This window comes from Haemophilus haemolyticus, assembly GCF_001008205.1.
GTDB lineage: Bacteria > Pseudomonadota > Gammaproteobacteria > Enterobacterales > Pasteurellaceae > Haemophilus > Haemophilus haemolyticus_Q.
Map to the genome: position 1 here is coordinate 1 of NZ_LCTK01000016.1, position 57321 is coordinate 57321.

47 protein-coding genes are annotated in these 57321 nt (G+C 37.9%); 27 read left to right on the forward strand and 20 right to left on the reverse strand.

Going from position 1 to position 57321, the window contains the following annotated elements; all coding sequences use genetic code 11:
- From ptsP to AAX18_RS03705, 5 genes are all read left to right on the forward strand, one after another.
- The coding region (ptsP, locus tag AAX18_RS03685; RefSeq protein WP_046952998.1) for a phosphoenolpyruvate--protein phosphotransferase at nt 1-715 on the forward strand (715 nt) is incomplete at its 5' end.
- Between the two features lie 60 nt (nt 716-775).
- A complete protein-coding gene (gene crr, locus AAX18_RS03690; RefSeq protein ID WP_046952999.1) occupies nt 776-1276 on the forward strand; it encodes a PTS glucose transporter subunit IIA in 501 nt (166 codons plus the stop codon).
- A gap of 93 nt (nt 1277-1369) precedes the next feature.
- Entirely contained in the window at nt 1370-2569 is a 1200-nt protein-coding gene (manA, locus tag AAX18_RS03695; RefSeq protein ID WP_046953000.1) for a mannose-6-phosphate isomerase, class I, read from the forward strand.
- Between the two features lie 79 nt (nt 2570-2648).
- On the forward strand, nt 2649-3566 hold the full coding sequence (locus AAX18_RS03700) for an SPFH domain-containing protein (protein WP_005628412.1): 918 nt from the start codon (nt 2649-2651) through the stop codon (nt 3564-3566).
- 83 nt (nt 3567-3649) lie between these two features.
- Nucleotides 3650-4105 carry an NfeD family protein gene (locus AAX18_RS03705; RefSeq protein WP_046953001.1) on the forward strand — a complete coding sequence of 152 codons (456 nt, stop codon included), beginning with the start codon at nt 3650-3652 and terminating at the stop codon, nt 4103-4105.
- A 91-nt stretch (nt 4106-4196) separates the two neighbouring features.
- On the opposite strand, the gene AAX18_RS03710 is transcribed toward AAX18_RS03705, so the two are convergent.
- Nucleotides 4197-4964, reverse strand: coding sequence for a TOBE domain-containing protein (locus tag AAX18_RS03710; protein WP_046953002.1), 768 nt, complete (start codon nt 4962-4964; stop codon nt 4197-4199).
- A 236-nt stretch (nt 4965-5200) separates the two neighbouring features.
- Here AAX18_RS03710 and modA point away from each other — a divergent pair, with 236 nt between their 5' ends.
- From modA to AAX18_RS03730, 4 genes are all read left to right on the forward strand, one after another.
- A complete protein-coding gene (gene modA / locus AAX18_RS03715; protein WP_046953003.1) occupies nt 5201-5965 on the forward strand; it encodes a molybdate ABC transporter substrate-binding protein in 765 nt (254 codons plus the stop codon).
- A gap of 134 nt (nt 5966-6099) precedes the next feature.
- Nucleotides 6100-6828 carry a molybdate ABC transporter permease subunit gene (modB, locus tag AAX18_RS03720; RefSeq protein WP_046953004.1) on the forward strand — a complete coding sequence of 243 codons (729 nt, stop codon included), beginning with the start codon at nt 6100-6102 and terminating at the stop codon, nt 6826-6828.
- Nucleotides 6815-7870, forward strand: coding sequence for a molybdenum ABC transporter ATP-binding protein ModC (gene modC / locus AAX18_RS03725; protein ID WP_046953005.1), 1056 nt, complete (start codon nt 6815-6817; stop codon nt 7868-7870). The genes modB and modC overlap by 14 nt, the downstream gene beginning before the upstream one ends.
- 349 nt (nt 7871-8219) lie before the next feature.
- Nucleotides 8220-10247 carry a BCCT family transporter gene (locus tag AAX18_RS03730; protein WP_046953006.1) on the forward strand — a complete coding sequence of 676 codons (2028 nt, stop codon included), beginning with the start codon at nt 8220-8222 and terminating at the stop codon, nt 10245-10247.
- Nucleotides 10248-10282: 35 nt separating this feature from the next.
- Here AAX18_RS03730 and AAX18_RS03735 read toward each other — a convergent pair whose 3' ends face one another.
- Nucleotides 10283-11758 carry a leucyl aminopeptidase gene (locus tag AAX18_RS03735; RefSeq protein WP_046953007.1) on the reverse strand — a complete coding sequence of 492 codons (1476 nt, stop codon included), beginning with the start codon at nt 11756-11758 and terminating at the stop codon, nt 10283-10285.
- A 107-nt stretch (nt 11759-11865) separates the two neighbouring features.
- Here AAX18_RS03735 and lptF point away from each other — a divergent pair, with 107 nt between their 5' ends.
- The 3 genes from lptF (at nt 11866) to AAX18_RS03750 (ending at nt 14968) form a co-directional block, all read left to right on the forward strand.
- Complete coding sequence (gene lptF, locus AAX18_RS03740) at nt 11866-12960, forward strand: LPS export ABC transporter permease LptF (RefSeq protein WP_046953008.1); 1095 nt, start codon at nt 11866-11868, stop codon at nt 12958-12960.
- A gap of 5 nt (nt 12961-12965) precedes the next feature.
- Entirely contained in the window at nt 12966-14042 is a 1077-nt protein-coding gene (gene lptG / locus AAX18_RS03745; RefSeq protein WP_046953009.1) for an LPS export ABC transporter permease LptG, read from the forward strand.
- Nucleotides 14043-14128: 86 nt separating this feature from the next.
- The gene (locus tag AAX18_RS03750; RefSeq protein WP_046953026.1) at nt 14129-14968 is read left to right on the forward strand and encodes a patatin-like phospholipase family protein; all 840 of its coding nucleotides are present in this window, start codon (nt 14129-14131) and stop codon (nt 14966-14968) included.
- A gap of 46 nt (nt 14969-15014) precedes the next feature.
- Here the strand turns inward: AAX18_RS03750 and AAX18_RS03755 are convergent, their stop codons facing one another.
- On the reverse strand, nt 15015-17657 hold the full coding sequence (locus AAX18_RS03755; RefSeq protein WP_046953010.1) for a PqiB family protein: 2643 nt from the start codon (nt 17655-17657) through the stop codon (nt 15015-15017).
- A complete protein-coding gene (locus tag AAX18_RS03760; RefSeq protein WP_046953011.1) occupies nt 17641-18891 on the reverse strand; it encodes a PqiA/YebS family transporter subunit in 1251 nt (416 codons plus the stop codon). The genes AAX18_RS03755 and AAX18_RS03760 overlap by 17 nt, the downstream gene beginning before the upstream one ends.
- Before the next feature lie 179 nt (nt 18892-19070).
- Between AAX18_RS03760 and proQ the strand changes: the two genes are divergently transcribed.
- The 9 genes from proQ (at nt 19071) to odhB (ending at nt 30602) form a co-directional block, all read left to right on the forward strand.
- On the forward strand, nt 19071-19709 hold the full coding sequence (gene proQ / locus AAX18_RS03765) for an RNA chaperone ProQ (protein ID WP_046953012.1): 639 nt from the start codon (nt 19071-19073) through the stop codon (nt 19707-19709).
- A 26-nt stretch (nt 19710-19735) separates the two neighbouring features.
- Entirely contained in the window at nt 19736-21811 is a 2076-nt protein-coding gene (gene prc / locus AAX18_RS03770; RefSeq protein WP_046953013.1) for a carboxy terminal-processing peptidase, read from the forward strand.
- A 75-nt stretch (nt 21812-21886) separates the two neighbouring features.
- A complete protein-coding gene (locus AAX18_RS03775; RefSeq protein ID WP_461649584.1) occupies nt 21887-23347 on the forward strand; it encodes a L,D-transpeptidase family protein in 1461 nt (486 codons plus the stop codon).
- A gap of 27 nt (nt 23348-23374) precedes the next feature.
- Entirely contained in the window at nt 23375-23935 is a 561-nt protein-coding gene (locus AAX18_RS03780; protein ID WP_005628448.1) for a YcbK family protein, read from the forward strand.
- Nucleotides 23936-23987: 52 nt separating this feature from the next.
- The gene (locus AAX18_RS03785) at nt 23988-24743 is read left to right on the forward strand and encodes a TatD family hydrolase (protein ID WP_005628450.1); all 756 of its coding nucleotides are present in this window, start codon (nt 23988-23990) and stop codon (nt 24741-24743) included.
- Nucleotides 24744-24752: 9 nt separating this feature from the next.
- Nucleotides 24753-25385, forward strand: coding sequence for an MBL fold metallo-hydrolase (locus AAX18_RS03790; RefSeq protein ID WP_005628452.1), 633 nt, complete (start codon nt 24753-24755; stop codon nt 25383-25385).
- Between the two features lie 91 nt (nt 25386-25476).
- The gene (locus AAX18_RS03795; protein ID WP_005628453.1) at nt 25477-26100 is read left to right on the forward strand and encodes a ComEA family DNA-binding protein; all 624 of its coding nucleotides are present in this window, start codon (nt 25477-25479) and stop codon (nt 26098-26100) included.
- A gap of 344 nt (nt 26101-26444) precedes the next feature.
- On the forward strand, nt 26445-29252 hold the full coding sequence (gene sucA, locus AAX18_RS03800; protein ID WP_005628456.1) for a 2-oxoglutarate dehydrogenase E1 component: 2808 nt from the start codon (nt 26445-26447) through the stop codon (nt 29250-29252).
- Between the two features lie 120 nt (nt 29253-29372).
- Nucleotides 29373-30602: a 2-oxoglutarate dehydrogenase complex dihydrolipoyllysine-residue succinyltransferase gene (gene odhB, locus AAX18_RS03805; RefSeq protein WP_005628458.1), complete on the forward strand. Its 1230-nt coding sequence runs from the start codon at nt 29373-29375 to the stop codon at nt 30600-30602.
- A gap of 104 nt (nt 30603-30706) precedes the next feature.
- Here odhB and nrdB read toward each other — a convergent pair whose 3' ends face one another.
- From nrdB to AAX18_RS03835, 7 genes are all read right to left on the reverse strand, one after another.
- Nucleotides 30707-31837, reverse strand: coding sequence for a class Ia ribonucleoside-diphosphate reductase subunit beta (gene nrdB, locus AAX18_RS03810; RefSeq protein ID WP_005628461.1), 1131 nt, complete (start codon nt 31835-31837; stop codon nt 30707-30709).
- 11 nt (nt 31838-31848) lie between these two features.
- The gene (locus AAX18_RS08860) at nt 31849-32019 is read right to left on the reverse strand and encodes a hypothetical protein (protein WP_155397208.1); all 171 of its coding nucleotides are present in this window, start codon (nt 32017-32019) and stop codon (nt 31849-31851) included.
- Nucleotides 32020-32128: 109 nt separating this feature from the next.
- The gene (nrdA, locus tag AAX18_RS03815) at nt 32129-34399 is read right to left on the reverse strand and encodes a class 1a ribonucleoside-diphosphate reductase subunit alpha (protein ID WP_046953015.1); all 2271 of its coding nucleotides are present in this window, start codon (nt 34397-34399) and stop codon (nt 32129-32131) included.
- 245 nt (nt 34400-34644) lie between these two features.
- Nucleotides 34645-35226, reverse strand: coding sequence for a division/outer membrane stress-associated lipid-binding lipoprotein (gene dolP / locus AAX18_RS03820; RefSeq protein ID WP_005628465.1), 582 nt, complete (start codon nt 35224-35226; stop codon nt 34645-34647).
- 56 nt (nt 35227-35282) lie between these two features.
- Nucleotides 35283-35867: a D-sedoheptulose-7-phosphate isomerase gene (locus AAX18_RS03825; RefSeq protein ID WP_032825706.1), complete on the reverse strand. Its 585-nt coding sequence runs from the start codon at nt 35865-35867 to the stop codon at nt 35283-35285.
- 12 nt (nt 35868-35879) lie between these two features.
- Nucleotides 35880-36239: a YraN family protein gene (locus AAX18_RS03830; protein ID WP_005628469.1), complete on the reverse strand. Its 360-nt coding sequence runs from the start codon at nt 36237-36239 to the stop codon at nt 35880-35882.
- Nucleotides 36239-37966 (reverse strand): penicillin-binding protein activator, encoded by a 1728-nt coding sequence (locus AAX18_RS03835; protein ID WP_005628471.1) that lies wholly within the window; start codon nt 37964-37966, stop codon nt 36239-36241. Before AAX18_RS03835 ends, AAX18_RS03830 begins: the two co-directional genes overlap by 1 nt.
- Before the next feature lie 71 nt (nt 37967-38037).
- On the opposite strand from AAX18_RS03835, the gene rsmI reads away from it, so the two are divergent.
- The 3 genes from rsmI (at nt 38038) to AAX18_RS03850 (ending at nt 41114) form a co-directional block, all read left to right on the forward strand.
- Nucleotides 38038-38889: a 16S rRNA (cytidine(1402)-2'-O)-methyltransferase gene (gene rsmI, locus AAX18_RS03840; RefSeq protein ID WP_046953016.1), complete on the forward strand. Its 852-nt coding sequence runs from the start codon at nt 38038-38040 to the stop codon at nt 38887-38889.
- A gap of 102 nt (nt 38890-38991) precedes the next feature.
- The gene (tldD, locus tag AAX18_RS03845; protein ID WP_046953017.1) at nt 38992-40440 is read left to right on the forward strand and encodes a metalloprotease TldD; all 1449 of its coding nucleotides are present in this window, start codon (nt 38992-38994) and stop codon (nt 40438-40440) included.
- Nucleotides 40441-40562: 122 nt separating this feature from the next.
- Nucleotides 40563-41114: an NlpC/P60 family protein gene (locus tag AAX18_RS03850; protein WP_005626045.1), complete on the forward strand. Its 552-nt coding sequence runs from the start codon at nt 40563-40565 to the stop codon at nt 41112-41114.
- A gap of 84 nt (nt 41115-41198) precedes the next feature.
- Here AAX18_RS03850 and fbp read toward each other — a convergent pair whose 3' ends face one another.
- Nucleotides 41199-42200, reverse strand: a complete 1002-nt coding sequence (gene fbp, locus AAX18_RS03855; protein WP_046953018.1) for a class 1 fructose-bisphosphatase — start codon at nt 42198-42200, stop codon at nt 41199-41201.
- Nucleotides 42201-42434: 234 nt separating this feature from the next.
- On the opposite strand from fbp, the gene truA reads away from it, so the two are divergent.
- Entirely contained in the window at nt 42435-43244 is an 810-nt protein-coding gene (gene truA / locus AAX18_RS03860) for a tRNA pseudouridine(38-40) synthase TruA (RefSeq protein ID WP_005626049.1), read from the forward strand.
- 91 nt (nt 43245-43335) lie between these two features.
- Here truA and AAX18_RS03865 read toward each other — a convergent pair whose 3' ends face one another.
- The 6 genes from AAX18_RS03865 to AAX18_RS03890 are packed head-to-tail and all read right to left on the reverse strand — an operon-like array spanning nt 43336 to nt 49762.
- Nucleotides 43336-44352 carry a YeiH family protein gene (locus AAX18_RS03865; protein ID WP_046953019.1) on the reverse strand — a complete coding sequence of 339 codons (1017 nt, stop codon included), beginning with the start codon at nt 44350-44352 and terminating at the stop codon, nt 43336-43338.
- An 11-nt stretch (nt 44353-44363) separates the two neighbouring features.
- The gene (locus tag AAX18_RS03870) at nt 44364-45173 is read right to left on the reverse strand and encodes a peptide ABC transporter ATP-binding protein (RefSeq protein WP_005626053.1); all 810 of its coding nucleotides are present in this window, start codon (nt 45171-45173) and stop codon (nt 44364-44366) included.
- Nucleotides 45173-46222: a peptide ABC transporter ATP-binding protein gene (locus AAX18_RS03875; RefSeq protein ID WP_046953020.1), complete on the reverse strand. Its 1050-nt coding sequence runs from the start codon at nt 46220-46222 to the stop codon at nt 45173-45175. Before AAX18_RS03875 ends, AAX18_RS03870 begins: the two co-directional genes overlap by 1 nt.
- Nucleotides 46223-46225: 3 nt before the next feature.
- Entirely contained in the window at nt 46226-47113 is an 888-nt protein-coding gene (locus AAX18_RS03880; RefSeq protein WP_005626057.1) for an ABC transporter permease subunit, read from the reverse strand.
- Complete coding sequence (locus AAX18_RS03885) at nt 47103-48068, reverse strand: ABC transporter permease (protein ID WP_046953021.1); 966 nt, start codon at nt 48066-48068, stop codon at nt 47103-47105. Before AAX18_RS03885 ends, AAX18_RS03880 begins: the two co-directional genes overlap by 11 nt.
- A complete protein-coding gene (locus AAX18_RS03890) occupies nt 48068-49762 on the reverse strand; it encodes an ABC transporter substrate-binding protein (protein ID WP_046953022.1) in 1695 nt (564 codons plus the stop codon). The genes AAX18_RS03885 and AAX18_RS03890 overlap by 1 nt, the downstream gene beginning before the upstream one ends.
- Before the next feature lie 69 nt (nt 49763-49831).
- On the opposite strand from AAX18_RS03890, the gene AAX18_RS03895 reads away from it, so the two are divergent.
- A complete protein-coding gene (locus AAX18_RS03895; protein WP_046953023.1) occupies nt 49832-51244 on the forward strand; it encodes a YcjX family GTP-binding protein in 1413 nt (470 codons plus the stop codon).
- Nucleotides 51245-51281: 37 nt separating this feature from the next.
- On the opposite strand, the gene ppc is transcribed toward AAX18_RS03895, so the two are convergent.
- Nucleotides 51282-53921 (reverse strand): phosphoenolpyruvate carboxylase, encoded by a 2640-nt coding sequence (gene ppc / locus AAX18_RS03900; protein ID WP_046953024.1) that lies wholly within the window; start codon nt 53919-53921, stop codon nt 51282-51284.
- Nucleotides 53922-54104: 183 nt separating this feature from the next.
- Nucleotides 54105-55115 carry an HTH-type transcriptional repressor PurR gene (gene purR, locus AAX18_RS03905; RefSeq protein WP_046953025.1) on the reverse strand — a complete coding sequence of 337 codons (1011 nt, stop codon included), beginning with the start codon at nt 55113-55115 and terminating at the stop codon, nt 54105-54107.
- Between the two features lie 355 nt (nt 55116-55470).
- Here purR and dapD point away from each other — a divergent pair, with 355 nt between their 5' ends.
- A complete protein-coding gene (dapD, locus tag AAX18_RS03910; RefSeq protein WP_005626071.1) occupies nt 55471-56298 on the forward strand; it encodes a 2,3,4,5-tetrahydropyridine-2,6-dicarboxylate N-succinyltransferase in 828 nt (275 codons plus the stop codon).
- Nucleotides 56299-57321 lie beyond the last annotated feature (1023 nt).

The following is a 57321-nucleotide window of genomic DNA, read 5'->3' on the forward strand; positions in this document are numbered from 1 at the left end:
TGATAAAGAGCTTCCATATTTAGATTTACCAAAAGAAATGAATCCATTCTTGGGATGGCGTGCGATTCGCATTGTGTTAGATCGTCGTGAAATTTTAAATGCACAATTACGCGCGGTGTTGCGTGCTTCAGCGTTTGGTAAACTGGCGGTGATGTTCCCGATGATTATTTCTGTAGAAGAAATTCGAGAATTAAAAGCGGTTATTGAAACATTAAAAGCGGAATTACGTGCAGAAGGCAAAGCTTTTGATGAGCATATCCAAGTGGGTGTTATGGTTGAAACACCATCCGCTGCCGTAAATGCAAAATTCTTAGCAAAAGAAGTAGATTTCTTCAGTATCGGTACTAACGATTTAACCCAATATACTTTGGCGGTGGATCGAGGCAATGAGTTAATTTCACATCTTTATAATCCGATGCAGCCATCTGTGCTTGGTTTAATAAAACAAGTAATTAATGCTTCTCACGCAGAGGGCAAATGGACGGGAATGTGCGGTGAATTAGCCGGTGATGAACGTGCAACCTTATTGTTACTTGGTATGGGATTAGATGAATTTAGTATGAGTGCTATTTCTGTACCTCGAATTAAAAAATTAATCCGTAATGTGAATTTCCAAGATGCAAAAGCCCTTGCTAATGCCGCATTACAAAAACCGACCGCTTCGGAAATTGAGCAGTTAATCGAAGAATTTTTGGCGGAAAATGCATTAAATTAAACAAAATTGTTTGATTTTACGTTAAAATAACAGCCATCTATGAATTGATAGGAGATTAAAATGGGCTTATTTGACAAGTTATTCGGTTCAAAAGAAAACAAATCTGTGGAAGTTGAAATTTATGCACCTATCTCTGGTGAGATTGTAAATATTGAAGATGTTCCCGATGTAGTTTTCTCTGAAAAAATCGTGGGTGATGGTGTTGCTATTCGTCCTACCGGTAACAAAATCGTTGCGCCAGTGGATGGTGTGATTGGTAAAATTTTTGAAACCAACCACGCTTTCTCAATGGAATCAAAAGAAGGTGTAGAATTATTTGTACACTTTGGTATTGATACCGTTGAGCTGAAAGGTGAAGGCTTTACTCGTATTGCGCAAGAAGGTCAATCTGTTAAGCGCGGTGACACCGTGATTGAATTTGATCTTCCTTTATTAGAATCAAAAGCAAAATCTGTGTTAACGCCAGTTGTTATTTCCAATATGGATGAAATTTCTTGCATCGTGAAAAAATTAGGTGAAGTCGTAGCTGGAGAGTCAGTGGTATTAAGCTTAACTAAATAATTTCTTTACGATAAAAAAGTCCGCCTTTGTGCGGATTTTTTATTTATGTAAATAAAACTGTGGTGTAGATAGGATTAAACGGAAAAATTAAAAATGATCTATAAACTTACTGGCTCACTCCAAAATTACGTATGGGGAGGGCATCAATATATTCCTCAATTACTAAATATTCCTGCGGAAGAAAATCAATATTATGCTGAATGGTGGTTAGGCGCTCATAATTCTTCGCCTTCAACTATTGAAGTCGATGGTAAAAATGTATTACTTACTGAATTTTTACAGAAAAATCCTACCGCACTTGGTGCTCAAAGCCGAGCAAGTTTTGGTGATGAATTACCCTATTTATTAAAAATTCTTGATGTCGCCCAACCTCTTTCTATTCAACTTCATCCAACAAAAACGCAAGCTGAAATAGGCTTCTCGGAAGAAAATGCGAAAGGCATTGATTTAAAAGCATCAACACGAACTTATAAGGATAACAATCATAAACCTGAAATGATGATTGCTTTATCTGATTTCTGGTTGTTGCATGGTTTTAAAAATAAATCGGATATTATCAAAACTTTAGAGGCTCGATCATCTTTAGTCCCGCTTGCAAAAAAATTGCATGAACAAGATTTACATGCTTTCTATGCCGATATTATGCAAGCAGAACAAGCGCAGCTATATCAATGGCTTTCCCCAATTCTGTTGGAGAGTCAAGTTGCTTATGAGGCTAATAATCTGGATTTAACTAATCCAGATTATTGGGTACTTTACACCATTGATGCGATGAATATTTCTCTAGATAAATTAGATGCAGGTTTAATTTGTTTCTATTTGTTTAATATTGTGCACCTCAAAAAAGGCGAGGGAATTTACCAAGATGCAGGTATTCCGCATGCTTATTTACGTGGGCAAAATATTGAACTGATGGCTTGTTCAGATAATGTGATTCGAGGTGGTTTGACGCCTAAATATGTGGATATTCCAGAATTGCTTAAAATTGTCGATTGTCGTGAAGTGGAGCCTAAAATTATCCCGTCGGCACCTCAAGACACGCGTATATTTACTTATGCTACGCCAGCAAAAGATTTCGCTTTGCAAAATATTCAATATGAATGTGGTGAAACTCATCATTTAAAAGCACAAAGTGCGAGTATTTTATTAGTGATGAATGGTCAGTTAAATTTACGCTCAGAAACGACCGCACTTTCTTTGAAACAAGGTGAGGCAGCTTTCATTACCGCGAATGCTTCTTATGAGGTGGAAGGTTTAATTGAAGGCTATGCAGTGGTGGCAAAATTGCCTTAATTTTATACAAAATAGGCTATAAAAGTGCGGGTGGATTTGATAGACTTTTTATTCAATCTATCCAATAAAGGAGAAAAATATGCTTGATGGATTCGCTATTTCCACACTAATTTTTGTGATATTAGTCGCATTAATTTTGTTTTCTACAGTGAAAACCGTACCACAAGGCTATAACTGGACAATTGAACGTTTCGGTCGTTACACAAGAACATTAATGCCTGGGCTAAATTTAGTGGTGCCTTTTGTTGATCGTATTGGTCGTAAAATTAATATGATGGAACAAGTTTTAGACATTCCTTCCCAAGAAGTGATTTCTAAAGATAACGCCAATGTTTCTATTGATGCGGTTTGTTTTGTGCAAGTGATTGATGCCCGAAGTGCGGCTTATGAAGTGAATCATTTGGAACAAGCTATCATCAATTTAACGATGACAAATATTCGAACCGTGCTTGGCTCGATGGAGCTTGATGAAATGCTTTCCCAGCGTGATTCTATTAATAGTCGATTATTGGCTATTGTGGATGAAGCGACAAATCCATGGGGGATTAAAGTAACGCGTATTGAAATTCGTGATGTTCGTCCGCCTCGTGAATTGATTGATTCTATGAATGCTCAAATGAAAGCGGAACGAAATAAACGTGCTGAAGTATTAGAGGCTGAGGGGATTCGCCAAGCTCAGATTCTCCGTGCTGAAGGTGAAAAACAAGCTCGAATTTTAAAAGCGGAAGGGGAGCGACAAGAAGCCTTTTTACAAGCTGAAGCTCGAGAGCGTGCCGCGGAAGCTGAAGCAAAAGCAACGCAAATGGTATCAGAAGCAATTACCAGCGGTGATACCAAAGCGATTAACTACTTTATCGCTCAAAAATACACGGAAGCATTGAAAGAAATCGGTAGTTCAGGAAACAGTAAAGTCGTGCTTATGCCATTAGAAGCAGGCAATTTAATTGGTTCTGTTGCAGGTATTGCTGAGTTATTAAAGGGCGATAAAAAATCTTAATTTAGATAAAGTGCGGTGATTTTTTTAGTCGTTTATCACCGCACTTTTGTAATAAAAAGCTCTTACAACAAATAGGAGAATCTATGGCGGATTGGTTAATAAATTGGACGCTTTGGCATTGGCTGATTTTAGGCTTTATTTTGCTTATTGGTGAAGTGCTTACACCAGGGATATTTTTGCTATGGTGGGGATTAGCAGCTTTAGTGACGGCATTTGTACAATTTCTTTTTCCAAGCCTTTCTCTTGCCTCACTTGCTATTTTTTATGCGCTATTAGCTTGTATACTTTCTGTGATTTGGTGGAAATATCAACATGGTAAAGATCGCCATGATCAATCTCATTCAACATTAAATCAGCGAGATCATGCCTTACTTGGTAAACAAGGCGTTGTTCAAGAACTTGGCGCGAATGGAATTGGTCGGGGCGCTTTTGGTGATACAACTTGGCGTATTCAAGGCGATAATCTCACGGTTGGTGCATTGATTGAAGTTGAACGTGTGGATGGCATTACGCTGATTGTAAAAAATCTTTCTAATTAGTTTTTGGTTTTATTTGATAAGAAAAAACAGACATCAAGCCTGTTTTTTTATGAGATTAAAATCTTCTTCCAATATTTATCGCACTTTGGGATTAGCCCAGCGTTGCTAAAATAATTTGCTCTTGATCAATGTGAATCCAAACTTGTTGTCCGATTTGCCATTGATTCGGCTGGTGGACTGTGGCACAAAATTCAATATCACTTTCTGCAAATTGAAGGATGGCTTCTTCTTCATTTAGTGATTTGATATTTACAGGGAACTGATTAGATTGATTATCCAGTGGTTTTTCACTAATCTTCACCCAAGGTGCTTTGAACATCAGCATCACTTCTTTTTCTGTAATCAGTTTCAAACGAGCCGAGCTTTTTGTGGTAATAGAAACTTGCAACGGCGTTGGTAATCCTTGCACATTCACATCCACAACACAACGAGAGTCAATGATTCGTTGTTGTGCCACTCGCCCAAAAAATTGATTGCGTGCGCTACTTTGTAAAGAAAAACGTGCAGTTGCCGTGAGCAAACTATCTAATGGTACGGATTCATCTTGTAGGATATGAAAAGCGTGTTCTTGCGTACGTTCTAATAAATCATAAAGCTGTAACAAACGCTCGGCATAAGTGGTAAGAGCCGTACCTCCGCCATTTTTTCCACCTGTATTTCGTTCAAGCAATGGGCGAGGGCTAATTTTATTCATGGCTTCTAAATGATCCCACGCACTTTTATAGCTCACTTTTGCATTTTTCGCTGCTTGATTAATCGAACCGCATTGTTGAATTTCTTTGAGTAAACGCACTCGTTTTGGATCGATAAAAAGTGCTTGTTGAAGTTTAATGGTGAGTAAAATTTCGGTGTTTTTCATTTCGGTTCTCCCCGGTGATGATTAGAGTATTCTACTGGAAAAATAGAATGAGATAAAATTTCTTCTGGAACTAATCTTAAGATTCGCTACGACGATCTTTTAAAAGCAAAATCATCCTATTGTTTAATAGGTTTTTTACTAAAAATGAGTAGGTGTTTTTTATATTTCACACTTCCTTTATATACTTTTATTGATATATAATAAAATAAATAACGTTATGTCATAGGAGATGATTCATGAAAAAATTAACTAAAATTTCAACCGCGCTTTTAATCGCAGGATTAGGTTTTTCTTTTGCAGCATCCGCTAAAGTGACTGTATTTGCAGCTGCTTCAATGACAGATGCTTTACAACAAGTTGCAAAAGATTACGCAAAACAAAATCCGAAAAATGAAATAGTGTTTTCTTTCGCTTCTTCTTCAACTTTAGCAAAACAAGTCGAAGAAGGTGCGCCAGCAGATATTTTTGTTTCTGCAAGCAATAAATGGATGAAATATCTTTCTGAAAAAGATTTAACCGTAAAAGAAACCGAAAAAGTTTTAGTGGGTAATGATTTAGTATTAATCGCACCAGTAAAAAGTGCGGTAAATTCTGTGGATATTGCTAAAGGTGAATGGATCAATGCATTAAAAGATAGCTATTTATCTGTTGGCGATCCTGCGCACGTACCAGCGGGTCAATATGCAGAAGAAGCATTAACCAAATTAAATTTATGGGATAAAGTGCAAGATCGTTTAGCGCGAGCAAAAGATGTTCGTGGCGCATTAGCTTTAGTTGAACGTGCAGAAGCACCTTACGGTATTGTGTACAGCACTGATGCAAAAGTTAGCCAACAAGTTAAAACGGTTGCAGTGTTCCCTGCAGATAGCCATAAACCGGTTGTTTATCCCGTTTCTATTGTAAAAGGTCATGATAATGCGGATTCTCGCGATTTCTTGAAATATTTAGAATCAGATGCTGCGAAGAAAGTGCTTGTAGGGTATGGTTTCTCTGCAAAATAAGATAGAATCTTAATAGTCACTAAGGGCGGATATTTCTGCCCTTTTGTTATTATAGAGCATCTTACCTCTCATTAATCTGGGATATTCCCATAAACAAGGGATTTAAAGAGAGGCTATTCAGATAAGGATTCATTTTGCTTACCCAATTTTTTTCATTTTTCAATCTGACTCCAATGGAAATCTCAGCGATTAATTTAAGTTTGAGTGTCGCTGTTAGTTCCATGCTTTGGAGTTTGCCGTTAGCTATTTTTGTCGCATGGCTTTTAGCACGCAAAAATTTCTATGGCAAATCACTTATCACCGGCGTGATTCATTTACCTTTAGTGTTGCCACCTGTGGTTATCGGTTATCTATTGCTTGTGGCAATGGGGCGAAATGGTTTCATTGGTAAGTATTTATATCAGTGGTTTGGCTTATCTTTTGGTTTTAGTTGGAAGGGGGCGGTGCTTTCCTCTGCTGTGGTTGCTTTTCCATTGGTTGTTCGTGCGATTCAACTTTCTTTAGAAAATATTGATATTAAATTGGAGCAAGCTGCACAAACATTAGGCGCTTCCGCTTGGCGTGTATTTTTTACAATAACCTTGCCACTTTCTTTACCTGGAGTTTTAGCTGGGCTCGTTCTTGGTTTTGCACGATCATTGGGGGAATTTGGCGCGACTATAACCTTTGTATCGAATATTGCAGGTGAAACTCAAACGATTCCACTTGCGATGTATTCTTTTATTCAAACACCGGGAGCCGAAGAACAAACCGCTCGCTTATGTTTATTTGCTATCATTCTTTCATTGATTTCTTTGCTATTGTCAGAGTGGTTGAGTAAGCGAATGCAGAAAAAATTAGGACAAGGAAATGTTGCAGATTAATGTGAAAAAACAGCTTGGGCAACTTGCCTTGCAAGCTAATATACAAGTGCCAGATCAAGGGGTGACCGCCATTTTCGGTTTGTCTGGTTCAGGCAAAACATCGCTGATTAATCTCGTCAGTGGCTTGATACAACCAGACGAAGGATTTATATGTTTAAATGACCGTACTTTAGTGGATATGGAAACCCAAGAATCATTGCCGACTCATTTGCGTAAAATTGGCTATGTGTTCCAAGATGCGCGTTTATTTCCTCACTATACCGTAAAAGGAAATTTGCGCTATGGCATGAAAAATGTCTCGCAAGATGATTTTAACTATATTGTCGATCTTCTCGGTATTACTCATTTATTAAAGCGTTATCCCCTCACGCTTTCAGGTGGTGAGAAGCAGCGTGTAGCAATCGGTCGAGCATTGTTGGCTGAGCCCGACATTTTACTGATGGACGAACCACTTTCTGCCCTTGATGTTCCCCGCAAACGCGAGCTAATGCAATATTTGGAACGTCTTTCTAAAGAAATTAATATCCCGATTTTATATGTTACACATAGCTTGGACGAATTGTTACGTTTAGCTGATCGGGTCGTACTGATGGAAAACGGCATCGTGAAAGCATATGACAGCGTAGAAAAAATTTGGAATAGTGCTATTTTTGCCCCTTGGAAAGGAGAAAGCGAACAGAGTAGTGTACTTGCCTTGCCCGTTCATTTGCATAATCCTCCTTATAAAATGACCGCACTTTCCTTAGGCGAACAAGCACTTTGGATTCATCAAGTGCCCGCGAATGTAGGCGAGCGAGTGCGAGTTTGTATTTATAGTTCAGATGTTTCTATCACTCTGCAAAAGCCAGAACAAACAAGTATTCGTAATATTTTACGTGGTCAAGTTGCACAAATTGAGATACAAGATTCTCGAGTGGATATTGCGGTGCTGGTGGATGGACATAAGATTTGGGCAAGTATCAGTAAATGGGCGCAAAATGAACTGCGTTTTTCTATTGGGCAAGATGTCTATGTTCAAATTAAAGCGGTGTCGGTGATGTAGTAAAAATGACCGCACTTTGTTTTTCTCCAAGTGCGGTTTTTTATTAATAATAAAGTTCATCCCTACCTTCTCTTTATCAAGATTTATTTTAGAAAATTATATAAAGAAAAATATTTGATTGTTCACCGCACTTTTAAATAAATCTTCACTAATTTGAAATAATAACTACATTTTGTTATTATGTATTAGCTTTTAGGAAACAAACCTTCAATTCCTACTGAACGTTTCCTTCAAAATCGCACTTCTATGTGCTGTCATTTGTAGTGGTTCCATTACACACTTTTGCCTTTAGGCAACATGTATAAAATCTAATTTTTAATTTAATCACTTAATTTTTAAGGAGAAAAGTTTGTTTTTATTTCAATTTATGAAAAAGCGAACGTCATTTAATCCTTTTGTAATTGGCGTTACATTATTTTTTGTGTTGTTACTTATGGCGATGATTTTAATTGCCCCAGCACAAACTCAAGCATTATTGAATCAAGCTAAAACTAGCATTTTTGCCAATTTTAGTTGGTTTTATGTTCTCACTTTTTCAGTGTTTTTAGTATTTTTATTAATTTTATCAGTAAGTAGTCTTGGCAATATAAAACTAGGGCAGGATGAAGAAGAACCTGAATTTAGTTTCTTATCTTGGCTTGCGATGTTATTTGCCGCTGGAATGGGGGTTGGGCTGATGTTTTTTGGCGTAGCAGAACCATTAACCCATTATCTTTCTGACATTACAACGGGTTCAGCCGAACATAAACAACAAGAAGCTTTACTTCACACCCTGTTCCACTGGGGCATTCACGCTTGGGCAGTATATGGCACCATTGCTTTAGCATTAGCTTATTTTGGGTTTCGTTATAAATTACCTTTAGCGTTGCGCTCTTGTTTTTATCCTTTATTAAAAGATCGTATTAATGGCAAAATCGGTGATGTAATTGATGTTATGGCGTTACTTGCCACATTATTTGGGATTATTACCACATTAGGTTTCGGTTCATCACAGCTTGGTGCAGGGCTTGAACAAATAGGTTGGATAAGTCAGAACAGCTTTGCTTTACAAGTTGGCGTTATTGTTGTAGTGATGTGTTTAGCGATGTTTTCTGCCATTTCTGGTGTTGGAAAAGGCGTGAAAATATTAAGTGAAATTAACTTAACTTTAGCATTTTGTTTACTTCTTTTTGTTTTAATTGCAGGCCCTACGTTACACCTTTTATCTGCATTTAGCGACAATATGGGTAATTATTTCAGCAATTTAGTACAGCTTAGCTTTAAAACTTATGCTTATGAACAAGAACATACTAGCTGGTTTAGTGGATGGACTGTGCTTTATTGGGCTTGGTGGTGTTCTTGGGCTCCGTTTGTGGGGTTATTTATTGCCCGTATTTCTAAAGGACGAACTATCCGTGAATTTATTTTTGGCGTATTAGTTATTCCAAGTTTATTTGGTATTTTATGGTTTACTGTTTTTGGTAATACAGCAGTATGGCTAAATGATGGCATTGCTGCGGGCGAGCTTGGCGAATTTATTTCTTCTCCAGAAATTTTATTATTTAAATTTTTAAATTATCTGCCTTTGCCAACAGTAACGGGCTTTGTGAGTTTATTAGTGATTTCATTGTTTTTTATCACTTCAGCAGATTCAGGCATTTATGTGTTAAATAACATTGCATCTCGTGATAAAAGTTTAGTTTCGCCTGCATGGCAAGCGATAATGTGGGGAACTTTGATGTCAGTTGTCGCGATTGTTCTTATGCAATCTGGTGGACTAGCTAATTTACAAACAATGACATTAATTGTTGCCTTGCCTTTTGCTTTATTGATGTTGGTAATGTGTTTGAGTTTATGGAAAGGCTTAATTGCGGATAAAAAATATTTTTCTACTAAAGTCAATCCAACTAGCATTTTCTGGAGCGGCGATAAATGGAAATCACATTTAGAGCAAATGATGAACCAAACACAAGAGAAAGATATTTTACGTTTTCTTAAAAATACAGCGTTACCTGCTATGCGAGAATTACGTCAAGAATTAGCAGGAAAATATAATTTAAGTGTAGAAATCAACACATTATTTGAACAAGAAGAGCCAGCTTTGGAATTGGTAATTCATAAAGAATCAATGCGAGATTTTATGTATGGTATTAAATCTGTTGGGCGCGAAGTGTCAGAGCAATTAATTAACGATGAAAATCTACCGCACATTCAGCATAGCGTTACTTACGAGCCTTACACTTATTTCTTTGATGGACGAGTCGGTTACGATGTTCAATATATGGATCAAGATGAATTGATTGCCGATATGTTGAAACAATATGAACGTTATCTAAGTTTGCTTGATGATGTGGGGCAAGAGTTAATGGCACATGAGCAAACCGAACTAGCAGAGTAATCGATTTAAAGGTGCAACATGTGCCTGCTTTGTGGCTATTTAACTTGATTAATCAAAAATTGTGTTAATAGAGAAACAGGGCGGCCAGTTGCGCCTTTATTTGCGCCTTGTAGCCAAGCTGTACCTGCAATGTCTAAATGTGCCCAGCGATATTTTTTCGTGAAGTTAGACAAAAATGCACCCGCTGTAATTGCGCCACCCCAGCGACCGCCAATATTTGCAAGATCGGCGAAAGGTGATTTAAGTTGCTCTTGATATTCTTCGCTTAATGGTAAACGCCACGCTTTGTCAGTGGTTTCTGTTGCCGCTTGGAGCAGTGCATTGGCAAGATCGTTATCTGTAGAAACTAAGCCGCTATTGTGTTGACCAAGGGCAACCACACAAGCACCAGTTAAGGTTGCAACATCAATAACAAGCTCAGGTTCAAAACGCTCAACATAAGTAAGGGCATCACAAAGGACTAAGCGACCTTCCGCATCGGTATTGAGCACTTCTACGGTTAAACCGTTCATAGTGGTAAGAATATCGCCTGGGCGATAAGCATTACCATCAGGCAGATTTTCACAACCAGCTAAAACACCAATAACGTTTAATGGCAAGTTCAACTCTGCAATGGCTTTCATTGTGCCGAAAACAGAAGCTGCACCGCACATATCATATTTCATTTCATCCATGTCAGCGGCAGGTTTAAGTGAAATACCGCCTGCATCAAAGGTTAATCCTTTGCCGACAAGTACAATGGGTTTTACGTTTTTATCTGGTGCATTATTGAATGTCAAAATAGACATGTAAGCACGGTTTTCAGAGCCTTTTGAGACGGCAAGATAAGCGTTCATTCCAAGTTTTGACATTTCTTCTTCATCCACAACTTTTAATGAAAGTGCGGTAGAATTTTGTGCCAAATTTTTTGCTTGCTCAGCAAGATAAGCTGGGTTGCATATATTTGGTGGCATATTTGCGATGTCGCGTGCTGCTTTTATGCCTGAGCTAATCGCATTGGCGTGAGAAATAGCTTGTTGGGCTTGAGCACAATCCGTATTGAAGATGAAAGATTCTAAAACAGAGATTTCTGCTTTTTGAGATTTGAAATGATCAAATTGATAATTGGTGTGTTCAATCGTTTCAATGGCAAAACGGATATTCCAATAAAGATCGCGATCTTTTAATTCAATTTCAGTTAAATAAGAAGCGACTTCACGTGTGTTGGTTTCTTTTAGGGTTTTTAATACAGCTTGGATGATTTGTTTATATTGACGCTCCGTGAGTTCTCCTTTTTTGCCACAGCCAACGATTAATACGCGTTTAGCAGATAAATCTTGAAGGTCACGAAGTAAAACGGTTTGGGCTAATTTGCCAGTTAGCTCACCTGATTTCACTAAATCGTTTAAATAGCCTTGGGTTAATTGATTGACTTCATGGAAACTTTTTGAAAATTCATTGTTCTCATATACGCCTAAAACAATACAATCACCAGCTTGAGAAAGTGCGGTGTTTTTTGCTTGATATTTCATTTGATGTCCTTAAATTTCTGTTTAATTCAGCGAAAATAAGGTATCATACGCGACCGATTTTATCCAGTTTTCCCCCGCTTTAGATTTAGAAAAACAAACAAAATAAGATGATTTTAATTCGATATTTAACGAAAGAAGTATTTAAGAGCCAGGTCGCCATTTTGTTCATTTTATTGCTGATATTTTTCTCTCAGCAGTTAGTGCGCGTACTGGGATCTGCGGCTAATGGTAAAGTGCCGGCTGACTTGGTATTTTCCTTGCTAGGGCTAGGCATGCCCGCTATGGCGCAATTAATGTTGCCATTATGTTTGTTTATTGCGATTTTACTCACTTTTGGTCGTCTTTACGCTGAAAGTGAAATAACGGTGATGCGTGCTTGTGGTGTAGGGCAACGTGTTTTAGTGCGTGTGGCGTTAATGCTTTCATTGATTACTGCGGGACTTGCTGCTTATAACGTCTTGTGGCTTTCGCCGTGGTCAATTCAAAAACAAGCGGCAATCGTAGAAGATGCCAAAGCGAATCCAACAATGGGGGTGCTTGCTTCTGGTCAGTTTATATCAACAAATAACAACAATTTTGTTTTATTTATTGATAGTATCAAGGGAAATCAAATTAATGACGTGTATTTGTTCCAAACTGCCCCAAAAGGACAAACAAAGCCATCCGTCGTGACTGCTGAAAAAGGCGAATTAAAAGCGCTGCCAAATGGCGATCAAATTCTGAATTTACAAAATACGCAACGAGTTGAAGGCACGTCTGTTTTGCCTGATTTCCGCATTACGCATTTTGATGAATATCAAGCTTATTTAGGTCATCAGGAAACAGAAAATACGAATGATGAAGTGGCTGAATTAACATTGTCTCAACTTATCGGTTTAGATTCATCTTCTGCTAAATCTGAATTGCATTGGCGTATTACATTAATCCTAGCTGTTCCACTCATGGCGTTAATTGCTGTGCCATTAAGTCGTGTAAATCCTCGACAAGGTAGATTTGCCAAAATTTTACCCGCACTTTTACTCTATTTAATTTATTTTTTATTACAAAGTTCCTTTAAATCTGCGGGGGCTGCAGGAAAATTAGATGCTGCTATTTTTATGCCTCTTGTTAATATTGGCTTTTTGTTGCTTGGTATCGTGTTAAACGGTTGGGATAGCGCTGCGATGTATAAATTCCGCCATTTATTCAGTAAAAAAGGATAAGCAAAATGATGAATACCCTCGATCGTTATATTGGAAAAAGTATTCTTGGATCAATTTTTGCTACTTTGCTTACATTGGTTGGACTTTCTGCCATTATTAAATTTGTGGAACAATTTCGTAGCGTAGGTAAAGGTACTTATGATATTTGGCAAGCGGTGGCTTTTACTGGCTTAACTATTCCAAAAGATATCGAAACTTTCTTTCCCATGGCCGCATTGCTTGGTGCGCTAATGGCTTTGGGCAACCTTGCGAGTCGAAGCGAACTCGTCGTGATGCAAGCTGCTGGATTTTCTCGTTTTAAAATTGGTATGGCAGTGATGAAAACCGCATTACCATTAGTATTGTTAACCATGGTGATTGGTGAATGGGGGATTCCACAAACTGAACAGTTCGCACGTGATATGCGTGCTCGAGCGCTTTCTGGTGGTTCCATGCTTTCCATGAAAAATGGGGTTTGGGCAAAAGATGGTAATAATTTTGTGTTTGTTCGACGTGTGACGGATGACGCAAAATTAAACGATATTTATATTTATACTTTTGATCAGCATCGTAATTTGACAGAGTTGAAACATGCTAACCAAGCAAGTTATTCGGAAGATGAAAGTAAATGGACTTTACGTCAAGTGAACCATTCTATGATTAGCAAAGATGAAATCAAGACAAGTAATCGCTTATCGGAAAAATGGGAAACAAATTTAACGCCAGATAAATTAGGCGCTGTTTCTTTACGTCCTACATCACTGTCTATTTCAGGTTTGTATAATTACATTTCATTTTTACGTGAAACAGGTCAGGATGTGAGTCGTTTTGAACTCACATTCTGGCGAAAAATTTTCCAACCAGTGTCTGTTGGTGTGATGATGTTATTGGCATTATCTTTTATTTTTGGATCACTACGCAGTGTGACGGCGGGGGCAAGAATTGTAACGGGCATCTGTTTTGGCTTTTTGTTCTATGTTGTAAATGAAATTTTCGGGCAAATGAGCGTTGTTTATAACATGCCTGCTGTTTTTGGTGCATTAATGCCAAGTTTACTATTTATCGCGATGATTTGGTGGTTGCTGAGTCGGAAACGGGATTAATCCAGATTGTTCAAATAATTGCGTGTTCAGAAATGGCACGCAATATTTTTATGTGTTGTTTTCAAATGGAAGAAGTTAAAAAATCAATGAAAATTGGCTTGGTATTAGAAGGTGGAGCGATGCGAGGCATGTACACCGCGGGTGTACTAGATACCTTCTTAGATAAAGATTTTTGGGTGGATGGAATTATTTCCGTTTCAGCAGGTGCATTGTTTGGTGTTAATTATCCTTCTAGGCAAAAAGGGCGGGCAATTCGTTATAACAAGAAATTTATATCAGATAAGCGTTATATCAGTTTTAAAAGTTTGGTGAGTACGGGCAATATCGTGAATAAAGATTTTGCTTTTTATGAAGTACCTTTCAAATATGATGTGTTTGATAATAAAACGTTTAAAGAATCAGATATCGATTTTTATGTGGCTGTGACTAATTTACAAACTGCCCAAGCGGAATATGTCAAATTAATAGATCCTTTGGCGCAAATGGAGGTGTTGCGTGCTACTTCCGCTATGCCTTATGTTTCTCGGCCAGTTGAAATAGACGGTATTCCTTATTTGGATGGTGCCATTGCGGATTCTATTCCTGTCGAAAAAATGCAGAAGTTAGGATACGATAAAATCATTGTCATTCTTACCCGCACTTTAGATTATCGAAAATCTAAGTCAATGATTTGGATTGCCAAATGGTTTTATCGACGTTATCCACATTTTGCAGATGCCGTAAATCAGCGTTATGCCATGTATAATCGACAAGTTGAAAATGTGATTAAACTAGCAGAAAAAGGCGATATTTTTGTTATTCGACCTTCTGTTGATTTGAAGATTAAGCGTATTGAAAAAGATCCCAATAAATTGCAGGCAATGTATGAACTTGGTGTGAAAGATATGCAATTACAGTGGAAAAACTTATTGGACTATTTAAATTGATAATAAAAAATCGATTAAACCTTTTACAGTTTAATCCATTTTTTATTTATTGTGGTAACGCCCCGCTTCCCCAAGTTTGTACTTCTTCAGGGCGTTTTATCTGAAGTAAGAAACGTTTGTTTGGCTGCGCCTGTGGTTGAATTTCTTTTTCTGCTGGTGTGGAGAAAGAAATACCACCTTTTAGCAACTGTTGAACACTTCCTGTATTAAATGCTGCACCTTTCCAGCCTAAGGTAAAGTCATAGCCCGATGCAATCCAAAATTCTGTATTTTGCCGAACAAGATGACTATATTTCGGCATGATTGCGATATGAATTAAGACGCGATCACCAAGACTGTTAAGTTCAAATTTTTTCACGGTACCCACTTCTACGCCTCGATAAAGAATTGGTGAACCTTCACTTAAATTCATTGCATCACGTGTTTCTAAAATAAATGGCGTACCATTACTAAATTTATTACGTTGTGGAGCTGTTTGCGCTAAATTGAATAGTGTTTTTGGTTTACCATTCCCAATCTCAATATCGATATAAGGCTGTAATAAGCTATCAAGGTTATCTATTCCACCTGCTGAAATTTGTGGTGAGATAATTGTAAAGTTAGAACCTTCTTTTGCAATCATATTCATATAATTAGGGTTGATTAACGCTTTTGCAGTGATGCGTTTAGATTTTGCATCAAGCTGAATACTGTCAATTTGCCCCACATCTAGACCCAAATAGCGCAGACTCATTCCTTTACTCAGATTGGTTGCATCATCTGCTGTTAAGGTGATGGCAAGTCCGATGGATTTAGCATAACTTTCATTTGCGTAAAGTATTCGATTATTGCCCGAACCACTATTATCAAAGCTAATCGCACCTTTTAAGGAACGCACAAGTGGCATTGCTTGAATGCTAATTCCTTTAGGTGTGATATCAATTTTCGCCGCACTTTCTACCCAAAATCGGCTTTTATCTGTCAACAAATGTTGATAGGCAGGGTAAATATAAACGTCTACATCAAAGCTATTAGTTTGAGGTTTGACATTTAACACTTTTCCCACTTCAAATTGACGATATAGTACGAGAGAGCCTTTATCAATGCTTGGTAACGTTTTGGTATGTAAGGTTATCGTTGGCGTAAGAATATTTCCTGTGATGCCATGTTCAGCATTGCTGATATTTTGATAAAGCGGATAGCTATCTTTAGCTTTTCCCTGACCTTGTTTCATTAATACTCGTACGCCACCTTGTAACCATTTTTCTGGTGTTGCGGATTCAAAACGCAATCCATCTAATCCAACGCTTATATCAAAATTTGTTGCGGCGACAAATTGTGTGTTTTCGTGAATTAAATTACGATATTCAGATGCAATTGCTGCCTTAAATTGTACACCATTTACGTCGACTTTTTGTGAAACAATTTGTCCGATTGGCATGTTGTTGTAAAACACATTTTGACCTTCACTTACACCATAATTTTCTGGTGCAGTGAGTGTTAAAACCAATGTATTAGGTGCATTGAGTAATAACTCATTTTCTTTAATGACATCAAATTGAAGCTTAGTTTCACCATCTCCAGCAATGACATCAAAATATTCGCCACGAAAGAATTTTTTGGGATCTGCTAAATTACCAAGATCCGTTTTTTTATTGCGAAGTACGATTTTGCTATTCGCTTTGAATAAAGAGGCTTGATTTGGATCTATCAATAAACTGCCTTCTAAAATTTCATCGTTATTTTCAACCGCACTTATTTTAGAAAGAATACCGATAGGATTATCTTGAGAATAAACTTCGGTCTGTCCTGCAACGAGACCAGCAGATGCGGGGATATTTACGTTGACTTCAATTCCACGTTTTGCCGCTTTTAAATTGGTATAGAGCGTGAAATGACTATTTGCATCTGCTTTTGGGCTGTCATCTGGAGAGTCAAAAGAAACGGCACCTTGTACAACCGCATTTAAACTTTCTACATTTAGATTTAAGCCTGATGGGCTAATGTTGGCGTTAATGCCGCTTATGTTCCAAAAACGTGAATCTTTTTTCACAAACTGTGCATAGGCTTTATCAATCACCACGTCTATTTGTACTTTATTGTCTTTATTAATGCGGTAATCGTAAATTTTTCCTACAGGTAGTTTTTTAAAATATACGGATGCACCAATAGAAATTGAGCCTAAATCATCAGAAATTAAGTGAATCAATAAATCTCCAGGCGAAACTTGGGCAATGGGGCCTTGTTCTTCTGCAATAAATTCATCTTCGCGATCGCCATCACCCGGTTGAAGAGTGATATAATTGCCTGATACGAGAGAATCTAAACCTGAAATGCCTGCAAGTGAAACATTTGGTTGAACAAGCCAGAATTTTGTATTTTCACGCAAAATACTTGACGCTTCAGGATTGATATTGGCAACAACTTCCACTTTTTGCATGTTATCTGTGAAATTTACTTTTTTCACCACACCAATTTGCAACCCTTGGTAGCGAACTTGTGTTTTATCCGCAACGATACCGGAACCATTGGTAAAGGTAATCGTGATGCTTGTGCCGCGTTCCTTAACAATTTGGAAGAATAAAATTGCCCCAATACATAATGCAATAAAGGGAAGTAACCAAAATGGAGAAATACGACGAGTTTTTCGTACTGTCGCTGTCATTTCTGTATGTTGATCTTTCATTGAAGAACTATTTTTCTCTGTCATAAATTTTCCAAATTAATCGACTATCAAATTGTGAGGTTGAAATCATGCTGCAGAATACGGCAGCGCCGAAGTAAAATGCGCCGGGACCAACGGTAAAATTAATAATTTCACCCCGAGTTACTAGCGACATCATTAAGGCTAATACAAATAAATCGAGCATAGACCAGCGCCCAACGAAATGCACAATATGCAATAAACGTATTTGCCATTTTATAGAGTGTCGCCATTTAAAATGAACACAACTTAGTAAATAAAGTAAAATTACAGCTTTACTGATTGGGACAAAAATACTCGCAAAGAATACCACGAAAGCAACAAAATAACTGCCCATGTTAACAAAAGAAATGACACCAGATATTAATGTATCTTCAGAGAGCGCACCTGTTAAATAAATGCCTGATATGGGTAATAAATTTGCTGGTAAAAGCATAATAATCCCAGCAATTAAACTTGCCCAAGTGCGTTGTAACTTAATATTATCTGAAATATGAACAGGCGATAAGCAGCGCGGACATCGTGGGTTGTTCTTTTTATCGTAATGAATGCTATTTTCTGAAAATGTATAGTTACAAGCATCACATAATTCAATGTTATTTGCATCATAAGCTGGTTCATTTTCTGGATAAAACTCTTTCCATAATGCTTTAAGGTTTAATTTGATAAAAAGTAGGGTTGTCAAAAGTGCGGTAAAAATAAAGGGAATTAAGTAAACATTAATTTCCAGTGTTGCATATTCACGCACTTTGAACATCGTCACGCCTAGCGCGACTAAATAAACATCAAACATAACCCAAGGTTTTATATAACCTAAAAAAAGCAAAACACTACGTGGTTTAATATGCAAAATTTTTGCAATCCAGAGCATGATGACTAAAATTGCAAAGGTAATAGGCATCACAACGGCACAGATAAACACCATAAAGGCAGTATATTCATAGCCTGCCACTGACATTTTCCAAATACCTTCCCAAATAGATGCGTCAATTTTGACACCTAATAAATGAAGACTTAATAGGGGATAACCCAAGGCAAATGGCATCAAAATAAGGATCGATAAAGCAACCATAGCGCAACGATGAACAGACCAACGCCCATCTGTCGCTAAGTGATGATGGCAACGTGGACATTCAGCTTGTTCATCTTTATTTAATATTAAAGGTGTTTCTACGCTAGCATCACATTCTTCGCATTTTATAATTTGAAATGATTTTTTTGTGAGGTTTGATTGTTGCACGAAAGATTATCTTTTATTCGATTGTTAAAAACGGCGCATTTTAGCCTTGTTTAAGTATATATGGGAAGTGATATTGACTATTTTTGTGCGAAATTTATTCACAATGTTTTGATTCATTGTAAATTTTGTAAAAAGTGCGATAAACTAGGTCGGTTTATATTTACCCTAGGATAACTAACATGACTGATTCTCAATCTGGCGTTCAGACCACTGATGCACAAGTAAATTCACAAAAATTAACCAATACAAAAGATATTATTGCGTATTTGGCTGAAAAATTCCCACTTTGCTTTATTTTAGAAGGCGAAGCAAAACCATTAAAAATTGGCCTGTTCCAAGATTTAGCGGATGCATTACAAGATGATGAGCGTGTAAGCAAAACTCAGTTGCGTCAGGCTCTTCGTCAATACACATCAAATTGGCGTTATTTACATGGTTGTCGCGAAGGTGCAGTGCGTGTAGATTTACAAGGTAATCCAGCTGGCGTGTTAGAAGCTGAACATGTAGCCCATGCAGCTCAACAGCTTGCAGATGCTAAAGCGCGTGTTGCTGAAAAACGTAAAGCTGAGGCTGCAGCGAAAAAAGCCCAACAAAAACAACGCCCACGTAAACCTGCAAATAAAAATGCTAAACACTTCAATAAGCCGTCATTAAGTGCGGTTGATTTTTCACAAATTTCTGTTGGTTCTGTGGTGAAAGTGAAAGCTGGTGATCATGCGAAAAAAGCAACAGTAGTGGAAGTCCTAAAAGATTCAGCACGTGTTCAACTTGAAAACGGTTTGGTTATGAGCGTAGCTGCAGATCGTTTATTTGCATAATGATTTAATTCTACTCGGGAAAGGTTATGAGATCTAATATTTCAAAAAATGTGATTACTCGCGCATTGTTATCGGCATTGTTAATCGGCTCTATGCCTGCTTTTGCTGTGCAGCCTAAATTAAAACTGAGCGATATTACTATTCCAACAGCAAGCGAAGCGAATCAGTTGGCGACTAAGCGTGCAACGACTCGATTAACCCAATCGCATTATCGAAAGATCTCATTGGATGATGCTTTTTCTGAGAAGATTTTTGATCGTTATATCAAAAATATTGATTTTAGCCATAACACCTTTTTGCAATCTGATGTAGATGAACTTCGTCAAAAATATGGCGCTAAGTTGGATGACCAGTTAAATCAAGGTGATCTTTCTGCTGCTTTTGATATTTATGATGTAATGATGAAGCGTCGTTATGAACGTTATGCTTATGCATTGTCTTTATTAGATAAAGAACCTAATTTGAATGGTCAGGATCAAATTGAAATTGATCGTGAAAAAGCGGCATTTCCGAAAAACGAAGAGGAAGCCAACAAACTTTGGGAAGAACGAGTAAAAAATGACATTATCAATCTTAAATTAAAAGATAAAAAATGGTCAGAAATTAAGTCAAAACTTACCAAACGTTATAATTTGGCAATTCGCCGTTTAACTCAAACTAAGGCTGATGATATTCTTCAAACTTATTTGAATGCATTTGCTCGCGAAATTGATCCACATACCAGCTATCTTGCACCAAGAACAGCGAAAAGTTTTAACGAAAGCATGAATCTTTCTCTTGAGGGGATTGGGGCAACGTTACAATCAGAAGATGATGAAACAAGTATTAAGTCACTTGTTCCTGGTGCACCAGCGGAGAAAAGTAAAAAATTACATCCCGGAGATAAAATTATTGGTGTGGGACAAGCTACAGGCGAGATTGAAGATATCGTTGGCTGGCGTTTAGAAGATATCGTTGAGAAAATCAAAGGTAAAAAAGGCACAAAAGTGCGGTTAGAAATTGAACCGTCTAAAGGGGGAAAATCCCGTATTATTACTTTAGTGCGCGATAAAGTGCGTATTGAAGATCAAGCCGCAAAATTAACCATGGATAAAGCCGATGGTAAAAATATTGCGGTAATCAAAGTGCCAAGTTTCTATATTGGTTTAACTGATGATGTGAAAAAATTATTGGTTAAAGCAGAAAAACAAAAAGCTGATGCGTTGATTATTGATTTGCGTGAGAACGGTGGTGGAGCATTAACAGAAGCGGTTGCTTTAAGCGGTTTGTTTATTACTAATGGTCCTGTTGTGCAAGTACGTGATGCTTATCAACGAATTCGTGTACATGAAGATGATGATGCTGAGCAACAATATAAAGGCCCTTTGTTGGTCATGATTAACCGTTACAGCGCTTCTGCATCAGAAATTTTTGCAGCGGCAATGCAGGATTACAATCGCGGTATTGTTATTGGACAAAATACTTACGGTAAAGGTACCGTTCAGCAAAGTCGCCCTTTGAATTTTGTGTATGATTTGGATCAGACACCGTTAGGTTTATTGCAATATACTATCCAAAAATTCTATCGAATTAATGGCGGTTCAACACAATTAAAAGGTGTGGCGGCAGATATTAATTTCCCTGAAATTATCGATGCGAAAGAATACGGTGAAGATAAAGAAGATAATGCATTGCCGTGGGATAAAATTCCATCTGCAACTTATAAAGAAGTTGGTAATGCGCGCAAAGATGTTGATGTATTAAATCAAAAACATCTTGAGCGTATTGCCAAAGATCCTGAATTTGTTGCATTGAATGAAGATTTAAAAATTCGTAATGAGCGCCGTGATCGCAAATTCTTATCGTTGAATTATCAAACACGTAAAGCTGAAAACGATAAAGATGATGCAAGACGTTTAAAAGATATTAATGAGCGTTTTAAACGAGAAGGTAAAAAAGCATTAAATGATATTGATGATTTACCGAAAGATTATGAAGCGCCAGATTTCTTCTTAAAAGAAGCAGAAAAAATGGCTGCGGATTTTGTCATGTTGAATTCAAGTGCGCAAGATGTTGGTAAAGAAGCTCAGAAACCAACGGAAAAAGTAGAAGAGAAAAAATAAAATTATTTTAACCGCACTTTGTTTTAGAACTTAGATAAAGTGCGGTTGTTTTTAGGAAATATTTAAGGAATGGCTATGTTTAAAAGCACTGCAAAGCTCTCAGTATTTGTGTTGTCATTGTCAATGATGACATCAGGATGCGCTCTAGCAGATTTTGCAAACAATGGGAAATCTGCGCAAACTCATGGAATTGATGTTTCGCATTTATCTCCAGAAGAAAAACAAAAACTAGAAGAAGAAATTAAATTAGATCAAGCGCGCTTATCACAGGAAAAGCAATCGATTTTAGAGATGTCGCTAACCCATGAAATAGGCGAGCATGCTTTACAGTTTAAGGCTTTGTTAGCTCGTTTATATGCAGAACGTAAATATACACCATTATGGAAAGATAATGCTGCGGCTCGCCAATTATTACAGGATTATGCCGCTATGGTCGCTAGCGGTATTTCTAAACGTTCAGCAAAATCCTTAGAATCCTTTGAATTAATCGAGCAAGAAGGCGGATTAGCTTATGATGTTTTATTGAGCGATATATTGCTAGATTATTTGTATTATACTCAAAATGTTGGAGTTCAAGCTCAACGCTGGCTGTATTCGCCTAGTGCTTATCAAGTTCAACAACCTGCAGATGAACATATTCAACGTTGGTTAAGTGCGGTAGAAAATGGCCAACTTTTAGGTTTTGTACAAGGTTTATCGGGTGATAATCACTTATATCATCAAACTGTTAAAGCGTTATCATCAATGGTATCTGCATCAGGCTTATCAGAGGTTGGGCAGAAACTTGCAATTAATGCACAGCGTTTGCGAGTAATTCCTGATTTTCATAATGGCATCTTTGTAAATATTCCAAGTTATAAATTGCAGTATTATCGTGATGGTAATTTAACTTTGGAGTCTCGTGTTATTGTTGGTAAGGATCAACGACGTACGCCAGTGATGTATAGCAAATTGAGTAATGTTGTTGTTAATCCACCTTGGAATGCGCCAACTCGTTTGATCAATGAAGATTTATTGCCAAAAATGAAAGCGGATCCAAATTATATTACGGAACATAATTATTCAATTTTAGATAATCAAGGCAATATTGTTGATCCAGCTTCTATTGATTGGGCATCTATTGGTAATAAATTCCCTTACCGAGTTCGACAAGCTGCGGGCGATAGTGCATTGGGTAATTATAAATTTAATATGCCAAGCTCAGATGCCATTTATTTACATGACACGCCAAATCATGGGCTGTTTAGCCGTAAAGATCGCGCATTAAGTTCTGGTTGTGTGCGTGTGGAAAAATCCGATCAACTTGCTAGCATTTTATTAAAAGAAGCAGGGTGGTCTGATGAACGTAAAAAGAATGTTTTAGAGAGTAAAAAAACGGTTTCTGCCCCAATTCGTTCAGAAAACCCAGTATTTATATACTATGTGACATCTTGGGTTGAGAATGGAAAAATTCAGGCATTGCCAGATATTTATAAATATGATGGATTGATGAGTTTCAGTGGAATTAACTGGAATGTCGTCAAAAAATATCTCTAATAATCCATCAAAAAATAGGAAGGAGAGATGATGAAGATTGATAAACAGAAACGTAAATGGCTGTCGCTCGGAGGCATTGTTTTAGGTGCATCAGTTTTACCTAATTCTGTATTAGCAATGGTTTCAACACCTAAGCCTCGTATTTTGATGTTCCGTAACATTAATACGGGAGAGCGATTAAGTGGTGAATTTTCTGCACAAAAAGGTTTCTCTAGTGCCACATTAAAAAAATTGGACCATTTTATGCGCGATAAACGAACAAACCAAGTTCGTAGAATGGATCCAAATTTATTCCACAAGTTTTATAACATTCAAAGCAATTTAGGGTTACGCAATGCTGAAATTGAAGTAATTTGTGGGTATCGTTCTGCAGCGACTAATGCAATGCGTCATCGTCAAAGCAAAGGCGTAGCAAGTAATAGCTATCATATTAAAGGAAAGGCCATTGATTTCCGTATTGCTGGTGTACCTTTGATTAAAGTGAAATCTTCCGCAGAAAGTCTTCGAAATGGTGGTGTAGGTTATTATCCAACAAGTAATTTTATTCATGTGGATACTGGCCCTGTTAGAACCTGGAAAGGGGTATAAAATAAATTTAAAATTGACCGCACTTTTGTGCGGTTTTTCATTGGAAAATACTATGCTATTTGACAGTCATCTTCATTTAGATCAACTCTCTGATGAGAATATCCAGAAAACACTCGCTGATTCAAAGATTACAGGTATGCTTGTAGTAAGTACGAATCTAAAAAGTGCTAAAAAACTATTGAATTTAAAACAGGTTTATCCCGAGAAACTTTATATTGCAGCTGGTTTTCATCCTGAACAGCCCTTGCTGAATTTAGAAGAGCAAGAAGAATTATTTCAATGGATTGATGAACATCATTCATCGATTTCTGCGATTGGCGAGGTGGGGTTGCCACATTATTCTAAACGTGAAAATCCAAATTTGGATTACGCACCTTACATTGAATTACTGGAACGATTTATTCTGATAGCGAAAAAATGGGATTTGCCGTTAAATTTACATATTGTGCATAATGATGTGGATATTGCCCTTGAATTATTGCAGAAACATAATATTCAACGTGCTCATTTTCATTGGTTTAAGACAGATGAAAAATCTTTTCAGAAATTTTTATCTACAGCATATTTTGCTAGCCTCACACCTGATATTTTATGGAATCCTAAAACTCAGAATGTTGCTCAACATTTGTCGTTAAACCGTTTGATGATTGAAACGGATAGTCCTTGGCCACATGAAGGATTTGAAAGTGCGGTAATTTCTGAGCAATTATTCGCAGTAGTGAAGAAAGTAGCTGAATTAAAATTTTTGCCATTACATTATGTTCAAGAGCAAATGCTTTTGAATACTCAACAATTTTATCGATTATAAGGAGCAAACATGAATATCGAAATTATCCCAGTCACCGCATTTCAACAAAACTGTTCTTTGATTTGGGATGACGACAAAAATGCAGCAATCATTGATCCGGGTGGTGAAGCCGAACGCCTAATTCAGCGTATTGAAGAACTAGATTTAAATCTTAAAGTGATTTTGCTTACCCACGGTCATTTAGATCATGTTGGCGCAGCCATGCAGTTGAAACAACATTTTGGCGTCGAAATTTGGGGCTCTCATGAAGAAGATAAATTTTTATTTGAGAGTTTGCCAGAACAAGCGCAACGTTTTGGTTTACCAAATATAGAAGCTTTTTTACCTGATCGTTGGTTTAATCAAGAAGGTGAAATTTTAAAATTAGATGGCTTTAATTTCGAGATTTTACATTTACCAGGGCATACGCCAGGGCATATTGGTTTTATTGAACATGAGAAAAAAGTGGCATTTACAGGCGATGTATTATTTCAAGGTGGAATTGGTCGTACCGATTTCCCTCGCGGGGATTATGAAACATTGATTTCTTCTATTCGAACAAAACTATTACCGTTGAATGATGATCTGATTATTATTGCTGGGCATGGACCTTATACAACCATTGGCCGAGAAAAACAGACAAACCCATTTTTAAATCGTTAAAAGTGCGGTGAATTTTTTATGGTATTTTGAACCTATTGCCATAGGGGGAGTCTTAAGTATGCCTCAGGCAAATTTTATAATAGGAGTTTATATGAAATCTTTAAAATCTCTTTTAAGTGTTACCGCACTTACCCTTGCTATTTCAGGTTCTGCATTAGCAAATGAAAATCCATTGGCTACATTAAAAGATGTGGCGAAAGATAATGTTAAAACAACTGTTTCAGAAAACGTGAAATCAGTAAAAGATTCTGCGTCAGCTGCGAAAGGAAATGTTTTAGAAAAAGTTTCTTCAACAAAAGAAAAAGCGACTGAAGGCGTTTCTTCTGTGAAAGAAAAAATGGCTGCAACGAAAGAAAAGGTTGATTCAGTAAAAGATAAAGCAAAAGCATTAAAAGATTCTTCATCAGAATATAGTCACAAAGCTTTAAAACACAAAGCTGCGGACAAAGTGAAAGAAACGAAAGAAAAAGCAGCAGAAAAAATGAATAGTGCAAAAGATAACGTTAAATCTGTTGTAGATTCTGCTAAGATTAATATTAATAAAGCGGATGCTAACACATTACAACAACTTTCTGGTATCGGTGAGAAAAAAGCGCAAGCAATCATCGACTATCGTAATAAAGTTGGCAAAATTAAAGACATCGCAGAGTTATCAAAAATTGATGGTTTAGGTTCAACCACTATTGAAAAAATAGCACCATTCTTAACTTTCTAAGTATTTAGTTAAAGTTTTGGCTAGTTAGCTAGCAACAACCTTTTACATTATGAGGCGGGAATTACCCGCCTTTTTTCTATCTATCATAAGTATGTTCTTCTTTATCCCCAAGTATCTTTTTTGTTATAGAGTTATTCGAATTATTGGTTTTTTAAGAATATTGAATAAGAAAATTTTGTTATATTCATTTAACTAAACCAAGTCATTAATTAAATATTTGAGCCAGATCACAAATCTGTAACAATTTCTGATAAGAGGCTTATTTCCTTTTCAATCCTATGTATAATGCATAAAAAATGGAGCGAAAACTATCGTTCCAAATAATCATAATAAAGAGGGTAATTATGCAGCAAAACAAGGCATTTGATGATTGGTTAGCCAGCACAGCATTAGGCGGTGCAAATCAATCTTATATAGAAGAACTTTATGAAATCTATTTGAGAGATCCGCAGTCGGTGGAGGAAAGTTGGCGAGCCACTTTTGATTCTTTACCAAAAACGACCGCACTTGAACAGCCTCATACACCAGTGCGAGATTATTTTCGTCGCTTAGCACGAGAAAATCATAATGAAGCGGTGACAGTAATAGATCCTGCTGCTGGTGCAAAATTGGTGAAAGTTCTACAATTTATCAATGCTTATCGTTTTCGTGGCCATTTAGAGGCTAATCTCGATCCCCTCAATTATTATCGTTGGAAAGTATCTTCCGTTCCTGAACTAGATTATCGTCATCACGGTTTTACCGAACAAGATCTCAACGAAACCTTCAATATTAATCATTACGTTTACAAACGCGATACCATTAAGCTTGGTGAGTTAGCTCAAATGTTGAAAGAGACATATTGTGGCTCAATTGGTTTGGAGTTTATGCATGTGCAAGATATGGCACAGAAAACTTGGCTCCAGAGTAAAATGGAAAGTGTGTTAGATAAACCGCTTTTTACATCTGAAGAACGTGTTAATTTTCTTCGTGAACTTACCGCGGCAGACGGTTTAGAGCGCTATCTCGGTGCAAAATTCCCGGGAGCAAAACGCTTTTCTTTAGAAGGAAGTGACGCCTTTATTCCATTGATGAAAGAAATTATCCGTCATGCCAGTCGTCAAGGGGTAAATGATGTGGTGATGGGAATGGCACACCGTGGGCGTTTGAATATGCTCGTGAATGTATTAGGTAAAAAGCCTGAGGATTTATTTGATGAATTTGCAGGTAAACATTCGAGTGAACGTACGGGAGATGTGAAATATCATCAAGGTTTTTCTTCTGATTTCGCAGTGGATGATAAGCGAGTTCACTTAACTTTGGCATTTAATCCATCTCATTTGGAAATTGTGAGTCCAGTAGTTGTAGGCTCTGTGCGTTCAAGACAGACTCGCATTAATGATACAACGCGTAGTCAAGTTTTAGCGATTACAGTACATGGTGATTCCGCTGTAGCAGGGCAGGGGGTTGTTCAAGAAACATTGAATATGTCAAATGCTCGTGGTTACAGTGTGGGCGGTACTATTCGTATTGTGATTAATAACCAAATTGGTTTTACGACATCTAACCCGAATGACACGCGTTCCACCGAGTATTGCACTGATATCGCGAAAATGATTCAAGCGCCGATTATTCACGTTAATGGTGATGATCCTGAAACGGTTGCTTTTGCTGCGCGTATGGCGGTGGAATATCGTAATTTATTCAAACGAGATATTTTTATCGATTTAATTTCTTATCGTCGTCATGGTCATAACGAAGCCGATGAGCCATTAGCTACTCAACCAATGATGTATAGCATCATCAAAAAACATCCTACCCCTCGTAAAGTTTATGCGGATCGTTTAGTTTCAGAAGGCGTGATGACTGAAGAACAAGTTACCGAGATGGCGAATGATTATCGCGATGCGCTAGATAATGGTGATCGAGTCGTATCAGAATGGCGAGAAATGGATACGGCAAAAATGGATTGGTTGCAATATCTCAACTATGATTGGACTGCGCCGTATGAAAGCAAATTTTCACAGGAACGTTTTTTAACACTTGCTAAACGTGTGTGTGAATATCCAGAAAGTTTACGTGCGCATCCTCGTGTAGAAAAAATCTATAATGATCGTAAAGTAATGTATCAAGGCGAAAAATTGCTCGACTGGGGTATGGCTGAAACCATGGCTTATGCAACCTTGCTTGATGAAGGTGTTAATGTCCGTTTATCAGGTGAAGATGCGGGGCGGGGAACCTTTTTCCATCGTCATGCCGTTGTGCATAATCAAAATGATGGTACGGGGTATGTACCATTAACACATTTGCATGCTAATCAAGGTCGTTTTGAAGTATGGGATTCTGTACTTTCAGAAGAGTCCGTACTTGCTTTTGAATATGGCTATGCAACAACAGATCCAAAAACTTTAACCATTTGGGAAGCGCAATTTGGCGATTTTGCTAATGGTGCACAAATTGTTATCGACCAATTTATTAGCTCTGGCGAACAAAAATGGGGCAGAATGTGTGGTTTAGTTATGTTATTGCCTCATGGCTATGAGGGACAAGGCCCAGAACATTCTTCTGCTCGTCTTGAACGTTATTTGCAACTTTGTGCTGAACAAAATATGCAGGTCTGCGTGCCGTCAACGCCAGCACAGGTGTATCACATGTTGCGCCGTCAATCTTTACGTAAAATGCGCCGTCCATTGATTGCCATTTCTCCAAAATCTTTGTTACGACATCCATTGGCTGTGTCCAGTTTAGATGAGTTGATTAATGGGGCTTTCCAAACGGTAATTGGAGAAATTGACGAGCTTGATCCTAAAGATGTAAAACGTGTGGTAATGTGTTCAGGCAAAGTTTATTACGATTTACTTGAACAACGTCGTGCGAATAATCAGAAAGATGTCGCGATTATCCGCATTGAGCAGCTTTATCCATTCCCACATGAGGATGTGAAGAAAGCGCTCGAGCCTTATGCACATGTCACGGATTATGTATGGTGCCAAGAAGAACCACTTAACCAAGGGGCTTGGTATTGTAGCAAACATAATTTTGAATCAGCAATTCCAGAATCCGTTAAACTTAAATATGCGGGGCGTCCAGCTTCAGCTTCGCCTGCTGTGGGTTATATGTCGCTTCACACTAAGCAGCAAAAACAGTTAGTGGAAGATGCGTTGACCCTATAAAGTGCGGTTAGAAATTAAGATATTTTTATAAATTTACAGGTGTACTTGTTGCATCCTGGATAAAAGTAAAAGAGTAATTCAGTGCAATAAGTTGCACTCTAAGAGATAAGGAAAAATAAAATGACCATTGAAATTCTTGTTCCAGACCTACCTGAATCAGTTGCGGATGCAACCGTGGCTACTTGGCATAAAAAAGTAGGTGATACCGTTAAACGAGATGAAGTTATTGTTGAAATTGAAACGGATAAAGTTGTGCTAGAAGTGCCCGCACTTTCTGATGGCGTACTGGCAGAAGTTGTTCAAGATGAGGGTGAAACTGTGGTGAGTAAACAGCTGCTAGGCAAAATTTCTACGGCTCAAGAAGGGGATGTCAGTTCTGCGACGTTAAAAGCAATGAATGAAGCCACTCCATCTGATCGTCAACATGCTGCGATTGAAAATAGTCATAATCATAATGCGGATCAGGGCCCTGCGATTCGTCGTTTATTAGCAGAACATGATTTACAAGCAGATCAAATTCAAGGTTCGGGCGTGGGCGGCCGTTTAACACGTGAAGATATTGAACGTGAAATCGCAAAACGACAAGCACTGCAAGCAAAACAAGAAGCTGCCACTGAGCAAAATACAATTAGTACGGTAGCTTATAGTGCACGTTCTGAAAAACGTGTGCCAATGACCCGTTTGCGTAAACGTATTGCTGAACGTTTACTGGAAGCCAAAAATAGTACAGCAATGCTTACTACTTTCAATGAAGTGGATATGCAGCCGATAATGACTTTGCGTAAAACCTACGGTGAAAAATTTGAAAAACAGCATGGTGTCCGTTTAGGTTTTATGTCTTTCTACATAAAAGCAGTTGTGGAAGCATTAAAACGTTATCCTGAAGTGAATGCTTCTATCGATGGCGATGATGTTGTTTACCATAACTATTTTGATATTAGTATTGCAGTTTCAACTCCGCGTGGATTAGTCACACCAGTGCTCCGCGATTGCGATAAGCTCAGTATGGCAGAGATCGAAAAACAAATTAAAGCATTAGCTGAAAAAGGTCGTGATGGTAAATTGACAGTAGAAGATCTTACTGGCGGTAATTTTACTATTACAAATGGCGGCGTGTTTGGCTCTCTTATGTCCACACCAATTATCAATCCACCACAAAGTGCAATTTTAGGGATGCATGCTATTAAAGAACGCCCGATTGCGCTTAATGGTCAAGTGGTGATTCGCCCGATGATGTATCTTGCTTTATCTTACGATCATCGTTTAATTGACGGCCGTGAATCTGTTGGTTTCTTGGTAACGATTAAAGAATTATTGGAAGACCCAACAAGATTATTATTGGAAATCTAAGAAATAAAAGGCTTTCTGTATTAGAAAGCCTTTTAAAATGAATAAAAAATTAAATATTTAAAAAGAATATCCCAAAGTGCGGTTATTTTCTTATGTGTTTTTAATTAGAGATCGAAATCGCCAAAATCATTCGTATCAACTTTTGAGTCAATTTGACCAACAAGGTAAGAACTCACTTCCACTTCTTGTGGCGCTACTTGAACGTTGTCAGAAACAAGCCATGCGTTAATCCATGGAATTGGGTTAGAACGTGCACCAAATGGTAATGGAAGACCAACAGCTTGCATACGGATATTGGTGATGTATTCCACGTATTGCACCAAAATATCTTTGTTTAAACCAATCATTGAACCATCTTTGAACAAATAATCAGCCCAGTCTTTTTCTTGTTCTGCAGCGGCTAAGAATAGATCATAAGCTTCTTGTTTACATTCTTCCGCAATTTCTGCCATTTCTGGGTCATCTTGACCTGCGGCCATAATGTTTAAAATGTGCTGCGTACCAGTTAAGTGTAGGGCTTCATCACGAGCGATAAATTTAATAATTTTCGCATTACCTTCCATTAATTGACGTTCAGCAAAAGCAAATGAGCAAGCGAAGGATACATAGAAACGAATGGCTTCAAGCGCGTTCACACTCATTAAGCAAAGATAAAGTTGTTTTTTCAAATTACGTAATGTGACGACACATTCTTTACCATCTACCGTGTAAGTACCTTCGCCGTATAGACTGTAAAGTTGGCTATCACGGATTAAATCATCGTAGTAAGAAGAAATGTCACGTGCACGTTTGATGATTTCTTCGTTCGTTACGATGTCATCAAACACGATAGATGGATCGTTCACAATGTTACGAATGATGTGTGTGTAAGAACGAGAGTGGATGGTTTCTGAGAATGTCCAAGTCTCGATCCAAGTTTCTAATTCAGGAATAGACACTAACGGCAATAATGCAACGTTCGGGCTACGGCCTTGAATAGAATCTAACAAGGTTTGATATTTTAAGTTGCTGATGAAAATGTGTTTTTCATGCTCAGGTAACGCAGCATAATCAATACGGTCTTGAGATACATCCACTTCTTCTGGACGCCAGAAGAAAGAAAGTTGTTTTTCAATGAGCTTTTCAAACGTCTCATATTTTTGTTGATCATAACGTGCAACGTTAACGTTTTGACCAAAGAACATTGGTTCTTTTAATTGGTCGTTTTTGTTTTGTGAGAAAGTGGTGTATGCCATTTTTGTTTATCCTATTTAAAAATGCTAATCCAGGGAGCTAGAGAAGAAAGAATTTTTGGGAAAAATCCTTGCTTTTCTTTAACATTCTTTTCAGCATTATTTATTACTAAAGAACCATTAACATAGTAGTTATTAGTAATATGAGAATTATTTGTAGTATTTGTGTTTTGATGATTTTTCATCATATTTTCCTTTTGTTAAGGATTTACAAATTATTCCCACATATTACTGGAGGTATTAGAACTAACTAATTTGTATATCCTACAGTAATAAGTAGGACGACAAAATTAATTAAATCTTACACGCGCCACCAGCACAGCCGTCATCAAGATCTTCTTGAGCATCTTCAGCGCCATCGCGGGTGTTTTGATAGTAAAGGGTTTTTAAGCCATATTTATAAGCGGTTAAAAGATCTTTTAACAACACTTTCATAGGTACTTTTCCATCTTCAAAACGTTTTGGATCGTAGTTGGTGTTGGCGGAGATCGCTTGGTCTACGAATTTTTGCATAATACCGACTAGGTGTAAGTAGCCGTCATTGCTTGGGATATCCCAAAGTAATTCGTAGTTATCGCTTAAGTTTTCGTATTCAGGTACAACCTGTTTTAGGATGCCATCTTTTGACGCTTTAATACTTACATGACCACGTGGTGGCTCGATACCATTCGTCGCATTGGAAATTTGCGATGAGGTTTCCGATGGCATTAAGGCGGTTAATGTTGAGTTACGTAAACCAAATTCTTGAATATCTTTACGCAAGCTTTCCCAATCATAATGTAATGGCTCTTGTGTTAAGGCATCTAAATCTTTCTTATAGGTATCAATAGGTAAAATGCCTTTTGCATAAGTGGTTTCATTGAAGTATTCGCAAGCACCTTGCTCTTTTGCTAAGTTCATAGAGGCTTTCAATAAATAATATTGAATGGCTTCAAAAGTGCGATGAGTTAAATCGTTAGCTGAACCATCAGAATAACGAACACCATTTTTCGCAAGGTAATAAGCATAGTTAATGACACCGATACCTAATGCACGACGAGCAAGTGAACTACGTTTTGCCGCCACAACAGGGTAATCTTGATAATCTAATAATGCATCAAGTGAACGCACTGCAAGATCGGCAAGTTCTTCTAATTCATCTAAGTTTTCAATCTTACCTAAGTTAAATGCAGAGAGGGTACAAAGTGCGATTTCTCCATTTTCATCATTAATGTGCTCAAGCGGCTTCGTAGGTAACGCGATTTCTAAACATAGGTTAGATTGGCGAACCGGTGCCACTTGTGGATCAAACGGAGAGTGAGTATTACAGTGGTCTACGTTTTGAATGTAGATACGGCCTGTTGATGCACGTTCTTGCATTAATAAAGAGAAAATCTCAACGGCTTTGACAGTACGTTTGCGGATAGTTGGATCTTGTTCGTATTTTACGTAGAGTTCTTCAAATTTATCTTGATCCGCAAAGAATGCTTCATAAAGTCCAGGTACATCCGATGGACTAAATAGAGTAATCTCGCCACCTTTAATTAAACGTTGATACATTAATTTATTTAATTGAACGCCATAATCCATATGACGAACGCGGTTGTCTTCTACACCACGGTTATTTTTTAACACAAGCAAGCTTTCTGCTTCTAAGTGCCAAATAGGGTAATAAAGTGTCGCCGCACCGCCACGAACGCCACCTTGTGAGCAAGATTTCACCGCGGTTTGGAAATATTTATAGAATGGAATACAACCCGTATGGAATGCTTCACCGCCACGAATTTCACTACCTAATGCACGAATTGCACCTGCATTAATACCAATCCCCGCACGTTGTGAAACATATTTCACAATAGCTGATGCGGTTGCATTGATTGAATCTAAGCTGTCATCACATTGAATTAATACGCAAGAGCTGAACTGACGAGTTGGTGTGCGAACTCCAGCCATAATTGGCGTTGGTAAGGAAATTTTGAAGGTAGATGTTGCATCGTAGAAACGTTTTACATAATCCAAACGCGTTTCTTTTGGATATTTAGAGAATAAACTAGCGGCAACGAGTAAATAAAGGAATTGTGCTGATTCGTAGATTTCTCCCGTCACACGGTTTTGAACTAAATACTTACCTTCTAATTGTTTTACGGCAGCATAAGAGAACGTCATATCACGCCAATGGTCGATGAATCCGTCCATTGTGTCCCATTCTTCACGGGTGTAATCATCCAATAAGACATGATCGTATTTACCCATGCGTACTAATTTTTTGACGTGATCGTATAAACGAGGGGGATCGAAATGACCGTAGGCTTTTTTGCGTAAATGGAAAATCGCTAAGCGAGCAGCTAAAAATTGATAATCAGGCGTATCTTTACTGATTAAATCTGCGGCTGCTTTAATAATAGTTTCGTGAATGTCTGAAGTACGAATGCCTTCATAAAATTGAATGTGTGAGCGAAGCTCAACTTGGGAAACAGACACATTGTCTAGACCTTCTGCTGCCCATGTAATAACACGGTGGATTTTATCAAGATTGATTTGTTCCTGCGTGCCATCACGCTTGGTTACCATTAAGCTTTTATTCATTGTACGACCCTTGTTATTATGGCGATGTTAAACACAAGATATAGTGTTTGTAATAAAATCACGCACAAGGTAATGTGTTTTTTGCTTGAGATCAAGCAATAAATTTTTTGCTTGAATTATTGACAATAGGTAACTTATTTAAAAATAAATGGTTTTTTAGAAAGAGCAAAAAAATCAAATTTTTTACTTGTAAAAATGAGAAAAGTGCGGTTGAAATTCGTTGAATTTTTACCGCACTTTGAAGATTAGTTTAGATATTTGAAAACTTTAATTACTTTTTTCACGCCACTGATTTTGCTCGCAATATCTGCGGCCGCATCAGCTTGGGCATGAGTCACTGTACCGAGTAGGAAAACTTCTCCATTTTCGCTAATAACTTTAACATCGGTTGCTTTAACTCGACCATCGACTAACATTTTTGATTTGACTTGCGTAGTAATCCAACTGTCTTTGCTAATTTGTGCAAAAGAGATTTTCGGGCCAACAGTCAGTTCGTTATAAATGTCATTGACACCTTCAACGCCTTTTGCAAGATCTGCGGCAGTGTCTTTTACACCACTATTAGGCACTTGACCGATTAAAAGTACTCGACCATTGTAAGACACGGCATTTACACGACCTTCAGTTTTAATTTGAGCATCTTTTTCAACGGCATTTTCTACTTTGAATTCGAGTGTTTCGTCATCTACTTGTGTACCAGCAGTTCGAGGATCGGTACCTACTTTAGCTGCTGCAGCGCCACCACCAAGAGCCGCAACGATACAGCCTTGTAAAAAGAATGTTGTGCTAAGCACAATAGCCAGTTTTTTTAACGGGGATAATGTCATAATTAACTCCTTTTGAGATTAAATTACTGCTAGTTTGAAATTGATTTATTTTGCTGTCAAGCACTTGGGAACAAGGTATGGTCAACTAATTCACAAAGGGCATTGATAACAAAAAGATGGTTTTCTAGGACTCGACTTTCTTTGGTTGCCGGAATCGATATTTCTAAATCACTATCAGCTAAAATTCCTTGAATTGCATCGTTATTAGAGCCAGTGAGTGCAATGACATTAACTTCTTTATTTACTGCATGAGAAATAGTGTTTAGCACGATTTTCTCTGTTCCCAAAGGTGCAAAAGCGATAAGTAAGTCGCCCGGTTTGGCAACGGCATTAAATTGGTGACAATACAATTCTTCAGGCGAGTGTTCAAAAACAAGAGAAGAACCCACCGCACTTTCTAAACTTAATAGAACAGAGGGAAAACTCGGTCTTGCTAAATCGTATCGATTAAGCAAGTTAGATACGAGAAACTGTGCATTGGCATAAGAACGCGAGATGCCACAAGCGATCACTTTATTGCCACCAAGTAAACATTGCATCACCATTTGGGTGGCGTTAGCAATATTTTCCGAAAGTATGCTAGACGCAGCAATTTGAATTTGAATACTTTCGCTATAAATATCTTTTACTTTTTGTAACATCATAAAAAGCCATTAATCGAGAAAATTAGGAATCCATTGAATATCTTGGGGCGTTTTGCCAAAGGCGATTAAGTCAAAACGACAATCGGCGTCTTCTAAACTCATATTTTGTTTCATTAGCCATAAATTTGCAGCATCCAACCATTTTTGTTGTTTTTGCCAATCTACGCTTTCTATTGCCGAGCCAAAGGCATTATTAGAACGCTGGCGAACTTCAACAAAAACGATGGTTTCTTTGTCACTCATAATAAGATCAAGTTCACCACATTTGAAATTTTGATTAGCTGCAATAAATTTTAAGCCTTTTGATTCTAAAAAAAGGCGAGCTTGATGCTCAAAGCTCGCCCCTTGTTGACGTTTTAAAGAAAACATTAGTTTGCGACCGGTACAACTGCACCATCTTGATATTGATACCAAGTCATATCGCGTTCAACATTACAATTTGTACCCGCACTTAAAATACCGGTTAAACCACTTAAGCGATATCCTGGAACTTGGCGCAATTCATTAAATTGATTGATGAGTAACCAAGCATCAGCACCCATTGCGTATAAACGCATTAATTGATATTCACCGCCAGTTGTTTTGGCTAGTTTTTGATATTGTGGTGAATTGGTTTCTTTAAAAAATGGAATATCACTAAATTGAACACCATTCATTTGAGCGACAAACTCAGGATTGCTACTTGCTGTATTGGAGCTTGAGCGTGAGCTTGCATAAATACGTAAATTTGGTGCGCTATTCGTTAAATAACCTTTCATTTCAACCAATTCATCTGGATTAGCGACCACGTAAAGTGCGGTTGAATTTGAACCATTTTCTTGAAGGAAATAAGTGACATCCGCCGGTAAATTATAGTAACGAATATTCGCATCTGTGCCCGCTAATTGTTGCCAACGTACATTAAATGCATTACCTACTCGTTGTCCTAAATCATTTTGCGGCATGGCGACGAGTGGACTACGAATTCCATCATTCCACATTTTATTTGCAGCGGATTCTGCTTCATCTTCTGGTGAAAGTCCATAATAGCAAAGTTGACCAATTGCACGAGAATTTGGTGTTGCATTTAATGCAAGCACATCCATACCTTGAATTTGTGCAGGATCCGCTAAAATTACATCAAGATTTTGTTTTAGTAATGGACCCACTAACGTTTTAATCCCCGCTTGTTTTGCTTGTGCAATGATATCTTGTACAGAACTCATTGAGGTATCAAATACTTGCACTGGAATGGTTGAGTTACCTTTCGCGTCGTTGAAACCCGATTGAATGGTTGTACCAAGAATTTGTCCGTCACCACTTAATGGCAATAGTAAACCAATTTGTGACACATTCGTTTGTTGGAAATTAAGCAATGTAAGCAATTCTTTTGGGAATAACGTTGCGGCTGCATGATTTGGGTAAGCATTTTTCCAACTTTGCAATGCTTGGCTTAATTGAACTGGTTGACGAATATAATCATTGTAGGTTTTGATTAACGTTAACCAACCACCTAAAGCCGCGTTGCCTTCATCTGAAGCATTATTGATTACACCAGTATTTGCTGAACGTAATAATGCCCAAGTTTTATCAACGTTATCTTGACGACGTTGTACATCTGTTAAATTCTCATCAATTTTTACCCGCGCTTTTACGGCTTCAATGATGTCTTTACGGTTTTCAGCAACAATAGCTAAGGTTTCGTAATAACGAGATTTTTGTGACGGGCTTAATTTATTTAAATCCAATGCACGTAATTGATTTTGAGCGACTTCATTAGCATTTTTTGCAGCAGAAATTCTCGCTTCAATTAATGCACGATCTAATTTTTGCGCATCATTTAATTCACCTAATTCACTTAATAAAGCTTCTGATTGTTCAACTTTATTTTCACTGATTAACACGCGAGCCGCGAGCAATTTATAGGTTTGTTGATCTTCAAGTTCTTGTGCTTGTCCTAATTTATTCATATAAAATTCAGAACTTGCATTCGCATCTTGTTGTAAAGTTTGCGTAAAACTGCTGCCAAGTAGATTTGAACAGCCAGCTAAGGCCATTGACAATAAAATTGGCATTAAACGTTTTTTAAAACGTCCGCCTTGTAATAGAATAGACATTCTTGCTCCATCATGAACAGACAATAATTGTGGCAGATCTTACTTATCTCATAACTTAAAAGCAAACAAAAATGACTGATTTAACCGGAATTTTATACATTGTTGCCACACCGATTGGCAATTTACAGGATATTACCCATCGTGCTTTAGATACTTTTGCGCAAGTGGATTTAATTGCAGCAGAAGATACCCGTCATAGTGGTCTTTTATTAAGTCATTACGGTATCAAAAAGCCCTTTTTTGCTTTGCATGATCACAATGAACAAGAAAAAGCCCATATTTTGGTGGAAAAACTCAAGCAAGGTAGCAATATTGCTTTGATTTCTGATGCGGGGACGCCATTAATTAGTGATCCTGGTTTTCATTTAGTACGCCAATGCCGTGAAGCTGGCATTCGCGTTGTTCCTTTGCCTGGAGCATGTGCGGCAATTACCGCACTTTGCGCATCGGGGATTGCTTCTGATAGATTTTGTTTTGAAGGCTTTTTACCTGCGAAAAGTAAAGCTCGCAAAGATAAATTAGAAAATATCGCAGAAGAAGACCGCACTTTAATTTTTTATGAATCCACTCACCGTATTTTAGATACATTAGAAGATATGCAATCGGTGTTAGGGGAAGAACGATATATTGTGTTAGCCCGTGAAATTACTAAAACTTGGGAAACGATTACGGGTAATACGATTAAAAATTTACGAGAATGGCTTTTAGAAGACCCCAATCGTACAAAAGGCGAGATGGTTTTGATTGTGGAAGGCAAACCAAAATCTGACAATAACGATGAAATTTCTCCACAAGCAGTGAAAGCGCTTGAATTAATTGCAGAAGAATTACCGCTAAAAAAAGCGGCGGCTATTGTTGCTGAGTTGTATGGTTATAAGAAGAATGCTTTGTACCAATTTGGATTAGCGCATTTGGAAAAATAACCTCAAAATTAACCGCACTTTATTCATCTGATGTTAATCTGTGCTGTTGCACCAAACGGACACAAGCTCTTACAAGATATTTACTTTTAGACTGGAAAAAATATGTTAAACCAAGTTTCAAATACATTACTGACACCAAGTAATCTTTCAACTAAAGCATTGCTCAATATTTTCGATATGATGTCGCATCGTAATATTGACTATGCTGATTTGTATTTTCAACTTAGCCAAGATGAAAGTTGGGTATTGGAAGATGGCATTATAAAAGAAGGCGGTTTTCATATTGATCGTGGTGTTGGCGTGCGAGCAGTTTCTGGTGATAAAACAGGTTTTGCTTATGCGGATCAAATTAATCTCGCCTCTTTGCAGCAATGTGCGGAGGCTGTAAAGGGGATCGCGCAAGTCAAACAGGGGAATTTGATTTCGCCATCTGCTTTTAATGTTGTAAATCCGATTGCTCGTTATGCAGCGATTAATCCTTTGGAAAGTTTGACTAAAGAGAAAAAAATTGAGCTATTACATTTAGTTGATCGTACAGCACGCGCGGAAGACCATCGCGTAACCCGCGTATCAGCAAGCCTTAGTTCCGCTTATGAAGAAGTATTAGTCATGGCGACGGATGGTACGCTAGCCGCAGATATTCGTCCTTTAGTTCGCTTATCTATTTCTGTGTTAGTAGAAGAAAATGGCAAACGTGAACGAGGCAGTTGTGGTTCTGGTGGGCGTTTCGGTTTAGATTGGTTCTTTGAAGTTGTTGATGGCGATATTCGAGCAGTTCGATTTGCTAAAGAAGCGGTTCGTCAAGCTTTAGTAAATCTTAGCGCAATTGCGGCACCTGCTGGATTAATGCCAGTTGTATTAGGTGCTGGTTGGCCAGGCGTGTTGTTACACGAAGCGGTAGGTCACGGTTTAGAAGGGGATTTTAATCGTAAAGAAAGTTCACTTTTCACAGGCAAGATTGGAGAACAAGTGACTTCACCGTTATGTACGATTGTGGATGATGGCACGATTGAAAATCGTCGAGGTTCATTAACTATTGATGATGAAGGTGTGCCAAGCCAGTGCAATGTACTCATCAAAGATGGGATCTTGCAAGGTTATATGCAAGATAAAATGAATGCTCGTTTGATGGGCGTGGCGCCAACGGGGAATGGACGACGTGAGTCTTATGCTCATTTACCAATGCCTAGAATGACTAACACTTATATGCTTGCTGGCCAAAGTCAGTTTGATGATTTGATTGCTTCTGTAGAACAGGGCATTTATGCACCGCACTTTGGTGGTGGGCAAGTGGATATTACGTCTGGTAAATTTGTATTTTCTACTTCAGAAGCTTATTTAATTGAAAAAGGAAAAATTACGAAACCTGTGAAGGGCGCAACTTTAATTGGCAGTGGCATTGAAGTGATGCAAAAGATTTCTATGGTTGCAGATAAATCAGAACTTGATTTAGGTATCGGAGTTTGTGGTAAAGAAGGGCAAAGTGTGCCAGTTGGTGTTGGACAGCCAGCACTAAAAATTGATGAAATTACCGTAGGTGGTACAAATTAAACCAAAATTGCGTAAAAGATCACAAAAATTCCATTAAAATTGGATTTTTACTGGCAATTTCATTCAAATTTTGATAGTCTCGGGTAAAGTTGTATTTTTATATCTTTTAATTATTTTAAATTATGTTGAAAAGAATTTTAGTTATTATCGGTTTAGCGACGCTTGCAACCGCTTGTTCTAATGGTCCTCGAACGGCAAATCATCAAGTTATTTCAGAAAGTGATGATGCTCAATTAACCGGTTTGATTAGTAATTTAGAAAAAGGTAATCGTTCAGGGATTTTCCACAAAGTGAGAACAAACCGTTCATCTGCATTGATGGGTGATAAGGCTTTAGCTGGTGTTTATAATGAATGGGTAGGCACTCGTTATCGTATGGGCGGTACAACTAAACATGGTATTGATTGTTCTGCATTTATGCAAACAACTTTTTCTGAAGCATTTGGTATTGAATTGCCGCGTTCTACGGCTGAACAGCGCTATTTAGGTAAACAAATTAGTAAATCAGAGTTGAAAAAAGGCGATTTAGTTTTCTTCCGTAGAAATAACCATGTCGGTGTTTATATTGGTAACAACCAATTTATGCATGCAAGTACAGGGCAAGGTGTGACGATAAGTTCCCTTGATGAAGAATATTGGGCTAGAACTTACACTCAATCGCGCCGTATCATATAATGAAAAAGAAAACCGAACATTAAGTTCGGTTTTTTTGATCAGTTTATTGATAAAAATCTCCTCTTTTAATCGAGGAGATTTTTATTATTCTTTGAATTCTTCCATCATTTCTTGCGCTTTTTTCACCATATCTTGTGAACCAACAAATAATGGAACTCGTTCATGAAGTGCGGTTGGTTCGATATCTAAAATTCGACGATAACCATCTGTTGCTACACCACCAGCTTGCTCCGCTAAAAATGCAATTGGATTGCCTTCATATAATAAACGAAGTTTGCCATTTGGATAGTTAGTTGCACTTGGGTAAATATAAATGCCGCCTTTTAATAAGTTGCGGTGAAAGTCTGCTACAAGTGAACCAATATAGCGAGAGGCGTAAGGGCGATTGGTCGCTTTATCTTCTTCTTGGCAATATTTAATATATTTTTTCACACCTTGTGGGAATTTGAGGTATTGTCCTTCATTGATGGAATAAATACGGCCAGTTTTTGGCATTTGCATATTTTCATGCGACAGACAGAATGTACCGATTGATGGATCATAAGTAAAACCATTAACCCCATGACCAGTGGTATATACCAACATAGTTGATGAGCCGTAAACAATATAACCTGCAGCAACTTGTTTATTCCCTGGTTGTAAGAAATCTTCTAAGGTGACTGGCGTGCCAATTGGAGATACGCGACGGTAAATAGAGAAAATTGTACCGACGGATACGTTTACATCAATATTCGAAGAACCATCAAGGGGATCCGTTAAAATAATGTATTTGGCATTGCGTCCACGTTCCGTATCAAACGCGATAAAACTTTCTTCTTCTTCAGATGCAAAACCAGCCACTTCTTCACGCGCCATTAATGCCGCTTTCATCGTGTTATGAGCGAATAAATCAAGTTTCATTTGACTTTCGCCTTGTACGTTTTCAACACCTGATTGGCCGAGAATATTTGTTAAGCCTGCTTTATTAATATCTCGGTGAATAATTTTCGCTAAAAGACGAATTGACGACAAAATACCACTCAATTCTCCTTTTGCATTTGGGTATTCTGCCTGGCGTTCAACAATAAATTCACTCAATGTTTTCATAATTTTCCTTTTAGTTTTTCATAATATGTTGATTAATTATAGGTAATTTGGAGTGTAAACTCTAATGATAGATTATCAGAATGAGATCTTTATCACAAAAATGTCACATTTATTGCTGTAATTTTTGGAAGCTATCACTTATTTGTTAATAAATTCTGGAGTGATTTTGTGAATTTGCGCTCCAAATAAACTTGAGCTACCATAACCGCACTTTATTAAGCCAAAAGGTAAAAAATGAAAATCGCATTAGGCATTGAGTATAACGGGCAAAATTATTATGGTTGGCAGAGACAAGAAAAAGTCCGCAGTGTACAAGAAGAATTAGAAAAGGCGCTTTCTTGTATTGCGAATGAAAAAATTGAAATATTTTGTGCTGGCAGAACGGATTCTGGTGTGAGTGGAACGGGGCAGGTTGTTCATTTTGAAACGAATTCGGTTCGTCCAGAGAAGGCTTGGGCTTTTGGTACTAATGCTCATTTACCTGATGACATTGCAGTGAGTTGGGCAAAACAAGTCGATGATGAATTCCATGCGAGATTTTCTGCAACAGCACGCCGTTATCGCTATATTTTTTATTGTAATAAATTACGCTCTGCGATTTTAGCGGGAGGAATGACTCATTGTCATTTAGATTTAGATGCCGAAAAAATGCATCAGGCAGGGCAATGTTTATTAGGAGAACATGATTTTTCCTCTTTCCGCGCTGCACAATGTCAGTCCCATACCCCTTGGCGTAATGTGCATCATTTGAATGTGTCTCGTATTGGAAAATATATTATTGTTGATATTCAAGCGAATGCTTTTGTGCATCATATGGTGCGCAATATTGTGGGAAGTTTGATTGAGGTCGGTGCTGGAAATAAGCCGATTGAATGGATGCAATGGCTACTTGAGCAGAAAAATCGTCAGCTTGCCGCACCAACAGCAAAACCCGATGGATTGTATTTGGTTGATGTGATTTATCCGCAAAAGTTTGATATTCCTAAACGTCCAATTGGTCCTTTATTTTTAGAGGATGGTTTATTAAATCGTACTTTGAAATAGAGCGTAATTTAATCCTTTAAATAAGCATATCTGAAAATATTCTTCATAAAAAAGACCGCACTTTAAAAGTGCGGTCAATCTTAAGTGAATTTTATATTAATTTTGATATTCCATAGTTCACTAAAAATCCCCCAATCACTAGCCATAAATAAATCAGTATCCCTAAAATCAGAGGTTTTAGTCCTGCCTTTTTTATTGCGCTTGCTTGCGTAGTTAAGCCAAGCGCAGCCATTGCTGAAATTAATAAGAAAGAATCGATTTCAACTAATAATTTCGCGAGTTCTTTTGGTAATAAATCAAAAGAATTAAAAATGGCAACGCCAATAAAAAGTACAGCAAACCAAGGAATTGTAATTCTGTGTGATGTATTTTCTGATACCCCATTACTACGTGTTAATAACCAAGAAAGCATTAATAAAAATGGTGCGAGCATCATCACTCGGATCATTTTGGTAATGACGGCGGTATTCGCTACGATAGGATCTATATTTCCCCCTATCGCGTAAACTTGAGCCACTTCATGCACGCTAGAGCCAACATAAATACCGAATTGATGAGCGTTAATTAAATTTTGTGACCAAGTGTAGAAAAATGGATAAGTAAAAATAGAAAGCATCCCGAAAATGACCACTACGGCAATCGCCACTGAAACTTTATGAGATTCTGCTTTGGTAACAGGTTCTGCTGCCATTACCGCTGCTGCACCACAAATACTACATCCAGCCCCAGTGAGATAAACCAATTGTTTATCCATTTTTAGATAACGAATACCCAAAAGTGCGGTAAGAAAAAAGGTTGAAACCAGCATAATCGCATCAGTGACAACAGCATTTAATCCAACATCTGCGATATCGCCAAAGGTGAGTCGAAAACCATACAGCACAATGCCTGTGCGAAGAAGAGGACCTTTCGCAAATAATACACCTTTTTCCACTTGTGCAGAAAATTGCGGGTAAATGGTATTGCCGATTGCCATTCCCAGCAAGATGGCAATAATTAAGGCACTGATATGATAGTGATGAGAAAAGTCGGTACTCCCTAAGTAGCTAGCAAGTACAGCGATAATCGCGATAAATATAAGTCCGAAATAAAAGGGACGAGAGTTCATTTTTTCTTTCCTTAGTTCGTATGAGTTTCCTTTACCCAGGCACTTTCATCCAAAATTTTTCCAAAATAACTTTCCACTAAACGGCCAGTTACATCTGTTTGTGGATCGGTAAATAGCGTTTTAGGCGTACCGCTCTTTATCATTCTCCCTTTATCCATCACGATGACTGTGTCTGCAATATGTTTAATCACGCCGAGGTCTTGCCCTACATAAATGTAAGAGATGCCCAAACGTTGCTGCAGATCAAGGGTTAAATTTAGTAATTGAATGCGTACCGAGGCATCTAAATTACCAAGTGCATCATCTATAATAATTATTTCAGGTTCTAAAATCAGCGCGCGAGCCAAAGCGACACGCTGTTTTTGGCTGATAGAAAGATTTTTGATTTTTAGATTTGTGTAATCGGGGTAAAGTCCTACAAGTAACAGTGTTTCAAAGATTTTTTGATTGCGACGTTCTTCATCCCAATCTGTTGCTAAACGTAGCGGCGCATCTAATGCTTCACCGATATTTAAGCGAGGATTAAACGCTGAATTCGCATCTTGGAACACCATTCGAATATGTTGCGCGCGGTATTGAAAATCCTCAAATTGCAATTCATGATCGTTAAATAAAATTCTGCCAGAAGTGGGCTGTGTAATGCCCGCGATCATTTTTACTAACGTTGATTTTCCAGAACCATTTTTGCCGATAATCGCCAAAGTTTGTTGGCGTTCAAGAGAAAAACTTACGTTTTCTACCGCATTAAAGTCACTCGTACCAAATAAACGCTTGCGGCCTTTGAAAGTTTTAGTCAAATCTTCTACTTGTAATAACGGCATTATTCACTTCCTTTGCTTGCAAGGGTTAATGGTGCGCTCATTGCTTTTTCTTTGAAGGTTTTCTCGCGTAAATTAATTGGATAATGGCAAGAAAATTCATGTTGTTTTATTTTGAATCGAGTTGGTTTTTCAATACATTTTTTCTGTGCAAAAGGACAACGAGGACCAAGACGGCAACCAATAGGCATTTGTTCTAAAATTGGCACGGTACCTTCTAAGGTGCTTAGTTTGGTTTTAAATCCCAAAGGCTGCGTAAAATCAGGTACGGCATTAATCAATGCTTGTGTGTAAGGATGATGAGGACTTTCAAGCAACATTTGCGTTGTGCCTGATTCCGTATTTTGCCCGCAATAGAGTATAGAAATCTGATCGCACCATTCACTAATACTTCTGATGTCATTGCTAGCCAATAAAACGGTTGTACCTTGGTTTTGGTTCATACTCGAAAGTAATCGAAATACCTGTAATGCTGTTGTAGCTTCTAATGCATTAGTCGGTTCATCGGCAATGAGCAAGCGAGGCTGATTTGCCACTGCGATAGCAATCATGACTTTTTGTCCTTCACCTTCCGTTAATTCATTAGGATAGCTTGCCATGATATCTTTGTGTTCTTTTATCCCTACACGATGCAATAATTCAATGGCACGGCGTTTTTTCCAACCAAACCATTGCCACCATTTTCCTTTAAATGTCCAATTCGGGATATTTTGGATTAATTGTTTACCAATTTTCCGACTTGGATCAAGACAAGAAAGAGGATCTTGGAAAATCATGGATATTTCTTTACCCACTAACTTTCGACGTTTATTAGGACTGAGTTTTAGTAACTCTACATCATGAAAACGAAAGCGATCTGCGGTAATAATCCAGTTTTCTTTGATGGCATTACAAATTACTTTAGCGATTAAACTTTTACCAGAACCTGATTCGCCAACAAGCCCACAAATTTCCCCTTCATTAATCGATAAGTTTACGCCGTCCACAATCTTAACGAGGCCGTTTGAGGTTTGTATTTCGATATTTAGGTTACGGATGTCTAGTAGTGCCATAAATTATTCGTAATATTGGTTGATAGCTTTAGTTAAGCCATTGCTAAAAATAATGCTTAATAAAATGGTAAAAATAATTGCAAAGCCAGGGAGTAATACTGTCCAAGGTGCAAGATAGAGGAGTTCTAAAGAATCTCGAATCATTGCGCCCCATTCTGGGGTTGGTCGCTGTGCGCCAAGAGAAATAAAACTCAAGGCGCTAATATCCAATATGGCGACAACAAATGCGCGTGCAATTTCTTGAACATAGACTACGGTGATATTTGGCAAAATCGTACTTTTTAATAACTCCCAGTTAGAAATGCCCTCGAGTTTTAACATGAGCACGTAATCTTTTTTCAATTCTTGTTGAATGGCTCGATAAATTGCATGGATGAAATACGGCAATATCGCTAAAAGTGTTGCGAACATTGCATTCAATAAACTCGGTTCCATCAGAGTGGAAATCACGATGGCAATGAGCAAAATAGGGAGAGATAAAAAGGCATCGAAAATATGGCCGACAAAACGCGCTTTTAAGCCCTTCAACATACCCGCAACAATGCCAAGCGTTCCACCAATTAAGGCAACTGCAAGTACGACTAGCAACGATGATCCAATCGTGTAACTTGTGCCCATAATTAGCCGGCTTAGTACATCACGGCCTAAATCATCAGTACCAAAGAAAAAGGCAATTTGCCCTTTTTCAACCCAAGATGGCGGCATTAATTCTTGCCCAACAAACTGCATATTATGAGCATAAGGTGCGATCCAACCGCTGAAAAGTGCGGTTAGAATTAACAACGTTAATAAATAAAAGCTGAACAACGCAACGGTATTTTTGCGAAATAGTAGCCATATTTGGAATATTGAGGTATTTTCTCGAAATTCTTCAGGTTCTTTATCTTGCATACCAACCTTTCTTTTTAAATGGATCGAGCACGAAAGTAAGCGCTTTAATGAATGTGTCGATCAAAATAATGCAAACGCCAATAACAACTACACCCGCAGAAATACTATTGTAATCTTGTTGCATTACGGCATCGATCAGCCAGCGACCAATTCCAGGCCAACCCAAAGCTGTTTCTACCAACATACATTGAGTTAATACTAGGGTGAACACGCGCGGTACTTGTGGAACAAGCAGAGGAAACGTATTACGGAATACATATTGATGGAGAATTTTCCATTTTGACCAACCCCGTGTCGTGGCAACTTTGGCAAAATTTTGGTTCAAAACATATTCTACTCGTTGTTGAATAATTCGGATAATTTCCATTGTTGGCAAAATACAAAGCACAAGTGTCGGTAAGGCTAAATGTTGCAAAACATTTTGTACAATTTTGGTGCGATAAGGCACATCTATAAACCAAACATCAATGACTGGGAAACCAGTAATCGGTTTTATTTCATAGAGTAAATTGTATTGCCCAATAGATGCAATTTCCCAATGATTTACTGCCGCCACATAAAGTAAAATCGGCGCAAGCCAAAATATAGGGATCGACAAACCAACATAAGATAAACTTTTTAAACTCTTGGCAAAAATATGCTGAGAATTTACCGCACTTATAATGCCAAGCGGTACGCCGAGAATGAACGCTAATAAAAGTGCGGTAAAACAGAGCTCTAATGTGGGTGGAAGTACCGTTAGAATCAAATCTATCAGAGATTTTCCACCGTTATAAGTAATCCCAAAATCGCCATGTAATAAGGTGCTTAAATAATTAAAATAACTGGTGTAAATATTGTGAGTGACGAGATCTGCATTAAGCGGATCTCGCAATAAAATCACGAAACTTAGCAAAGATAACACAAGCAAAAGCAAGGTTATCCAAAGGGTATGGCGAATAACAGACCACAACATTAGGGTTTCTCCTTGTGTAAGCGTAAGTCAGAAAAGTTAAGACTACCAAAAGGTGTCATTTCCACGCCTTTTACTATGCTATTTGCCACCAAAATGCGTTTTACATTCGCGATAGGGATAATCGGCAATTCATGTAGAATAAGTTCTTGAGCGTCATTATAAGCGCGAGCCCGTTCAGATAAATTAGAGGTGGCAATCGCGCGATCCATTAAATTATTAAATTCTTCGTTACACCAGTTAGATAAATTTGTGATTTCATTTTGCGTATTACAGCTCAAAATAGGGCGCATAAATCCGTCAGGATCAAGATTTCCTGCTAACCATCCTGCTAAAATTAAATCGTAGTTTTCTGATTTATTGCGAAGTTGCTCACTCAAAAATGTGCGTGTCACTGTCCGCACTTTCACTTTCACGCCGACTTGATCCAAATCAGATTTAATCATTTCCGCCATTTTAAAAGGTGCGGGGTTATACATTTGTTCTTCATTAATCACCCATAAATTGAGCGAAAGATGTTTATTTTCTAATTTTTTCTTCGCGACTTTTGGACTGTAATCAAAGTCAAATTCTGGCGTGTTTACGCTAGAAGCCCAAGATATTTCAGGAATAATATTATTCGCTACTGTTGCAGTATTGTGATAGATGTTGTGAATAATACGTGCGCGGTTCAAACTTTGTGAGATAGCTTCTCGAATGGTGCGATCCTGCATCAATGGTTTTTCAAAATTGAAGGCAAGATATGCCAAATTCATTCCGTCAGTAGATTGCATATAGTAGTGCTTATCGTTGCTCTTTAATAAGCCAATTTGGCTCACTTCAGGATAAGAGGCTATTTGACATTCATTATTGAAAAATTTGACGAGTCGCCCGTTTCTATCAGTAGATAAATCCACGATAATATTTTCAATTTTTGCTTCTTTTTTCCAATAGTTTTCGTTACGCATTAAGCGAACATATTGGTTATACACATAATCCTTTACTTGATAAGGCCCAGTGCCCACGGGGTGAGTATCTAATTGAGTGAGATTATCGTCAGCGCTTAATTGATAGGCATATTCTTGTGAAAAAATAATGGCATATTGGCTGGCAAGATGCGACAAGATCGATGAATCAGGCTCAAACAATTCAATTTTCACTTGATAAGGTGAAAGTGCGGTCACTGATTTAATTTTTTCATTAAGCTTAATGCTATCAAAATAAGGAAAGCGAACTTTTCTTGCTTGCTCGTGAAACACTTTATATTGTGGATTTTTATAGGTAATTGCTGTTTCTGCTAAGGTTGGCAAGTAAGTATCATGACCCAATACACGATTAATTGAAAACACCACATCTTCCGCATTAAAATCACGAGTTGGGGTAAACCAAGGCGTATGATGAAATTTCACCCCACGGCGTAAATTAATTAAAATTTCTTTGTTATCTGGTGAAATTGAATAGGATTGCGCAAGCACAGGCGTAACATTTGCGCTATGGTTTTTGATTTCAAAAAGTTTGTTATAAATTTGTTCTGTGACGACATTCATACTGGTGCCTGCATCTGCAGTTTGTGGATTAAAAGAAAAACCAGAGGCATTAGTACAATAAGTTAGTCCGTTTTCTGTTAGGTGTTCTGGTACGCGCGGAGCTGCTTGAAGTTGAGAATTCAAGCCAATACCAAATAGAAAACAGAAAAACGTAATATTTTTGCGTAACATAACAAATGCATTGTGATAAATTATGTGCCAAATTGTAAGGCATATTAGTAAAAATGGCTAGGATATTGAATGTTTAATAGGGTTCAAAACGAAATCAATCAAATTATTAATCGTGGTTTTGACCGCACTTTACGCTTGGCGGTAACTGGGTTAAGTCGGAGTGGTAAAACAGCGTTTATTACAAGTTTAATCAATCAACTTCTCTCCATTAATCAAAATTCATCACAGCATTTGCCCTTGTTTGAAGCGGCTAGAAATGGTGCGATCTTGGCGGTGAAACGCGTATCCCAACAAGATCTCAGCGTGCCACGTTTTGATTATGAAAGTAATTTAAATGATTTGTCACAAAATCCGCCTCAATGGTTTCAGTCTACTCGTGGCGTGAGTGAAACACGTTTAGCAATTCGTTTTCAACGTCAATCTGGCTTGCTACGTCATTTGAAAGAACGTGGCACGCTTTATCTGGATATTTTTGATTATCCAGGTGAGTGGCTGCTCGATTTGCCGTTGTTAAATCTAGATTTTCAACAATGGTCACAAGAGCAAATCAAGGTTACAACTGGCATTCGTGCAGAATTGGCGCAGAATTGGCGTTCCATGTTGCAGGATTTGGATTTAAGTGCGGTCGCAAATGAAGATGTTTTAGCCAAGATAGCGAAAAGTTATACGGATTATTTAGACCAATGTAAGTCGCAAGGCATGCAATTTATTCAGCCAGGGCGATTTGTATTACCGAGTGATTTAGAGGGCGCGCCAGCATTGCAATTTTTCCCATTGATTCATCTTTCAGAAGAACAATGGCAAACCTTGAAAAAAACAGCCAAATCAAATAGCTATTTTGCCGTGCTGACAAAACGGTATGATTATTATCGCAATAAAATTGTGAAAGGTTTTTACGAAAATTATTTTTCTACCTTTGATCGCCAAGTGATTTTGGCGGATTGTTTAACGCCTTTAAATCATAGCCAGCAAGCCTTTTTAGATATGCAAATGGGCTTAAATCAGTTATTTTATAATTTCCATTATGGCAGCAGAAATTTTCTTCATCGTTTGTTTTCCCCGAGAATTGATCGATTAATGTTTGTTGCGACGAAGGCGGATCATATTACTCGTGATCAAATTCCTAATTTAGTGAGTTTAATGCGCCAAATTGTGCAAGAGGGGGGGCGCTATGTGGAATTTGAAGGAATCGATACGGAATATACCGCCATTGCGGCTGTTCGTACCACAAAGCAAGTGATTGTGAATCAGCAAGGAAAAGAAATTAAAGCAATTCAAGGGATTCGTTCTATTGATAAACAACCGATTACGCTTTATCCAGGAACGGTGCCGAGTAAATTACCAAGAACAGAATTTTGGCAAAAACAACCGCACTTTGATTTTGATAGTTTTGAACCTCAGCCTTTAGAACAAGGGGAGAGTATTCCTCATTTGAGAATGGATGCGGTTTTACAATTTTTATTAAGTGATCGATTTGAATAAAAAAGTGCGGAAAATTTTCCGCACTTTTTTCATCTTTCTAGCCCGTATTGCGCATTCCAGCCGCGATACCTGTGATGGTAATCATTAATGCTTGTTCCACATCGGGATTGACCTGCTCTGGATTTTCACGGAAACGGTGAAGCAATTCCACTTGCAGTAGATTGAGTGGATCCGTGTAGATATTACGCAATGCGATTGAATCTGCAATCCAAGGTAAATCAGACATCAATTCACTTTGGTGAGAAAGTGAAAGCACAGTTTGAATATCATCTTCAAGTTGCTTACGTAAATTTTCACCTAAATACCAAAGTTCTTTTTTCACTAATCGTTGATCATATTGTTGGGAAAGCCAAGCATCTGATTTACTAAATACCATTTCCAACATACCGATTCGAGTTGAAAAGAACGGCCAGTTTTCGCACATTTCATGAATGATATTGCCTTTGCCTTGTTCAATAATTTGACGGATAGAGGCTCCCGCACCTAGCCAAGCGGGCAGCATTAAACGATTTTGCATCCACGCAAAAATCCAAGGAATGGCACGTAAACTTTCCACGCCGCCATTTGGATTGCGTTTTGCAGGGCGAGAGCCAAGCGGCAATTTTGAGAGCTCCTGTTCTGGCGTCGCACTGCGGAAATAAGGAACGAAATCTTTATCGTCACGAACCACACCACGATAAATATCGCAAGAAATAGTGGAAAGCTCGTCCATTATAGTGCGCCATTCTGGTTTCGGTTCTGGTGGCGGTAAAAGATTTGCTTCTAAAATGGCGCTAGCATAGAGATCAAAGGTTTCTACCGCCACAGCGGGCAAACCTAGTTTGAAGCGAATCATTTCGCCTTGTTCTGTCACACGTAAACCATTTTTTAGTGAACGAGGCGGTTGAGAAAGTAATGCCGCATGTGCTGGCGCACCGCCACGACCAATCGTGCCACCACGTCCGTGGAATAAAGTGAGTTCAATGCCAAGTTTTTCTGTTAAATTCACTAAGGCTTCCTGTGCACGGTATTGCGCCCAAGAGGCAGCCATCATTCCCGCATCTTTTGCCGAATCTGAATAGCCAATCATCACCATTTGACGATTATTGATCACGCCACGATACCAACCCACATTGAAAAGTTGAGTCATCACTTTTTCAGCCGCATCTAAATCGTCTAAGGTTTCGAATAATGGCACAACAGGAATATGATATGGCACGCCCGCTTCTTTTAAGAGTAAATGAACGGCTAAAACGTCAGAGGCACTGCGTGCCATCGAAATAACATAACATGCAATGACACCTTGTTTTTGTTGAGCAATCACTTTGCAAGTATCTAAAATTTCTTTGGTTTCAGGCGATGGCGTCCAGTTTTGCGGAATTAATGGACGGCGTGAGCTTAATTCCCGAATTAAGAAAGCCTGTTTATCGTCTTCTGTCCATTGAGAGTAATCGCCTAAACCAATATAGCGCGTGATTTCAGCAATCGCATTGGTGTGACGTGTGCTTTCTTGGCGAATATCCATTTGAGAAAGTGTCACGCCAAAACAACTAATACGGTGCAAAATATTCAACAATGAACCATTTGCAATAATGCGCATACCGCATTGAATTAAAGATTGATAACAATCGTAAAGCGGCTCCCAAAGTTGATTATCTTCTAAAATAATCTCGCTTTCAGATTCGCGCGGTGTGCGATCTGATAGGAGATCATCAAAATAAGCTAATGTTGCCGTAAGCTGATTGCGTAAATTTTTCACCACGAAACGATAGGGTTCTAAATGCTCACCGTATTTAGCACGAAATTCATCGCTACATTTCACCATTGAAAGTTCATCGGCTAATTTGCTGATGTCTTGTAAGAATAAATCCGACGCTTTCCAACGGGCAAAATAAAGCACTTTTTTGGTGATTTGTGCGGTAACAAACGGGTTTCCATCACGGTCGCCACCCATCCAAGAGGAAATTTGTACGGGTTTTAATCCTACTGGCAAATCGTAACCTAAAAATTCACGGGCGGTTTCGTTTAGTTGGCGTAAAAACTCTGGCACAGCTTGCCACAAACTGTTTTCCAACATCGCAAAGCCCCATTTGGCTTCATCAAATGGTGTTGGACGAACAGTACGAATTTCGTTGGTATGCCATGCTTCAGCGATTAAACGAAGTAATAGACGCTCAATAATATTGCGTTCTTTTTCCGTTAAATCATGATGTTCTAGCTTGCTTAAACATTTATTGATTTCAATATGTTTATGAATAAGTGAACGACGGGTTGTTTCTGTTGGATGTGCGGTCAGAACAAGCTCAATTAATAATTTTTCGACGGTTTTATGTACGTCTTCCACTGAGGCATTTTGTTCTTTTAAGCGTTTGAAAAGTTCGCTTAAGGATTGAGAAGAACTTTGTGCAAGAGAATGTTCACGAGAAATCGTTTGATATTGTTCCGCAATATTCGTGAGGTTTAAAAATTGGCTGAAAGCACGTGCGACAGGAATAATATTGTCATTAGAAATACTACCGAGCGTATCGAGCAATTCTTGTCTTGCTTTATCATCACCCGCACGAGAATTACGAGAAAGTTTACGAATATTTTCGATTAATTCGAGAATATCGGCACCTTGGGCATCATTGATGGTTTCTCCGAGAAAACGCCCTAACATACTAATGTTATTGCGTAGAGTGGTGTACTCTTGTGTCATAGGAACTCCTAAAAGTAAAAAATAAACTTCGTAAGTTGGTGATAGATATAGCTAAAAAGGGAAGATAGGGCAAATGCTATTCAAGGAAACTTTGAAGCTAATCAAGAAAAGCTAAAAAATAGATAAAAAAGAACCGCACTTTTTGTGGATTGTTTAAAAAGTGCGGTTTATTTTTAATAAGTTTTATAAAATTGATTTAACAGATTTTCGAATAATAAGCTCAGGACCAATGTCAATACGACTATATTGCTGAACGCTTTGATCTTTTTGACTGATTCGTTCTAATAAAATATTCACCGCCTGTCTGCCTAATCGTAGCTTAGATTGGTGAATGGTGGTTAATGGTGGCGCATAGAAACGTGAAGCATGAATATCATCATAGCCGATAATGGACATATCATCTGGAACGCGTAACCCTTTTTCTGTCAGTGCAGAAATTGCACCTAATGCCATCACATCGTTACAACAGAATAGGGCTGTTGGTAATTCTTCTTGAGCCAGTAAACGATTCATACATTCGTAACCATCTTCAGGCTCAAATGCACCTTCGAAAATCCAAGGTTCATGCACTTCAAGATTCGCATCTGCCATTGCTTTTAAAAAGCCTTCATAACGAGTTTTTGCCGTAGTTTTATTGAGTTCACCGCAGATAATCCCGATTTTTTGATGACCGCACTCTATGAGGTGTTTGGTTGCTAAATAACCGCCATCAAAACTATGATCATCAATTACATCGGTATTCGCATTTGGGCCCCAATCCATTACAACCATTGGAATACTGGAAAATGATGAAAGCAAATCCAATGAATCTTGCGTATATTCAGAACACATCACAAGCAAACCATCTACCCGTTTTTTCGCCAACATTTCTAAATGGTTTTTGACTTTTTCTGGTTCATTTTGTGTATTGCACAAGAACAAAGAATAACCTTGTCGATAGCAATGTTCTTCAACAGAATGAATGATTTCGGCAAAATACGGCGCTTCACTGGTCGTCACAATCATCCCAATGGATTTCGTGGTATTGACTTTCAAACTGCGCGCTACTGCGCTGGGTGAATAGTTAAGCTGCTTAATTGCTAATAACACCGCTTCTTCCGTATCTTTTGCAACGAAGCGAGTTTTATTAATAACATGAGATACGGTTGTGGTGGACACGCCAGCCATTTTTGCGACATCTTTAATTGTTGCCATATTTCGATCCCCAAAAATTTTTGCCTATTATAAAGGTTTGTAAAAAATTTCGTTACTTTTATTGAAATTTTTTTGTAAAAGAGGTGATTTTCTTAAAACAATCTTGTTACAATATGGCACCATTTTTAGTGAGGAGAAAAACATGAGTGATTTTGGTTATGCAATGATTGCAGTTGTATTGAGTATGTCAGTCGTTTGTGGTTTAGCGCTTTCAATTTTTTAATCAATTATGTTTTAGGATCACCGCAGTTTGTTTTAATACAAAGTGCGGTGATTTTTTTAGGTGTTTTTGCGCAGCAAGCGAAAATATGGTAAAACAGATTCCATCTTATTCACACAAAACATAGGAAATACAATGTCAAACTTACAAGCAATTATTGAAGCTGCATTTGAGAAACGTGCAGAAATTACACCGAAAATCGTTGATGCAGAAACGCGTGCAGCGATTGAAGAAGTGATCGAAGGATTAGATTCTGGTAAATACCGTGTTGCAGAAAAAATTGATGGCGAATGGGTAACACATCAATGGTTAAAAAAAGCGGTTTTACTTTCATTCCGTATTAATGACAACCAAATCATTGATGGTGCAGAAACAAAATATTACGACAAAGTGGCATTAAAATTTGCGGATTACACTGAAGAACGTTTTGCTCAAGAAGGTTTCCGTGTTGTGCCTTCTGCAACGGTGCGTAAAGGTGCATACATTTCTAAAAACTGCGTATTAATGCCATCTTATGTAAATATTGGTGCTTACGTTGGTGAAGGTACCATGGTCGATACATGGGCAACGGTAGGTTCATGCGCACAAATCGGTAAAAACGTTCACTTATCTGGTGGTGTAGGCATCGGCGGCGTATTAGAACCATTACAAGCTAACCCAACCATTATCGGTGATAACTGCTTTATCGGTGCTCGTTCAGAAGTGGTAGAAGGCGTTATTGTGGAAGATGGCTGTGTTATTTCAATGGGCGTATTCATCGGTCAATCAACCAAAATTTATGATCGTGAGACTGGTGAAATTCACTACGGCCGTGTACCAGCAGGTTCTGTGGTGGTATCTGGTAGCCTTCCATCCAAATGTGGAAAATACAGCTTATACTGCGCCGTAATCGTGAAAAAAGTGGATGCAAAAACTTTAGGTAAAGTAGGCATTAACGAATTATTACGTTCTATCGAAGAATAATTAAAAAACTTGATAAAAAAGACCGCACTTTAATCATCTGCCCTGAAAAGTTAGTTTAAATTCTAGCTGATTAAGGGCAGATTTTTTATTGTGCTAAATATTTTATTTATACCAATTCATGTTTCATTTGATTTGTAATGTGTAGAATCTTTAATCTTAAAAACTTCCTCTAAATTACCCGCTTTTTTACTTAAATTTTATATTAGCATCGATACAATTGAGCTAATTTTTACTCTAACTTCCTTTTATTTTCCGCATATAGTTACTGGAGTAAAAGTGCAAGTAGGAGATCTTTCTTTTTCTCTTGATACAAGTTCAAGTGTTAATAAGGTTAATAGTATTGTTATTAGGAGTGGTGCTACTGCAACGAGATATAATTCGGTAGCTATTGTAGTTCTTTTACAGACGTTATTAATGGATCACAGTTATATGGTGTGATAAAGAATCTAATTTTGGAGATAATTTTTCTATATGGGGGAGACAATTCTGTTGCGGCCACAGTTATAAGTGATAATTTTGCTAAGAAAAGATTGATGCAGTATTAAAAAATTGAGTCAAGATGTATGGAAGAGAGTCGTTTAAACCTTCTAGAGGGGGCCGCAATAGAATTGTCAGATAATAATATTGTTGTTAATTATAAAAATGAGGGAACATTATGATTTAAATTAGCTAACAATTTAGCTGGGGGTTAGCTAGCGCTACGTTTAGCAATGCGATAGGAGATATGACTGTCATTAATGGCTCAGGCTTGACAATCACCCCGATAGGCAAATCTTCAGTGCCTTTAACGATAAATGTATTAGATATATGATGGTTATGCGATCACGAATGCAGTAGGTCATTTAAAGGATGCAACTATTCCGAAAGCTTATACACGAGGTAAGAGCTTAGTTGGTATTGCAGCTGGTAACTATCAGGGGCAAAATGGTCTTGCAGCTCGCGTAGGTTACCAATGGTAATCAGCTGGTAGCGAAAACATAATGAAAAAACACCGCAAAGTGCGGTGTTTTTTATGTCTTTTTT

What these genes read in the sequence shown, in the direction of transcription:
- crr (WP_046952999.1), top strand. Translation starts at nt 776, where the DNA reads ATGGGCTTATTTGACAAGTTATTCGGTTCAAAAGAAAACAAATCTGTG.
- manA (WP_046953000.1), top strand. Translation starts at nt 1,370, where the DNA reads ATGATCTATAAACTTACTGGCTCACTCCAAAATTACGTATGGGGAGGG.
- AAX18_RS03700 (WP_005628412.1), top strand. Translation starts at nt 2,649, where the DNA reads ATGCTTGATGGATTCGCTATTTCCACACTAATTTTTGTGATATTAGTC.
- AAX18_RS03705 (WP_046953001.1), top strand. Translation starts at nt 3,650, where the DNA reads ATGGCGGATTGGTTAATAAATTGGACGCTTTGGCATTGGCTGATTTTA.
- AAX18_RS03710 (WP_046953002.1), bottom strand. Translation starts at nt 4,964, where the DNA reads ATGAAAAACACCGAAATTTTACTCACCATTAAACTTCAACAAGCACTT.
- modA (WP_046953003.1), top strand. Translation starts at nt 5,201, where the DNA reads ATGAAAAAATTAACTAAAATTTCAACCGCGCTTTTAATCGCAGGATTA.
- modC (WP_046953005.1), top strand. Translation starts at nt 6,815, where the DNA reads ATGTTGCAGATTAATGTGAAAAAACAGCTTGGGCAACTTGCCTTGCAA.
- AAX18_RS03735 (WP_046953007.1), bottom strand. Translation starts at nt 11,758, where the DNA reads ATGAAATATCAAGCAAAAAACACCGCACTTTCTCAAGCTGGTGATTGT.
- lptF (WP_046953008.1), top strand. Translation starts at nt 11,866, where the DNA reads ATGATTTTAATTCGATATTTAACGAAAGAAGTATTTAAGAGCCAGGTC.
- lptG (WP_046953009.1), top strand. Translation starts at nt 12,966, where the DNA reads ATGATGAATACCCTCGATCGTTATATTGGAAAAAGTATTCTTGGATCA.
- AAX18_RS03750 (WP_046953026.1), top strand. Translation starts at nt 14,129, where the DNA reads ATGAAAATTGGCTTGGTATTAGAAGGTGGAGCGATGCGAGGCATGTAC.
- AAX18_RS03755 (WP_046953010.1), bottom strand. Translation starts at nt 17,657, where the DNA reads ATGACAGAGAAAAATAGTTCTTCAATGAAAGATCAACATACAGAAATG.
- proQ (WP_046953012.1), top strand. Translation starts at nt 19,071, where the DNA reads ATGACTGATTCTCAATCTGGCGTTCAGACCACTGATGCACAAGTAAAT.
- prc (WP_046953013.1), top strand. Translation starts at nt 19,736, where the DNA reads ATGAGATCTAATATTTCAAAAAATGTGATTACTCGCGCATTGTTATCG.
- AAX18_RS03775 (WP_461649584.1), top strand. Translation starts at nt 21,887, where the DNA reads ATGTTTAAAAGCACTGCAAAGCTCTCAGTATTTGTGTTGTCATTGTCA.
- AAX18_RS03780 (WP_005628448.1), top strand. Translation starts at nt 23,375, where the DNA reads ATGATGAAGATTGATAAACAGAAACGTAAATGGCTGTCGCTCGGAGGC.
- AAX18_RS03785 (WP_005628450.1), top strand. Translation starts at nt 23,988, where the DNA reads ATGCTATTTGACAGTCATCTTCATTTAGATCAACTCTCTGATGAGAAT.
- AAX18_RS03790 (WP_005628452.1), top strand. Translation starts at nt 24,753, where the DNA reads ATGAATATCGAAATTATCCCAGTCACCGCATTTCAACAAAACTGTTCT.
- AAX18_RS03795 (WP_005628453.1), top strand. Translation starts at nt 25,477, where the DNA reads ATGAAATCTTTAAAATCTCTTTTAAGTGTTACCGCACTTACCCTTGCT.
- sucA (WP_005628456.1), top strand. Translation starts at nt 26,445, where the DNA reads ATGCAGCAAAACAAGGCATTTGATGATTGGTTAGCCAGCACAGCATTA.
- odhB (WP_005628458.1), top strand. Translation starts at nt 29,373, where the DNA reads ATGACCATTGAAATTCTTGTTCCAGACCTACCTGAATCAGTTGCGGAT.
- nrdB (WP_005628461.1), bottom strand. Translation starts at nt 31,837, where the DNA reads ATGGCATACACCACTTTCTCACAAAACAAAAACGACCAATTAAAAGAA.
- AAX18_RS08860 (WP_155397208.1), bottom strand. Translation starts at nt 32,019, where the DNA reads ATGAAAAATCATCAAAACACAAATACTACAAATAATTCTCATATTACT.
- nrdA (WP_046953015.1), bottom strand. Translation starts at nt 34,399, where the DNA reads ATGAATAAAAGCTTAATGGTAACCAAGCGTGATGGCACGCAGGAACAA.
- dolP (WP_005628465.1), bottom strand. Translation starts at nt 35,226, where the DNA reads ATGACATTATCCCCGTTAAAAAAACTGGCTATTGTGCTTAGCACAACA.
- AAX18_RS03825 (WP_032825706.1), bottom strand. Translation starts at nt 35,867, where the DNA reads ATGTTACAAAAAGTAAAAGATATTTATAGCGAAAGTATTCAAATTCAA.
- AAX18_RS03830 (WP_005628469.1), bottom strand. Translation starts at nt 36,239, where the DNA reads ATGTTTTCTTTAAAACGTCAACAAGGGGCGAGCTTTGAGCATCAAGCT.
- AAX18_RS03835 (WP_005628471.1), bottom strand. Translation starts at nt 37,966, where the DNA reads ATGTCTATTCTATTACAAGGCGGACGTTTTAAAAAACGTTTAATGCCA.
- rsmI (WP_046953016.1), top strand. Translation starts at nt 38,038, where the DNA reads ATGACTGATTTAACCGGAATTTTATACATTGTTGCCACACCGATTGGC.
- tldD (WP_046953017.1), top strand. Translation starts at nt 38,992, where the DNA reads ATGTTAAACCAAGTTTCAAATACATTACTGACACCAAGTAATCTTTCA.
- AAX18_RS03850 (WP_005626045.1), top strand. Translation starts at nt 40,563, where the DNA reads ATGTTGAAAAGAATTTTAGTTATTATCGGTTTAGCGACGCTTGCAACC.
- fbp (WP_046953018.1), bottom strand. Translation starts at nt 42,200, where the DNA reads ATGAAAACATTGAGTGAATTTATTGTTGAACGCCAGGCAGAATACCCA.
- truA (WP_005626049.1), top strand. Translation starts at nt 42,435, where the DNA reads ATGAAAATCGCATTAGGCATTGAGTATAACGGGCAAAATTATTATGGT.
- AAX18_RS03865 (WP_046953019.1), bottom strand. Translation starts at nt 44,352, where the DNA reads ATGAACTCTCGTCCCTTTTATTTCGGACTTATATTTATCGCGATTATC.
- AAX18_RS03870 (WP_005626053.1), bottom strand. Translation starts at nt 45,173, where the DNA reads ATGCCGTTATTACAAGTAGAAGATTTGACTAAAACTTTCAAAGGCCGC.
- AAX18_RS03875 (WP_046953020.1), bottom strand. Translation starts at nt 46,222, where the DNA reads ATGGCACTACTAGACATCCGTAACCTAAATATCGAAATACAAACCTCA.
- AAX18_RS03880 (WP_005626057.1), bottom strand. Translation starts at nt 47,113, where the DNA reads ATGCAAGATAAAGAACCTGAAGAATTTCGAGAAAATACCTCAATATTC.
- AAX18_RS03885 (WP_046953021.1), bottom strand. Translation starts at nt 48,068, where the DNA reads ATGTTGTGGTCTGTTATTCGCCATACCCTTTGGATAACCTTGCTTTTG.
- AAX18_RS03890 (WP_046953022.1), bottom strand. Translation starts at nt 49,762, where the DNA reads ATGTTACGCAAAAATATTACGTTTTTCTGTTTTCTATTTGGTATTGGC.
- AAX18_RS03895 (WP_046953023.1), top strand. Translation starts at nt 49,832, where the DNA reads ATGTTTAATAGGGTTCAAAACGAAATCAATCAAATTATTAATCGTGGT.
- ppc (WP_046953024.1), bottom strand. Translation starts at nt 53,921, where the DNA reads ATGACACAAGAGTACACCACTCTACGCAATAACATTAGTATGTTAGGG.
- purR (WP_046953025.1), bottom strand. Translation starts at nt 55,115, where the DNA reads ATGGCAACAATTAAAGATGTCGCAAAAATGGCTGGCGTGTCCACCACA.
- dapD (WP_005626071.1), top strand. Translation starts at nt 55,471, where the DNA reads ATGTCAAACTTACAAGCAATTATTGAAGCTGCATTTGAGAAACGTGCA.